This window comes from Pseudomonas sp. Lb2C2 (genome assembly GCF_052112205.1).
In the GTDB taxonomy this organism is placed as follows: Bacteria; Pseudomonadota; Gammaproteobacteria; order Pseudomonadales; family Pseudomonadaceae; genus Aquipseudomonas; species Aquipseudomonas kilonensis.
Map to the genome: position 1 here is coordinate 346030 of NZ_JAUTYW010000002.1, position 57194 is coordinate 403223.

Annotated in this window: 52 protein-coding genes (2 of these 52 only partly in view); 32 read left to right on the top strand and 20 right to left on the bottom strand. The window is 60.7% G+C overall.

Translation table 11 applies throughout. From position 1 onward, the window contains the following. From der to Q7F16_RS05825, 4 genes are all read left to right on the top strand, one after another. Window positions 1-505: the final stretch of a ribosome biogenesis GTPase Der gene (der, locus tag Q7F16_RS05810; protein ID WP_003185121.1), read on the top strand. Its footprint begins 968 nt before the window's first position; the window shows 505 of its 1473 coding nt (coding positions 969-1473); the start codon falls outside the window, past its left edge; the stop codon is at window positions 503-505. Window positions 506-733: 228 nt separating this feature from the next. After that, window positions 734-1882 (top strand): pyridoxal phosphate-dependent aminotransferase, encoded by a 1149-nt coding sequence (locus tag Q7F16_RS05815; RefSeq protein WP_409555934.1) that lies wholly within the window; start codon window positions 734-736, stop codon window positions 1880-1882. Next, complete coding sequence (locus Q7F16_RS05820) at window positions 1870-2661, top strand: amidohydrolase (RefSeq protein ID WP_186650014.1); 792 nt, start codon at window positions 1870-1872, stop codon at window positions 2659-2661. The genes Q7F16_RS05815 and Q7F16_RS05820 overlap by 13 nt, the downstream gene beginning before the upstream one ends. 67 nt (window positions 2662-2728) lie before the next feature. Continuing rightward, window positions 2729-3148: a hypothetical protein gene (locus tag Q7F16_RS05825; RefSeq protein ID WP_046063917.1), complete on the top strand. Its 420-nt coding sequence runs from the start codon at window positions 2729-2731 to the stop codon at window positions 3146-3148. A 185-nt stretch (window positions 3149-3333) separates the two neighbouring features. On the opposite strand, the gene leuA is transcribed toward Q7F16_RS05825, so the two are convergent. The 3 genes from leuA to xseA form a co-directional block, all read right to left on the bottom strand. Then, window positions 3334-5013, bottom strand: a complete 1680-nt coding sequence (gene leuA, locus Q7F16_RS05830) for a 2-isopropylmalate synthase (protein ID WP_046063918.1) — start codon at window positions 5011-5013, stop codon at window positions 3334-3336. Window positions 5014-5459: 446 nt separating this feature from the next. Beyond that, window positions 5460-6281 carry a peptidoglycan DD-metalloendopeptidase family protein gene (locus tag Q7F16_RS05835; protein WP_079302540.1) on the bottom strand — a complete coding sequence of 274 codons (822 nt, stop codon included), beginning with the start codon at window positions 6279-6281 and terminating at the stop codon, window positions 5460-5462. A gap of 3 nt (window positions 6282-6284) precedes the next feature. After that, window positions 6285-7664: an exodeoxyribonuclease VII large subunit gene (gene xseA, locus Q7F16_RS05840; protein WP_024616421.1), complete on the bottom strand. Its 1380-nt coding sequence runs from the start codon at window positions 7662-7664 to the stop codon at window positions 6285-6287. A gap of 220 nt (window positions 7665-7884) precedes the next feature. Here xseA and Q7F16_RS05845 point away from each other — a divergent pair, with 220 nt between their 5' ends. The 6 genes from Q7F16_RS05845 to Q7F16_RS05870 all read left to right on the top strand — a co-directional run bounded on the left by Q7F16_RS05845 (window position 7885) and on the right by Q7F16_RS05870 (window position 13760). Then, entirely contained in the window at window positions 7885-8652 is a 768-nt protein-coding gene (locus Q7F16_RS05845; RefSeq protein ID WP_014336707.1) for a sulfite exporter TauE/SafE family protein, read from the top strand. Between the two features lie 70 nt (window positions 8653-8722). Then, a complete protein-coding gene (locus tag Q7F16_RS05850) occupies window positions 8723-9271 on the top strand; it encodes a sugar ABC transporter ATPase (protein ID WP_409555933.1) in 549 nt (182 codons plus the stop codon). Between the two features lie 245 nt (window positions 9272-9516). Further along, window positions 9517-10986, top strand: coding sequence for an IMP dehydrogenase (gene guaB / locus Q7F16_RS05855; RefSeq protein ID WP_024616424.1), 1470 nt, complete (start codon window positions 9517-9519; stop codon window positions 10984-10986). A gap of 79 nt (window positions 10987-11065) precedes the next feature. After that, window positions 11066-12643 carry a glutamine-hydrolyzing GMP synthase gene (guaA, locus tag Q7F16_RS05860; protein WP_003198041.1) on the top strand — a complete coding sequence of 526 codons (1578 nt, stop codon included), beginning with the start codon at window positions 11066-11068 and terminating at the stop codon, window positions 12641-12643. Window positions 12644-13191: 548 nt separating this feature from the next. Beyond that, the gene (locus Q7F16_RS05865; RefSeq protein WP_046063921.1) at window positions 13192-13362 is read left to right on the top strand and encodes a hypothetical protein; all 171 of its coding nucleotides are present in this window, start codon (window positions 13192-13194) and stop codon (window positions 13360-13362) included. After that, on the top strand, window positions 13362-13760 hold the full coding sequence (locus Q7F16_RS05870) for a type II toxin-antitoxin system death-on-curing family toxin (RefSeq protein WP_315338566.1): 399 nt from the start codon (window positions 13362-13364) through the stop codon (window positions 13758-13760). The genes Q7F16_RS05865 and Q7F16_RS05870 overlap by 1 nt, the downstream gene beginning before the upstream one ends. 379 nt (window positions 13761-14139) lie before the next feature. On the opposite strand, the gene Q7F16_RS05875 is transcribed toward Q7F16_RS05870, so the two are convergent. Further along, a complete protein-coding gene (locus tag Q7F16_RS05875) occupies window positions 14140-15582 on the bottom strand; it encodes a hypothetical protein (RefSeq protein WP_046063923.1) in 1443 nt (480 codons plus the stop codon). A gap of 233 nt (window positions 15583-15815) precedes the next feature. On the opposite strand from Q7F16_RS05875, the gene Q7F16_RS05880 reads away from it, so the two are divergent. From Q7F16_RS05880 to tadA, 5 genes are all read left to right on the top strand, one after another. Continuing rightward, window positions 15816-16061, top strand: a complete 246-nt coding sequence (locus tag Q7F16_RS05880; protein ID WP_235399635.1) for a hypothetical protein — start codon at window positions 15816-15818, stop codon at window positions 16059-16061. A 4-nt stretch (window positions 16062-16065) separates the two neighbouring features. Next, the gene (locus tag Q7F16_RS05885; protein ID WP_409555932.1) at window positions 16066-16590 is read left to right on the top strand and encodes a helix-turn-helix transcriptional regulator; all 525 of its coding nucleotides are present in this window, start codon (window positions 16066-16068) and stop codon (window positions 16588-16590) included. A gap of 323 nt (window positions 16591-16913) precedes the next feature. Next, window positions 16914-18893: a tetratricopeptide repeat protein gene (locus Q7F16_RS05890; RefSeq protein WP_409555931.1), complete on the top strand. Its 1980-nt coding sequence runs from the start codon at window positions 16914-16916 to the stop codon at window positions 18891-18893. A 198-nt stretch (window positions 18894-19091) separates the two neighbouring features. Continuing rightward, window positions 19092-20468 carry a multicopper oxidase family protein gene (locus Q7F16_RS05895; RefSeq protein WP_003198067.1) on the top strand — a complete coding sequence of 459 codons (1377 nt, stop codon included), beginning with the start codon at window positions 19092-19094 and terminating at the stop codon, window positions 20466-20468. Continuing rightward, entirely contained in the window at window positions 20468-20965 is a 498-nt protein-coding gene (gene tadA / locus Q7F16_RS05900; protein WP_046063925.1) for a tRNA adenosine(34) deaminase TadA, read from the top strand. Before Q7F16_RS05895 ends, tadA begins: the two co-directional genes overlap by 1 nt. Window positions 20966-21090: 125 nt before the next feature. Here tadA and cmoB read toward each other — a convergent pair whose 3' ends face one another. The 8 genes from cmoB to Q7F16_RS05940 form a co-directional block, all read right to left on the bottom strand. Beyond that, window positions 21091-22047, bottom strand: coding sequence for a tRNA 5-methoxyuridine(34)/uridine 5-oxyacetic acid(34) synthase CmoB (gene cmoB, locus Q7F16_RS05905; RefSeq protein ID WP_409555930.1), 957 nt, complete (start codon window positions 22045-22047; stop codon window positions 21091-21093). Continuing rightward, complete coding sequence (gene cmoA / locus Q7F16_RS05910) at window positions 22044-22787, bottom strand: carboxy-S-adenosyl-L-methionine synthase CmoA (protein ID WP_018611163.1); 744 nt, start codon at window positions 22785-22787, stop codon at window positions 22044-22046. Before cmoA ends, cmoB begins: the two co-directional genes overlap by 4 nt. 232 nt (window positions 22788-23019) lie before the next feature. Continuing rightward, entirely contained in the window at window positions 23020-23655 is a 636-nt protein-coding gene (locus tag Q7F16_RS05915; RefSeq protein ID WP_046063927.1) for a lysoplasmalogenase, read from the bottom strand. A 2-nt stretch (window positions 23656-23657) separates the two neighbouring features. Beyond that, entirely contained in the window at window positions 23658-24050 is a 393-nt protein-coding gene (locus Q7F16_RS05920) for a protease inhibitor I42 family protein (protein WP_409555929.1), read from the bottom strand. A 215-nt stretch (window positions 24051-24265) separates the two neighbouring features. Continuing rightward, entirely contained in the window at window positions 24266-26680 is a 2415-nt protein-coding gene (gene lon / locus Q7F16_RS05925; RefSeq protein WP_409555928.1) for an endopeptidase La, read from the bottom strand. A gap of 153 nt (window positions 26681-26833) precedes the next feature. Then, the gene (locus tag Q7F16_RS05930) at window positions 26834-28147 is read right to left on the bottom strand and encodes an MFS transporter (RefSeq protein WP_041475749.1); all 1314 of its coding nucleotides are present in this window, start codon (window positions 28145-28147) and stop codon (window positions 26834-26836) included. Between the two features lie 408 nt (window positions 28148-28555). Beyond that, the gene (locus tag Q7F16_RS05935) at window positions 28556-29797 is read right to left on the bottom strand and encodes a transporter associated domain-containing protein (RefSeq protein WP_046063930.1); all 1242 of its coding nucleotides are present in this window, start codon (window positions 29795-29797) and stop codon (window positions 28556-28558) included. A 12-nt stretch (window positions 29798-29809) separates the two neighbouring features. Then, complete coding sequence (locus tag Q7F16_RS05940; RefSeq protein WP_041475750.1) at window positions 29810-30622, bottom strand: cytochrome C assembly family protein; 813 nt, start codon at window positions 30620-30622, stop codon at window positions 29810-29812. 206 nt (window positions 30623-30828) lie between these two features. On the opposite strand from Q7F16_RS05940, the gene ffh reads away from it, so the two are divergent. The 11 genes from ffh (at window position 30829) to Q7F16_RS05995 (ending at window position 41363) form a co-directional block, all read left to right on the top strand. After that, entirely contained in the window at window positions 30829-32205 is a 1377-nt protein-coding gene (gene ffh, locus Q7F16_RS05945; RefSeq protein WP_046063931.1) for a signal recognition particle protein, read from the top strand. A 251-nt stretch (window positions 32206-32456) separates the two neighbouring features. Continuing rightward, on the top strand, window positions 32457-32708 hold the full coding sequence (gene rpsP / locus Q7F16_RS05950) for a 30S ribosomal protein S16 (protein WP_003198088.1): 252 nt from the start codon (window positions 32457-32459) through the stop codon (window positions 32706-32708). Between the two features lie 5 nt (window positions 32709-32713). After that, window positions 32714-33250, top strand: a complete 537-nt coding sequence (rimM, locus tag Q7F16_RS05955; RefSeq protein WP_003198090.1) for a ribosome maturation factor RimM — start codon at window positions 32714-32716, stop codon at window positions 33248-33250. Next, window positions 33232-34005, top strand: a complete 774-nt coding sequence (gene trmD, locus Q7F16_RS05960) for a tRNA (guanosine(37)-N1)-methyltransferase TrmD (protein WP_170845966.1) — start codon at window positions 33232-33234, stop codon at window positions 34003-34005. The genes rimM and trmD overlap by 19 nt, the downstream gene beginning before the upstream one ends. 45 nt (window positions 34006-34050) lie before the next feature. Beyond that, on the top strand, window positions 34051-34401 hold the full coding sequence (gene rplS, locus Q7F16_RS05965) for a 50S ribosomal protein L19 (protein WP_003175895.1): 351 nt from the start codon (window positions 34051-34053) through the stop codon (window positions 34399-34401). Window positions 34402-34534: 133 nt separating this feature from the next. Then, window positions 34535-35431 (top strand): site-specific tyrosine recombinase XerD, encoded by an 897-nt coding sequence (xerD, locus tag Q7F16_RS05970; protein WP_018611113.1) that lies wholly within the window; start codon window positions 34535-34537, stop codon window positions 35429-35431. Window positions 35432-35716: 285 nt separating this feature from the next. Then, a complete protein-coding gene (gene dsbC / locus Q7F16_RS05975; RefSeq protein WP_409555927.1) occupies window positions 35717-36448 on the top strand; it encodes a bifunctional protein-disulfide isomerase/oxidoreductase DsbC in 732 nt (243 codons plus the stop codon). Between the two features lie 132 nt (window positions 36449-36580). After that, complete coding sequence (locus tag Q7F16_RS05980) at window positions 36581-37885, top strand: homoserine dehydrogenase (RefSeq protein WP_046063932.1); 1305 nt, start codon at window positions 36581-36583, stop codon at window positions 37883-37885. A 105-nt stretch (window positions 37886-37990) separates the two neighbouring features. After that, window positions 37991-39400 (top strand): threonine synthase, encoded by a 1410-nt coding sequence (gene thrC / locus Q7F16_RS05985; protein ID WP_046063933.1) that lies wholly within the window; start codon window positions 37991-37993, stop codon window positions 39398-39400. A gap of 120 nt (window positions 39401-39520) precedes the next feature. Beyond that, window positions 39521-40891: a transporter substrate-binding domain-containing protein gene (locus Q7F16_RS05990; protein WP_409555926.1), complete on the top strand. Its 1371-nt coding sequence runs from the start codon at window positions 39521-39523 to the stop codon at window positions 40889-40891. A 184-nt stretch (window positions 40892-41075) separates the two neighbouring features. Beyond that, window positions 41076-41363, top strand: coding sequence for a DUF3509 domain-containing protein (locus tag Q7F16_RS05995; protein ID WP_046063935.1), 288 nt, complete (start codon window positions 41076-41078; stop codon window positions 41361-41363). A 1280-nt stretch (window positions 41364-42643) separates the two neighbouring features. Here the strand turns inward: Q7F16_RS05995 and Q7F16_RS06000 are convergent. Then, entirely contained in the window at window positions 42644-43843 is a 1200-nt protein-coding gene (locus Q7F16_RS06000; protein ID WP_095974608.1) for a CaiB/BaiF CoA transferase family protein, read from the bottom strand. A 147-nt stretch (window positions 43844-43990) separates the two neighbouring features. Between Q7F16_RS06000 and Q7F16_RS06005 the strand changes: the two genes are divergently transcribed. From Q7F16_RS06005 to Q7F16_RS06015, 3 genes are all read left to right on the top strand, one after another. Then, the gene (locus Q7F16_RS06005; RefSeq protein ID WP_003198109.1) at window positions 43991-44533 is read left to right on the top strand and encodes a YaeQ family protein; all 543 of its coding nucleotides are present in this window, start codon (window positions 43991-43993) and stop codon (window positions 44531-44533) included. Window positions 44534-44691: 158 nt separating this feature from the next. Continuing rightward, entirely contained in the window at window positions 44692-46401 is a 1710-nt protein-coding gene (gene recJ, locus Q7F16_RS06010) for a single-stranded-DNA-specific exonuclease RecJ (RefSeq protein ID WP_018611096.1), read from the top strand. A gap of 260 nt (window positions 46402-46661) precedes the next feature. Further along, on the top strand, window positions 46662-47768 hold the full coding sequence (locus Q7F16_RS06015) for an NADH:flavin oxidoreductase/NADH oxidase (protein WP_409555925.1): 1107 nt from the start codon (window positions 46662-46664) through the stop codon (window positions 47766-47768). A 187-nt stretch (window positions 47769-47955) separates the two neighbouring features. Here the strand turns inward: Q7F16_RS06015 and Q7F16_RS06020 are convergent, their stop codons facing one another. Further along, entirely contained in the window at window positions 47956-49584 is a 1629-nt protein-coding gene (locus Q7F16_RS06020) for a glucan biosynthesis protein D (protein ID WP_409555924.1), read from the bottom strand. A gap of 361 nt (window positions 49585-49945) precedes the next feature. On the opposite strand from Q7F16_RS06020, the gene Q7F16_RS06025 reads away from it, so the two are divergent. The 3 genes from Q7F16_RS06025 (at window position 49946) to Q7F16_RS06035 (ending at window position 50938) form a co-directional block, all read left to right on the top strand. Beyond that, window positions 49946-50131, top strand: a complete 186-nt coding sequence (locus tag Q7F16_RS06025; protein WP_003198116.1) for a hypothetical protein — start codon at window positions 49946-49948, stop codon at window positions 50129-50131. Window positions 50132-50291: 160 nt separating this feature from the next. Then, window positions 50292-50537 (top strand): AbrB/MazE/SpoVT family DNA-binding domain-containing protein, encoded by a 246-nt coding sequence (locus Q7F16_RS06030; RefSeq protein ID WP_046065347.1) that lies wholly within the window; start codon window positions 50292-50294, stop codon window positions 50535-50537. Further along, the gene (locus Q7F16_RS06035) at window positions 50537-50938 is read left to right on the top strand and encodes a type II toxin-antitoxin system VapC family toxin (protein ID WP_046065346.1); all 402 of its coding nucleotides are present in this window, start codon (window positions 50537-50539) and stop codon (window positions 50936-50938) included. The genes Q7F16_RS06030 and Q7F16_RS06035 overlap by 1 nt, the downstream gene beginning before the upstream one ends. A 63-nt stretch (window positions 50939-51001) precedes the next feature. On the opposite strand, the gene Q7F16_RS06040 is transcribed toward Q7F16_RS06035, so the two are convergent. The 6 genes from Q7F16_RS06040 to Q7F16_RS06065 form a co-directional block, all read right to left on the bottom strand. Then, window positions 51002-52426 carry a gamma-aminobutyraldehyde dehydrogenase gene (locus Q7F16_RS06040; protein ID WP_046065345.1) on the bottom strand — a complete coding sequence of 475 codons (1425 nt, stop codon included), beginning with the start codon at window positions 52424-52426 and terminating at the stop codon, window positions 51002-51004. A gap of 147 nt (window positions 52427-52573) precedes the next feature. Continuing rightward, on the bottom strand, window positions 52574-53392 hold the full coding sequence (locus Q7F16_RS06045; RefSeq protein WP_409555923.1) for an ABC transporter permease: 819 nt from the start codon (window positions 53390-53392) through the stop codon (window positions 52574-52576). After that, window positions 53382-54329 (bottom strand): ABC transporter permease, encoded by a 948-nt coding sequence (locus Q7F16_RS06050; RefSeq protein WP_013692364.1) that lies wholly within the window; start codon window positions 54327-54329, stop codon window positions 53382-53384. The genes Q7F16_RS06045 and Q7F16_RS06050 overlap by 11 nt, the downstream gene beginning before the upstream one ends. Window position 54330: 1 nt before the next feature. Next, entirely contained in the window at window positions 54331-55368 is a 1038-nt protein-coding gene (locus tag Q7F16_RS06055) for an ABC transporter ATP-binding protein (protein WP_409555922.1), read from the bottom strand. A 219-nt stretch (window positions 55369-55587) separates the two neighbouring features. Further along, entirely contained in the window at window positions 55588-56739 is a 1152-nt protein-coding gene (gene ydcS, locus Q7F16_RS06060) for a putative ABC transporter substrate-binding protein YdcS (RefSeq protein ID WP_186649984.1), read from the bottom strand. 90 nt (window positions 56740-56829) lie between these two features. Next, a protein-coding gene (locus Q7F16_RS06065) for a gamma-aminobutyraldehyde dehydrogenase (RefSeq protein ID WP_079302049.1) crosses the window boundary here: on the bottom strand, window positions 56830-57194 show its end. Its footprint extends 1093 nt past the window's final position; only the last 365 of its 1458 coding nucleotides appear in the window; its start codon lies off the right edge, out of view; its stop codon occupies window positions 56830-56832.

The following is a 57194-nucleotide window of genomic DNA, read 5'->3' on the forward strand; positions in this document are numbered from 1 at the left end:
ACGGGATTTCGTCAAGGTTGAATTGCAGCGCCGGCTGTTCTTCGTCGACTTCGCCGATATCCACTTCATCTCGGCCCTGCACGGCACGGGCGTGGGCAACCTCTACGCTTCGGTGCAGAACTCGTTCAAGTCGGCGGTGACTCGCTGGCCGACCAACCGCCTCACCCAGATCCTCGAAGATGCGGTAGGCGAGCACGCGCCACCGATGGTCAACAACCGTCGTATCAAGCTGCGCTACGCCCACTTGGGCGGTGCCAACCCGCCGATTATCGTGATTCACGGTAACCAGATCGAGAAGGTGCCCAAGTCGTACGTTCGTTACCTGGAGAACACCTACCGTCGCGTCCTGAAGCTGGTCGGCACGCCGATCCGCATCGAGTTCAAGGGCGGCGAGAACCCGTACGAAGGCAACAAGAACACGCTCACCGACCGCCAGGTCAACAAGAAGCGCCGCTTGATGTCGCACCACAAGAAGGCCGACAAGAAGCGCCGCGACAAGCGCTGATCCAGTCTGGATCTGGGATCTGGGATCTGTGGACCTATGGACCTATGGACCTGTGGGAGCAAGGCTTGCTCCCAAAGTCTTGCTTACCACAGCCCTGGCTCCCACAGGGCATGAGTCTTCAGCATGAGAAGGGTGCCCTGGGTGGCACCCTTTTTCATGCCCGGCGATTGGGCTATTCTCGAGCTCTCCCGCGCCGCACCAGAGCCGGGTGCAGAGCAGGGACCCTTCATGATCACCAGCAAGTTGCCGAATGTCGGCATCACGATTTTCACCCAGATGTCCCAGCTCGCCGCGCAGACGGGCGCGCTGAACCTGTCCCAGGGTTTTCCCGATTTCGATGGCCCGCAGGCCCTGCGCGATGCGGTCGGTCGGCACATTGCCCAAGGCCATAACCAGTACTCACCGATGACCGGTCTGCCGGCGCTGTGCCAGCAGATCGCGGCGAAGATCGCCCGCAGCTACGGCGCCAACGTCGATGCCGATCAGGAGGTCACCGTGACCCCAGGGGCGACCCAGGCGATTTTCTGTGCCATTGCGGCGGTGGTCCACAGCGGCGACGAAGTGATCGTCTTCGACCCCAGCTACGACAGCTACGAGCCTGCCGTGCAATTGGCCGGCGGGCATTGCGTGCATGTGCCATTGGGCCTGGATGACTTCGCCATCGACTTCGAGAAGCTCGGCCAAGCCCTGAGCCCGCGTACGCGCATGATCATCCTCAACTCGCCACACAACCCCAGCGGCGCCCTGATCAGCCGCGCCGAACTGGATCAATTGGCGACGCTGATTCGCGACCGAGACATCTACCTGGTCAGCGATGAGGTCTACGAACACCTGGTGTTCGACGGCGTTGCCCACGCCAGTGTCCTGGCCCATGAAGAGCTGTACCGCCGCGCCTTCGTGGTCAGTTCGTTCGGCAAGACCTACCACGTCACCGGCTGGAAAACCGGCTACGTGGTGGCGCCAGCGGCCCTGACGGCGGAGCTGCGCAAGGTGCACCAGTACGTCAGCTTCTGCGGCGTGACGCCGTTGCAGTACGCCCTGGCCGACTACATGGCCGAGCATCCGGAACACGTCGATGAGCTGCCGGACTTCTACCAGGCCAAGCGCGACCTGTTCTGCGATCTGCTGGCGCCGTCGCGCTTCAGCTTCAAGCGCGTGACCGGTACTTATTTCCAGTTGGTGGACTATTCGCAGATTCGCCCGGACCTGAATGACGTCGACATGGCGGTGTGGATGACCCGCGAGCATGGCGTGGCGACGATTCCGATCTCGGTGTTCTACCAGCATCCACCACAAGGCCAGCGCCTGGTGCGCCTGTGCTTTGCCAAACGCGAGGAGACGCTGCGTGAAGCGGCGCAAAAGCTATGCGTGATTTGAGCACATTGCCGGACCTCGACATTGCCCTGGTCCAGACCACCCTGGCCTGGCACGACCGCCGGGCCAACCTGGAACATTTCGAAGCGCTGCTGGAGCAGGCACGCGGGGCCGATTTGATTATCCTCCCGGAAATGTTCACCACGGGTTTCTCCATGGAATCCGAGACCCTGGCGGAGCCGGAGAACGGCCCGACGCGCCAATGGCTCAAGGCCCAGGCGGCAAAGCTGGACGCAGTGATTACCGGCAGTGTGATCATCCAGGCCGCTGACGGCAGCCATCGCAATCGCCTGCTCTGGGCACGGCCGGATGGAGAAGTGCTGCATTACGACAAACGCCATCTGTTTCGTATGGCGGGGGAGCACAACCACTACACCCCGGGTGAGCGACAGGTGCTGTTCGAGCTCAAGGGCTGGCGGATTCGTCCGCTGATTTGCTACGACCTGCGTTTCCCGGTCTGGAGCCGCGATGCCGAGGACACCGACCTGCTGCTGTACACCGCCAACTGGCCCGGGGCGCGGCGTCAGCATTGGAACCGGCTGTTGCCGGCCCGGGCGATCGAGAACCTGTGCTACGTGGCGGCGGTAAACCGTGTCGGTACCGACGGCAAGGGCTTCGCCTATACCGGTGACAGCCAGGTATTGGATTTCCAGGGCGAGAGCTTGCTCAGCGCCGGCGAAGCGGATGGTGTGTTCAAGGTGTGCTTGAACGCAGCGGACCTGGCGGCGTATCGCACGCGGTTTCCGGCGAACCTGGATGCCGACTCGTTCGAATTCATCTAACTGAAACGATTCAACCCTTCAGGAATCGGGGTGCGTGCCGATAAACGGTCAGCCAAGGAGAATGCTCATGACCAGTATCAGCGCAACCACCGTCAATCCTTATCCATTGTCAGCCCCTAAAGTCTCCATCCGCGGGGCTGAAGAAGAAAAAGCGGTCAGTCCCGTGGCATCGACTGATAGCAGCGAAGACAAAGACAAGAAACTGGAAGTCGACACCAGCGGCGCGAATATCGCAGGTGCGGGTGGCAGCAGCGGCAGCAGCGATGTCATCGAACAACTGAAGAAGCAGATCGAACAGACCGAGAAGTTGCTGGCCGAACAGCAAGCCCAGCTGGCACGGGTGCAAAAAAGCCGCGCCGATGAGGAGCAGAAAGCTCAGGAAACCATGGCGATCCAGACTCAGATCATGGCGACCCAAGCGACTTTGCAGACCTTGCAGGCCGCGTTGTTGCAGGCGATGACTGTTTCGATCGATACCCATGCCTGACATTTTGGCTGCCTGATAGGCCGCCATCGCGAGCAAGCTTGCTCCCACAGGGTTTTGCATCATGCCGACCAGTGTGGGAGCGAGCTTGCTCGCGATGAGGCCCTGACAGGCGAGACAAAATCATCAGCCAAACAAAAAGGCCCCAGGGTTCACACCCCGGGGCCTTTTTGCATTTCAGCCTTGGATCAGGCCGCTTTGGCTTCCGGCTGGCTCAGGGAACGGTTCAGTGCACTGAACAGCGCCTTGAAGCTGGCGGTGGTGATGTTTTCATCGATACCCACGCCGTGCACCGCACGCTCGCCGTTGACCCGCAGTTCGATGTACGCCGCCGCCTTGGCGTTGGTGCCGGCGCCGATGGCGTGTTCGTTGTAGTCCATGATCTCCACCGGAATTGGCAGGCCGGCCACCAGCGCTTCTAGCGCGCCGTTGCCCTTGCCGCGCCAGTGCAGGTTGGTCTCGCCCTGGCCCTTGCTCGCCACTTCCACTTCTACGGCGCTGTTGCCGTTTTCTTCCTGCAGGCGATGGCTGACCAGCGCGTACGGAGTGTTGGCTTGCAGGTATTCACGCTGCAGCAAGGCGTGGATCTGCTGAGCCGTCATTTCCAGGCCCAGGCGATCGGTTTCGCGCTGTACCACCTGGCTGAATTCGATCTGCATGCGACGCGGCAGGCTGATGCCGTATTCCTGTTCCAGCAGGTAGGCGATACCGCCCTTGCCCGACTGGCTGTTGACGCGAATCACCGCCTCGTAGCTGCGGCCGATGTCGGCCGGGTCGATTGGCAGGTATGGCACTTCCCACAGACCGTCCGATTTCTGCTGGGCGAAGCCCTTGCGAATGGCGTCCTGGTGCGAGCCGGAGAATGCGGTGTGGACCAGGTCGCCAACATACGGGTGACGCGGGTGCACCGGGATCTGGTTGCACTCCTCGACCACTTTGCGCACGCCGTCGATGTCGGAGAAGTCCAGCCCGGGGTTGATGCCTTGGGTGTAGAGGTTCAGCGCCACGGTCACCAGGTCGACGTTGCCGGTGCGTTCGCCGTTGCCGAACAGGCAGCCTTCGACACGGTCGGCCCCCGCCATCAGGCCCAGCTCGGTAGCGGCCACGCCGGTGCCACGGTCGTTGTGGGTGTGCAGGCTGATGAGCACGCTGTCACGACGGGTGATGTTGCGGTGGAACCACTCGATCTGGTCGGCGTAGATGTTCGGCGTGGCGACTTCCACGGTAGCGGGCAGGTTGAGGATCACCTTGCGCTCGGGTGTCGGGTTCCAGACTTCGATCACCGCGTCGCAGACTTCCTTGGCGAACTCCAGCTCAGTGGCGCTGAAAGTCTCTGGCGAATATTCGAACTGCCACTGGGTTTCCGGCTGCTGCGCGGCGTATTTGACGAACAGCTTGGCCGCGTTCACCGCGATTTCCTTCACGCCTTCCTTGTCCTGGTTGAACACGATACGACGGAACGACGGGCTGGTGGCGTTGTACAGGTGGACGATGGCTTTTTTCGCGCCGCGCAGGGATTCGAACGTACGGGCGATCAGGTCTTCACGGGCCTGGGTCAGCACCTGGATGGTGGTGTCGTCCGGGATGTGGCCTTCTTCGATGAGGGTACGCACGAAGTCGAAGTCTGTTTGCGAAGCGGCTGGGAACGATGCTTCGATTTCCTTCACGCCCACTGCGACGAGGGTTTTCCAGAAGCGCAGCTTCTTGACCGCGTCCATCGGCTCGATCAGCGACTGGTTGCCGTCGCGCAGGTCGGAGCTGCACCAGATCGGCGCGGCGGTGATGGTCTTCGACGGCCAAGTGCGATCCGGCAGGTTGATGGTCGGGAAGGCGCGGTATTTGGAAGACGGGTCTTTGAGCATGCTCATGGGGAAATCCTTATTGTCGTGGCCGGAAAAAGGCGGCCTGCCGGTGGTTCGATGGGGGTGGCTTCACAGCCGGGACGAGGTGCCGCGATTCAGCCCGGCAGTCGTGCGCTGACGAGGCACAGGCTGCGGTGCTGGCGAAGCTGAATGAGGGTGTGAGAGGTTTTCATGCCTTCAACCCTAACCGCGTGAGGGGCGGATCGCAAGCAGTCGGAAAAAATTGAGATAAGTTCTGCTTTTAGGCGGGTTTGCGAGATTTAATCGCGCATGTTTCAGGTATGAATGTCAGAAATTGCGTCGATGTTTTGAGCTTGGCAATTCAAAGGAGGGGGTGATGCGGCTGCCGTCATCGCGAGCAAGCTCGCTCCCACAGGAGATCTATGTCGCACTGAAGATCAAATGTGGGAGCGAGCTTGCTCGCGATGAGGCCAGTAGCCCCACCATCCCATTCAGGGTTGGAAAGCCCCGATAAAAATCGCCGGATCCACCCGCGCATCGTTCAGGCTGATGTTCCAGTGCATGTGCGGCCCCGTCGCGCGGCCGGTGGCGCCGACCTTGCCCACCACGGTGCCCCGGGCCAGTTGCTGGCCGACCTTCACGTCGATCTTCGACATGTGGCAGAACATGCTGATGAAGCCCTGGCCATGGTCGACGAACACGGTGTTGCCATTGAAGAAGTAATTACCGGTGAGGATCACCTTGCCGGCGGCCGGGGTCTTGATCGGCGTGCCGGCGGGCACGGCGAAGTCCAGGCCGGCGTGGGGGTTGCGCTCTTCGCCGTTGAAGAAGCGGCGCACGCCGAACTTGCTCGACAACGGGCCGTTGACCGGTTTGTCCAGCAACAGGTTGCTGGGGATGTTCGGGCTGAAGCTGCGGTAGGCCTTCAGTTGCACCGCCAGTTCGGCCTCGATGCGTTTGAGGTCCGCCGGGTTCGGGTTGACCTGGCGCTTATTCTTCAGGGTGATGTGTTGCTCGGGATACTTCTTGTAGCCGACCACGAACGGCTGGGTGCCGCCGCCACTGCTGATCTGCTGTGTGCCGGGCTGGACCGTCAGCGGGATGCCGACAATCGCCAGCCAGTTGTCCTGTTCCTTGACCACCAGCACCGGCTTGCCCTGGTAACTGGCTTTCGGTGCCTTGGCCGCGCTGCCCAGGTCCACCACGGCCACGCCGCCGGGCACTGGTTTGTTCAGCAGGCGGGTGATGTAACTGTCGGCGTGGGCGTTGAAGGTCAGGCACAGCAAGAACAAGGGGGCGAGATATCGCGGCATGAATCAATCCAGTAAAGAAAGGGTGACCGGCGTCAGGTGATTGTCTTCGACCCGCACCAGCAATTCGCCTTCGCCGAGCTTGGCGGTCAGGCGCTGGCCGGTCTGGGTTTGCCCGGCGCTGCGGATCGCCTGGCCGCGTTCGTCGAGCAAAATGCTGTAGCCGCGGCCGAGGGTCGCCAGGGGGCTGACAATGTGCAGCGTCTGCATCTGGTTGTGCAATTGCACGCGGCGCGTCTTGAGGCCTTCGCGCATGGCCCGGGGCAGGCGTTCGGCCAGGCTGTCCAGGCGCTGGCGCAGCAATGCCAGTTGCCGGCCCGGATGTTGCCCGGCCAGGCGGGTTTCCAGGCGGATCAAACGTTCACGACGGGTATTGAGGCTGCGTTCGAACGCCCGGCGCATGCGCATGTCCAGGTCGTCGAGGCGCTGGGCTTGCTGGCGCAGGCGTTCGCCGGGGTGGCGCAGGCGTCGGGTGAGGCCTTCGAGGCGCAATTGATCGCGCATCAGTCGGTCGCGCATGCGCATCACCAGTCGGCGATGCAGGCTTTCGACCCGACGCACCAGGTCACCGGCATCGGGAGCGAGCAGTTCGGCGGCGGCGGACGGGGTCGGGGCGCGCACGTCGGCGACGAAATCGCTGATGGACACGTCGGTTTCATGGCCCACGGCGCTGACGATCGGCGTGACGCAGGCATCCACCGCCCGGGCCACGGCTTCTTCGTTGAAGCACCACAAGTCTTCCAGCGAACCGCCGCCCCGGGCCAGGATCAGCGCATCGAAACCCCGGGCGTCGGCCAGCTTCAGGGCGCGGACGATTTGTGCGGTAGCTTCGCGACCTTGCACGGCGGTGGGGATCAGCGTCAGGGCGATCTGCGGCGCGCGGCGGCGGAAAACACTGATGATGTCGCGGATCACCGCGCCGGTGGGCGAACTGATGATGCCAATGCGTTGCGGATGGGCCGGCAGCGGCACCTTGCGCTCGGCACTGAACAGGCCTTCGGCGCTGAGTTTCTCCTTCAGGGCATCGAAGGCCAGGCGCAGGGCGCCATCGCCGGCCGGCTCTACGGTGTCGAGGATCAATTGATAGTCGCCACGGCCTTCGAACAGCGAGACCTTGCCGCGCACTTTCACCGCCAGCCCGTCCTTCAAGGCCTGGCGCACCCGCGCGGCATTCTGCCGGAACAGCGCGCAACGCACCTGGGCGCCACTGTCCTTGAGGGTGAAGTACACATGGCCGGAGGCCGGGCGGGCGAGGTTGGAGATTTCGCCCTCGACCCAGATGTTGCTGAACACGTCTTCAAGCAACACCCGCGCACGGCCGTTGAGCTGGCTGACAGTCAGGACCTCGCGGTCCAGGCCCAGTCGGGCAAAGGGATCTTTAATCATGGGCGGCATGATAAGGGGATTCGCCGATGGTGTGCAGACAATTAGAACGGGTTGCCTGCATCGCGAGCAAGCTCGCTCCCACAGGAGATCTATGCCGCACTGAAGATCAAATGTGGGAGCGAGCTTGCTCGCGATAGCGGTAGGCCAATCACCACAAATGCTGGAAGTAGTCCCCCGGATCTGGCTAAAGTCGCCGCTCTCCTCATCAAGGAAGTGCCGGATGAATCTTCTCCCATGGTTGGGCCAGTGGGCCTTCGCCCCCACGCAATGGCTGGTGATCGGCTCGGCCATTGCCCTGGCCTACATCGTGTTCGGCATTGCCGGGTTCGGCACGGCGCTGGTGGCCGCGCCCATCCTGCTGCTGTTCATGCCGCTGTCGAAAATCGTCCCGCTGCTGGTCTTGCTCGATTTCGTCGCGGCCTTCGGCAACTTGCTGCCGTCGCGCCGAGATGTGTCCCGGCCGGAGCTGCTGCGGTTGCTGCCGTGCATGGCGCTAGGCTGCACCCTCGGGGTGATTTTCCTGCTCAACCTCAAGTCCGACCTGTTGTTGCTGTTGATGGGGGTGTTCATCAGTTGCTATGCGATCTACAGCCTGTTGATAAAAACTCGGCCGACGCAGTTGTCAGCGCGGTGGGCGTTCCCGATGGGCACGGTGGGTGGGATGTTCGGCGCGTTGTTTGGCAGTGGCGGCTTTTTATATGCCATCTACCTGAACAGTCGCTTGCCCAAGGACGCGGCCCGAGCCACGCAAAGTGCCCTGATCAGTTGCAGCACCGTGGTGCGCCTGAGCCTGTTTATCGTGGCCGGGGTGTATGCCGAGCTACCCTTGTTGGTACTGGCGCTGTGTTTGTTGCCGGCCATGGCGCTGGGGTTGTGGGTAGGGCGTCGCTTGACCCTGAAGATGTCGCGTGAGGCATTCGTGCGGCTGGTCACCTGGCTGGTGCTTGCCAGCGGCCTCGCGTTGATCGGGCGCTACCTGAGTGCTTGACCTGGCCCGGCCAGGGATTAAGCTGCCGGCCTTTGATCAGACCCTGCCAGGGAAACAGCCAGGCCTCGCCATGAACTCGCAAAGCATCATCGTTCCGAAAATTTCCACCCTGCCGGTCCACGAGCCTCGGGCCCGGGCGATCGTGCGCTGGCTGGTGCGCAAGAATATCGTCGAAGAACAACTGACCACCTGCGGGCGCACCGGCAATCGCATGGCCCACGCCATAGCCCCCGGTGCCCGCGAGGTGGTCATGCACCCCGAAGCCTTGCCATTCGGCGAGTCGATCAATGGCTTGGAGATCATCACCAAGCGCTGCATCTATACACCGGCCAAGGGCTTTCTCGAAGAAGCCGGTTGCGCCGAGTGCCGCAAGGAAGTCGGCGAAGCGCTGTTCGAAAGCCTGGAAGACTGGATGCCGGCGCGCATCGACAACTTCACCTGCCCCGAATGCGGCCATGAGGATGACATCAACGGCTTCCTGTTCCTGCAGCCCTGCGGCTTTTCGAACCTGGGGTTCATCTTCAACAATTGGCTGGAGGCGGGGTTCAAGCAGGACTTCCTCGATGAATTCGCCGATTGGCTCGATCAGCCGGTGAGTTGGGTGAAGGTGGAGTTGTAGGAGCGGCGCAGTACCCCCTGTGGGAGCGAGCTTGCTCGCGATGACGGTGTGTCAGTCGATGCTAATGTTGGATGACACACCGCATTCGCGAGCAAGCTCGCTCCCACAGGGGGATGTGTTGGCATTTGGGCAGTGATTTAGCCCGTCAATCAGCCCGGCAATAATAGACAGAGTTTTACATTGAGCCAGACGGGGTCCATGAGTATAATGGCGCGCTTCCATTTTCCCGCTCGGGAGCCCCCGCGATGCTGCGTATCAGCCAAGAAGCTCTGACCTTCGACGACATTCTCCTAGTGCCCGGTTATTCCGAAGTACTGCCTAACGAAGTCAGTCTCAAAACCCGTCTCACCCGTGGCATCGAACTGAATATCCCCCTGGTTTCCGCCGCTATGGACACCGTGACCGAAGCCCGTCTGGCCATTGCCATGGCCCAGGAAGGCGGTATCGGTATCATCCACAAGAACATGACCATCGAACAGCAGGCCGCCGAAGTGCGCAAGGTCAAGCGGTTCGAGGCTGGCGTGGTCAAGGATCCGATCACCATCGAGGCTGACGCCACGGTCCGGGATCTGTTCGAACTGACCCGCATGCACAACATCTCCGGCGTTCCGGTGCTGCACGATGGCGACCTGGTCGGCATCGTCACCTCCCGCGACGTGCGTTTCGAGAACCGCCTGGATGCCACCGTCCGCCAAGTGATGACGCCTAAAGAGCGCCTGGTCACGGTCAAGGAAGGCACCAACAAGGACGAAGTCCGCGAGTTGCTGCACAAGCACCGCATCGAGCGCGTGCTGATCGTCGACGACAAATTCGCCCTCAAGGGCATGATGACCGTCAACGACATCGAAAAAGCCAAGGCTTACCCGCTGGCCAGCAAGGACGACCAAGGTCGTCTGCGCGTCGGCGCAGCGGTCGGCACCGGCAAGGACACCGGTGACCGTGTCGCCGCCCTGGTCAGTGCCGGTGTTGACGTGGTGGTGGTCGACACCGCCCACGGCCACTCCAAAGGCGTGATCGACCGCGTTCGCTGGGTCAAGCAGAACTTCCCTGAAGTGCAGGTGATCGGCGGCAACATCGCCACCGGCGCTGCGGCCAAGGCCCTGGCCGAAGCCGGCGCCGACGCGGTCAAGGTCGGTATCGGCCCTGGCTCGATCTGCACCACCCGTATCGTTGCCGGTGTCGGCGTGCCGCAGATCAGCGCCATCGCCAACGTCGCCGCCGCCCTTGAAGGCACCGGCGTGCCGTTGATCGCCGACGGCGGTATCCGCTTCTCCGGTGACCTGTCCAAGGCCATCGTAGCCGGTGCCTCCTGCGTGATGATGGGTTCGATGTTTGCCGGTACCGAAGAAGCACCGGGCGAGATCGAGCTGTTCCAGGGCCGTAGCTACAAGGCTTATCGCGGCATGGGTTCGCTGGGCGCCATGTCCCAGGCCCAGGGCTCTTCCGACCGTTACTTCCAGGACTCCTCCGCGGGTGCCGAGAAGCTGGTGCCGGAAGGCATCGAAGGTCGCGTGCCGTACAAAGGCACCCTAAGCGCCATCATCCATCAACTGATGGGCGGCCTGCGTTCTTCCATGGGCTACACCGGCAGCGCCAACATCGAAGAGATGCGCACCAAGCCTGAATTCGTGCGTATCACCGGCGCTGGCATGGCCGAGTCCCATGTCCACGACGTGCAGATCACCAAGGAAGCGCCGAACTACCGCGTAGGTTAAGGCCTTCAGCAAAACGTTAATCACCGGGGCTGTTCATTCAGCCCCGAGTTGTTTCTGATTCACTACATGAGAATGAGTCATGGCCCTCGACATTCACGCTCACCGCATCCTGATCCTCGACTTCGGTTCCCAGTACACCCAACTGATCGCCCGCCGCGTGCGTGAAATCGGCGTGTACTGCGAATTGCATCCGTTCGACATGGATGACGAAGCGATTCGCGAATTCGCGCCTAAAGGCGTCATCCTCGCCGGCGGCCCCGAGTCCGTGCACGAAGCCGACAGCCCGCGCTGCCCGCAAGCCGTGTTCGACCTGGGCGTGCCCGTCTTCGGTATCTGCTACGGCATGCAGACCATGGCTGAGCAACTGGGCGGCAAGGTCGAAGGTTCGGACCTGCGCGAGTTCGGTTATGCCCGCGTTGACGTAGTCGGCAAGAGCCGCCTGTTGGACGGCATCGAGGACCACGTCGACGCCGACGGCCTGTTCGGCCTGGACGTGTGGATGAGCCACGGTGACAAGGTCACCAGGATGCCGGAAGACTTCCACATCCTGGCCAGCACCCCGAGCTGCCCGATTGCCGGCATGTTCAACGATGATCGCCGTTACTACGGCGTGCAGTTCCACCCTGAAGTGACCCACACCAAGCAGGGCGGCCGCATCCTGTCGCGCTTCATCCTCGACATCTGCGAGTGCGAAGCCCTGTGGACCCCGTCGAAAATCGCTGAAGACGCCATCGCCCAGGTCCGTGCTCAAGTCGGTACTGACAACGTGCTGCTGGGCCTGTCTGGCGGCGTTGACTCCTCGGTGGTTGCCGCATTGCTGCACAAGGCTATCGGCGACCAACTGACCTGCGTCTTCGTCGACAACGGCCTGCTGCGCCTGCACGAAGGCGAGCAAGTGATGGCCATGTTCGCCGAGAACATGGGCGTCAAGGTGATCCGCGCCAACGCCGAAGAGCAGTTCCTGAACAACCTGGCCGGCGAGTCCGACCCGGAGAAAAAGCGCAAGATCATCGGCCGCACTTTCATCGACGTGTTCGATGCCCAGTCCAACAAACTGGACAACATCAAGTACCTGGCCCAGGGCACCATCTACCCCGACGTGATCGAGTCGGCCGGCGCCAAGAGCGGCAAGGCCCACGTGATCAAGTCCCACCACAACGTCGGTGGCCTGCCGGAAGAGATGAACCTCAAGCTGGTCGAGCCGCTGCGCGAACTGTTCAAGGACGAAGTGCGTCGCCTGGGTCTTGAGCTGGGCCTGCCGTACGACATGGTCTACCGCCACCCATTCCCGGGCCCTGGCCTGGGCGTGCGGATCCTCGGTGAAGTGAAGAAGGAATACGCCGACCTGCTGCGTCGCGCCGACCACATCTTCATCGAAGAACTGCGCAAGGCCGACTGGTACCACAAGGTCAGCCAGGCGTTCGTGGTGTTCCAACCGGTGAAATCGGTGGGCGTGGTCGGCGACGGCCGTCGTTACGCCTGGGTCGTGGCCCTGCGTGCCGTGGAAACCATCGACTTCATGACCGCGCGCTGGGCACACCTGCCGTACGAGCTGCTGGAAACCGTTTCCGGGCGCATCATCAATGAAATCGAAGGTATTTCTCGCGTGACGTACGACGTGTCGAGCAAGCCGCCGGCGACGATTGAGTGGGAATGAGCCTACGCCCCCTAAGGGACCTGTGTTGACTAACAAAAATGCCCGCTGAGTTGCGGGCTTTTTGCATTTGTCACCCTCCGAAACTGGCGCACCTGTTTAAAGGCAGCTCAACACGATCACAATCTCAAGGCCGGGATGCGAGACATTTTGGATGCCTACGGTGAGGCCGCCAGGCTGGGTCAAGCTGGGCTCGCTGCTGCCGAGATGAGCCGCAAGGCCAGCCTGACGGATTACGAGTTCGCGGCCCTTGAGAGTGCGCACGACAAGACGCCCGCCCGGACAGTGACCTTTGAATGATCGTTCTTGATACGAATGTGATTCGGAGCCGTTACGACATTTGCCTGAGGCCAACGTGATTGAACGTATTGACGCACTACCGCTGCAGATGCTTTTCTGTCAGTAATGACTGATGCTGAGTCATGCGCTGGCGTGGCACTGATGCCAACCAGCAAGCGGCGTACGACGCAGTCGACGGCTCGGTGTATCTTGCCTCTCAGTGTGCTACCGTGTGAGCAGAAATTGATCAAACCGTTTGGGGTATTCATGTCATGAACCACAAGCTGAACACCTATGGCGTATTCATAGTAGAGCGGCCTAAAGTTAAAGCCATCAAGAAGCTGGATTTGGGTGGCGACTTGGGTAAGCAGATCGTCTATTCAGAAACCAAGCTCGTTCTCAGGACTCACAAGAAGACCTTTCAGAAGTTGGCTGACATGTAATGGAATTGATCTTCTTTCCATTTGAACGTGTTATTGAAATAAACACTCAGATCTTGACTACCGAGCCCGGCATGAAGGGGCCGGTAAATATTCCGCTTTTACAAGGCGCGCTGGCTCGAATCGACAACGCGATTGCCTATAATGGCCTTGACGATGTATTTGAAATTGCCGCCAAGTACACTGCCAGTATCGCGCAAGGCCACGCACTGCCTGATGCTAACAAGCGCACCGGGCTTGCAGTCGGCTTGGAGTACCTTTCGCTCAATGATTATGAAGTCACTCTAGATAATGATTTGATAGCGGATGCCGTTAGGGATTTGGTTATCGGCGACATCAACGAGCATGATTTCGCTGATATTCTTTACTCCTGCTTCATTGCTTCTCAAAATCAGATTTAACACTGGGTAGACCGGTCAAATTCACTGGCTCGATTAGCCTTAGCCATAATTGGGCAATAGCAGACTTTTCCCGGCTGATACGTCATATGCAGTTGAGCTGCTGGCTGAAGTTGTACGTGATGGCGGTGCAGATTATTGTCCGCGCGTGCTAGTCAGTTATTACTGACTGGCACTTTTGTTTTCTGATAGAAAACTCCGAAACAAGAGTTGTCGTTTCAATAAACGGCAAGGCTGTCGTAGGCGTCAAAGAAACTGCGATCGAATCAAATCCGTATCGAACGGTGTCACCCCTTGATCAGGCGCAAACACCGCCTGTGCCTGCTGAGGTTTAGCCACTCGTTCTGCCATCTTTGCGCAGTACGGACCATGATATGCAGATTTAGTTTTTGACTTGTGCTCCTACTTTATATCTCAAAAAAGCAGTAGATTGGCCTTCGAGGAAAAGCTTCAAGCTTAGAATTCTAGTTGTAGGATCTTTTTCTTCTATCCAGTCAAGGCATGATTTTAGTAAATGCCAGGCAGCAAGAATGTCAATTTTTTTATTGTTTAGCGGCATTGAGAAATCGTGTTTGACACATGTTTTCGATTGTAAGTGTTCAAATTGACAGCGAATTAATGTGTTTTCCGCGAAGTGCTCTATAGCTCTTGATTTGGTATGTGCCCAGACTCCGAGTTCAAGCGTGAAAAGTTCAAGGCCCGTTTTTATGTCTTCTGCCTCAAGCCTTACAGTGTCTGCTAGCTGACCTTCGCTTTCGCAGGCACTTAAGGCGTTTACGACGGTAGCTTTACAGAGGTTGCTTGAAATCACTGTAACAGGGTAACTCATCTCAAGAGACAACGCCGGTGCCCTTTCTAGACGATTTGTCACCACTTTAATATTCGATTCATAGCCAGTATCAGTCGATATCTTTCGAAATTTCTCCAGGGTTTCAGGTGCATAGATATCATTTAATGACTCTGTTAGTACGATGCCGCCTACAACCGCGCTTAGGAATCTAGCGGGTGCTTCGTACTCGTCTTGCTGATTTGGGTTCCAGCGCTGTGAGCTTTTTAGAGAATGGTGTCTAAGCTTGCCCCGTAAGAGGATAATAAGAGTTATTTTTTCTCTGAGTGTTGTATTTTTGTTGAATAAATTTCTTAGGTGTTTCGATTCGGTGATCTGTTTGTCTTTTATTTCTAGGATTGATTGTTCTAAGTTGCTGCAAAAGATCATATTTTTTGATAGTAAGTCCACTTGTTGGGTGGTTTTGGTTTTGCCGTCACAATAGCGAGTTTCTAAAAAAAGAAACATTTGATTGTATGAGTCGATGTATCGACCTGCCTCATAGGCGATACGTCCCTCGCGAAAGTGAGAAGTCGATTCGATGCGAAACTCATCAATGTCTCCAACGCAGAATGATCTTCCTATCTGTTCGAAATCACAACATCTATTCATTGCGTCGTTTTCAATACTACGAAATGATTTGATGTGAATTTGGCTTTGCTCTAACGGGGTTTCCGCAATGAATCGTATCTCGTAGCTGTCGAAGTCTAAATCAAATAGCTGTTGGCTGATGACGACGGCTTGCCAGTTTAATACCTTCTTCAAAGCGATTTTTACGAATTCATTGCCTCTCATATTTATTTGAGGTATACCCGATTTTTTTGTAGGTCGTACAATTTTGGGTGCGTTCTCGATGTCTACGTTGGGGAAAGAAATACATACTTTTTGAACGATATTGTCTTTTCGCTCTAGAGTAAATATGACGTCATCAATCTTTATTGGCCAACTTTCCATAACCTCAACATAATTTTTTACGCTGAAAGCAATCGTGATGATCATGGTGTTCATCCTTGATAGTTGAATGCGTGTTTGCAAAGTGGGATGTTACCGTCTTTGCCTGAGTGATCGCACCTTTTCACGAGGACCTGTCACATGCCAACCTATCTCCTCGTTTGAGACGCTGCTGAGTGGCGCCGCTTGAAGGGGATGCTTGGGTTGTCATTTGACAACCTGGCGAGTCATGCGAATACTGGAGATCACGGATGATTCGTCCAACGCACCCGAAGAAATAAATTGAAGAAGCGCTTAGGCATGCCGAAGGGCAGGGGTGGCGCATAGAGGTTGGCGGCAGTCACGCCTGGGGGCGGGTTTATTGCCCGTACAAAGAGGTGGAGTGCCGTTGTGGCGAGTTCTGCATCACCTCGATATGGAGCACGCCGAAGAACCCTGGCAACCATGCGCGAGCCTTGCGACGCGTCGTGGACTGTTGCACTGCGCATCGCAATCGGCGCGAGGCTGATGACGATGCTGAGGAATAGAACAATGGAATATATTTTTACCTTGAAATATCAGCTTGCTGACGATGGCTGTGCCATGGATGAACTGGTCGAACGGCTAGGAGAAGCGGGCTGCGAAGATGCCTTGGTTGGCATCGGGCAGCCAGGGCGTCTGGCGCTTGAGTTCACTCGCGAAGCTCCTGATGCGGTCAAGGCGGTGCTTAGCGCTCTGGCCGACGTCCATCGCGCGGTACCGTCGGCCAAATTGATCGAGGTTGCGCCTGATTTGGTCGGGTTGACCGACGTTGCCGAGATCGTAGGTGTATCTCGGCAGAACATGCGCAAGCTGATGTTGGCCCATCCAGGTAGCTTCCCGACACCGGTGCATGAGGGGAGTGCATCTATCTGGCATCTGGCGGACGTGCTGACCTGGCTGCAGGCCAAGGGCAGCTATTCGCTTACCAAGAATGTGTTGGATGTGGCTCAGGTGGCGCTGCAGGTCAACGTTGCGAAAGAGGGCCTACGGTTGCCTGGTATGGCTTGCGAAGAGTTGGACGCTTTGGTTGGGTGACCGCCTTGGGGAATAACGGAGTAGCCGAAGCGGGCACATGGCGATAACGGTTCCGGGGGCTGCTGCGCAGCCCAACGGGGATAAATCCCCTCGCCACAGGGGCAGAGGCGTTTCCCAGGTGTCTGTGCCCAGGCTCTGCGCAAAGTCGGGTTTCAAATTGTGCTTAAATGCCAACTTCCCCATCGTTGCTCTTGGCTTGTCCACGTTTGTCCGTCGCTCTCTGCAAGTGAATGCGCAAAGCTGTCGGCCGCTCACAACAAGACTGCAAACTTCCATCCCAAGAACACCGTGCCGACAAACTCAGAAACGGTGTCACTGCCCTTATGTTCAAACGCATCCTGTCCGCTCTGAGCGGCAAGAAATCCAGCACGTCGACACCGGTTTCTTCCGCGCACACTGACGCGCCGCCGCCCCAGCCGGACGAGAGTGAATTGATCACGGTCTACGACAGCTACGGTCGTGAGATGCAGATCACCCGCAACGAGTGGCGTAACAACGTCTTCCTGCCAAACCTGCGAGAGAAATGGAATTCTGCCGACGAACTCTACAGCCTGATTATCTCGGGTTTGAATGATGGTTTTGTCGCTGACTTGATTCCGGCCGCGGCGCAACTGGTCGAGATCGACAGCAACCCCGAGCGCAGTCATGTCATCCAGGGCATTGTGCTGCTGGAGAACGGCCAGCTCGATGCCGCCGAAAACGCGCTGCGCACCGGGATGGCGAAAGTGGGCGCGACAGGCACTTTGCTGACCAACCTGGCCAAGGTCTTCAGCGAGCGCGGCGAGCAGGCGCTTGCCGATGAAACGCTTTGGCACGCGATCCAAGCCGACCCGAATCAAGAGAATGGCCTGTTGTGGTGGGCGGCCCTTCAGCGGGAAAAGGCCGGCGAGGCGGGCTATCTCGAGGCGCTGCGTACCGTGGCTGCATTGCCCGGCAGTTGGCGTGCGCCCTTGTGGTTGGCGCGTCATTGCCTGGAACAGAAGGACGTCGAATCGGCACGCGGGTTTTACACGCAGGTGCTGACGGCGGGTACGTTCGACGGCAGCGCGCTGATGATGATCTCGGGCGACTTGGGTAACAACGGCCAGATTCCACTGATCATCGAGCTGGTCGAGCCCATCTACGATGAGCACAAACACGACCCCATGGCCGGTATCAACTTGCTGCGCGCCTATCAGGAACTTGGCCAAGCGGCCGAAGGCGAGGCGCTGCTCGCTCGCCTGTATGCCCTGGGTTTTGCGCCGATCAAAAGCCAGCTCGACCAGTTTGCCCAAGCCTTCCAGCAAATGCACAAGCAGGACGCCCAAGGCGTGCCGGTGGATCCTGAAAGCCTGCAGTTCGCGACGTTGGCATTGAACCAGCCGATCTGGCACTACGGTTTGCGCAACGCCGATTGGTTCTTCGCGCAGAAGCCGGAAGGAGCATCGCAAATCGGTTTCTTCGCGCTGTCCAAAAGCACAGACGGGGCAGAGCGCGCCGAATCGCAACGGGAGGATGAACTGGGACGCTTCTCGCGCGCGATTCCTCTCTACCTGGCCGAAGCCGTGCACTACTGGAGCGACCATGTAGGCACTTGTTATATCCAAATCGTGGAAGGCGGCGGCCCGGTGCTATCGGGGGGTGAAGCCGACGGCCAAGCGCTTTTCGATATCGTGCCGCCGACGATGAAGTCCTTCATCACCGGCGAGATCGGCTGTTCGGGTGAAGGTGATCAAGCCCAATGGCTGCTTTCCCTGAGCCTCTGGGACTGCGCGACTCGCACCAGGCAAACTACCGAAAGTGGCAGCGCGACGAAGGCCGGCATCGGTGCTCTGGTACTCGACCTTGAGCAGCGTTTGCTTGCCCGCATTGGCCTGAAGCGCGAGACGCCCGTGGATTCGTTCTACCTGCATCCCACCGCCGAAGCCCTGCCGGTCTACCTGACCGAGCTGGGCCAGGCCTTCATGTTGACGCTGCTGGCGAACGGGCGCATGCCTAAATCCGCGATGTGGGGTGAGCGTGCCATGCTCGACTGGCCGCTCAACATGGCCCTTCATTGGCCCACGGTGGAAGTCGCCAAGCTGATGTACATCTCCGGGTTGGGCAAGGCCCACGATTACCAGTCGGACGTACTCGCCGAATACAAGGAGCGCAGCCTGCAGTGGCTGCGCGAGTTGGAGCAGGCGGGCAACCCTGCATCGCGCTTGGCGCCGTTGATATGGAAGGTGTTCGGTATGCAAGCAGAGCTACACGCTTATCTGAGCAACTTGCCCGACGATACAAGTGCTGCGCACAAGGCCTGGCTGGAGCGGGTGAGCGAGTAGTCGCTCGGCTTTTTTTACGCCACGCGGTGCAGAAGCACGCTGACCGTTCGATTCATTCTCCTATCGGGAAAACGCTGGGAATAACCACCACACGTTTTTTTCATCTTGCTTTCCTTACCGTTTCTCATCTGCGGGTGTATCGTATTCGCCTTTTGCGGGCCCAACGGTTCGCCGCGGATTCAATAGGTGGTTGCGTTCATGTCCTTTACCCGTCGCCAAATACTCGGTGGCCTGGCCGGTCTTGTTGTCGTTGGCGTGGGTGCGGGAGGTGCGTCGCGGTACTGGTTGGGCAAGCGCGCCGATGCCGAGGCCGGTCACGACTATGAATTGATCGCCGCGCCCCTGGACGTCGAACTGGTGGCCGGGCACAAGACCCAGGCCTGGGCGTTTGGTCCCTCGGCGCCGGGCACCGAGCTGCGGGTGCGCCAGGGCGAATGGTTGCGGGTACGCTTTATCAATCACCTGCCGGTCGCCACCACCATTCATTGGCACGGGATCCGTTTGCCGCTGGAGATGGACGGTGTGCCGTATGTCTCGCAATTGCCGGTGCTGCCGGGCGAGTATTTCGATTACAAGTTCCGCGTGCCAGACGCCGGCAGCTATTGGTATCACCCTCACGTCAACAGCAGCGAAGAGCTCGGGCGTGGACTGGTGGGGCCGTTGATCATCGAAGAGCGTGAGCCCACCGGCTTCAAATACGAGCAGACCCTGAGCCTCAAGAGCTGGCATGTGGACGAGCAGGGCGAGTTCGTCGCGTTCAGCATTCCCCGTGAAGCGGCGCGTGGCGGCACGGCCGGGCGGCTGGCGACCATCAACGGCGTGGCGCAAGCGGTGATTGACCTGCCGGCCGGGCAGATCACCCGGGTGCGCTTGCTCAACCTGGACAACACCCTGACGTATCGCATCAACATCCCAGGCGTTGAAGCGCAGATCTATGCGCTGGACGGCAACCCCATCGAACCGCGCCCGTTGGGCAAGGAATACTGGCTTGGCCCGGGCATGCGCATTTGCCTGGCGATCAAGGCACCGCCAGCCGGCGAAGAGTTGTCGCTGCGCAATGGCCCGGTGCGCCTGGGGACCTTGCGTTCGGTGCCTAACAGTGACGCGCCGAGCCAATGGCCGCCGGCGCTGCCGCCCAACCCGGTGTCGGAGCCGGACCTGGCCAATGCCGAAAAACTCAACTTCAATTTCGAATGGGTTGGCTCGGTGTCGGTCAACGTCGACAATGGCAAGCCGCCGAGCCTGTGGCAGATCAACGGCAAGGCCTGGGACATCACTGACAAAACCTGCGCCGACCGGCCGATCGCCACGCTGAAGAAAGGCCAGAGCTACATTTTCGAATTGAAGAACATGACCCAGTACCAGCACCCGATCCATTTGCACGGCATGAGCTTCAAGGTGATCGCATCGAACCGGCACAAGGTCGTGCCGTATTTCACCGACACTTACCTGCTGGGCAAGAACGAGCGGGCGCAGGTGGCGCTGGTGGCGGATAATCCAGGCGTATGGATGTTCCACTGCCATGTGATCGACCACATGGAAACCGGCCTGATGGCCGCCATCGAGGTGGCTTGATGCGCCAGATTCGCCCTGCCAGGATCATCGACCGCAGCCGTGACCAGGACTTCATGCGCGAAGCCCTGGCCCTCGCCGCACAAGGCGCCGCCCTGGGCGAAGTGCCCGTGGGCGCGGTGCTGGTGCAGGACGGCGAGATCATCGGACGCGGTTTCAACTGCCCGATCAGCGGCCACGACCCCAGTGCCCACGCGGAAATGGTCGCCATCCGCGCCGCCGCCCAGGCGGTGAGCAACTATCGCCTGCCCGGCAGCACGTTGTATGTGACGTTGGAGCCATGCAGCATGTGCGCTGGCCTGATCGTCCATTCGCGTATCGCCCGGGTCGTTTACGGCGCTCTGGAGCCCAAGGCCGGCATCGTGCAGAGCCAGGGGCAGTTTTTCAGCCAGGGTTTCCTGAACCATCGGGTGATGTACGAGGGCGGGGTGTTGGCCGAGGAGTGCAGCACCGTGCTGAGTGAGTTCTTCAAGGCCCGAAGAGCCAAATCGCAAGGTTGAACACTGATCCCCTGTGGGAGCGAGCTTGCTCGCGATGAGGGCCTGACATTCAACAGCGATGTTGCCTGACAGACCGCTATCGCGAGCAAGCTCGCTCCCACAGGTTTTTGTGGTGTTCGGGCTGTTTATTTACGCGCCACAATCACCGCCCGCATCGGCGCCGGCAGCCCTTCGATGGTTTTGCTGTGGGCGGCGGGGTCGAGGAAGTCGCTCAGCGACTGATACTTCATCCACTCGGTGCTGCGCTGTTCCTCTACGGTGGTCAGGCTCACGTCCACGCAACGCACGTCGCTGAACCCGGCGCGGCGCAGCCAGCGCTCCAGGGCCGGGACCGACGGCAGGAACCATACGTTACGCATCTGCGCGTAGCGGTCCTCGGGCACCAGCACCTGGTGTTCGTCGCCCTCGATCACCAGGGTTTCCAGCACCAGTTCGCCGCCCTTGACCAGGCAGTCCTTCAAGGCCAGCAGGTGCTCGATCGGTGAGCGCCGGTGGTAGAACACGCCCATGGAGAACACCGTGTCGAAGCCTTCCAGCTCCGCTGGCAGGGCCTCGAACGGGAACGGCAGATGCCAGGCGTTGGGCTGCGACAGGTAGCGCTGCACCGCCTGGAACTGGCAGAAGAACAGCCAGTTGGGGTCGACGCCGATCACCGTGTCAGCCCCGGCGCCGAGCATCCGCCACATGTAGTAGCCGTTGCCGCAGCCCACATCGAGGATGCGCTTGCCTTTCAGGTCCAGGTGCGGGGCCACCCGTGACCACTTCCAGTCCGAGCGCCATTCGGTGTCCACGTGCACGCCAAACAGGTCGAAAGGGCCTTTGCGCCATGGCGACAGGCCCATCAACGCAGTACGCATTTGCGCACGGGTTTCGTCGGAACAATCGGTGTCCAGCGTCAGACCATTCAGCAGGTCGACCGTGGTGGGTTGCAGGGCCGGCAGCGCATCGAGCGCGCTTTGCCAACGCTCCAGATCGCCATGGCCCTTTTCCATCTTGCTGTCGAGTTGCGTCTGCAGTGTCGCGGCCCAATCGGCCAGGGGCGTGCCGGCCAGATGGCGGGCGAGGGGGGACAGATCAATCATGGCAGGGCAATCAACGAGGCGAAGTTAAGACACTGGAACCACGGCACGACTTTCGAGAACCCGGCCGCCAGCAGGCGTTCGCGGTGTTCCTCGAGGCTGTCGGGCTTCATGACGTTTTCGATGGCGCTGCGTTTCTGGGCAATTTCCAGCTCGCTGTAGCCGTTGGCGCGCTTGAACGCCACGTGCAGGTCGGTGAGCAGGGCGTGTTCCTCGGCATCGTTGAACCGCAATTTTTCCGACAGGATCAGGGCACCGCCGGGTAGCAGGGACTGGCGGATGCGGCTCAACAATGCGGTGCGCTGGTCTGGCGCGATGAATTGCAGGGTGAAGTTCAGTGCCACCACCGAGGCCGGCTGGAACGTCAGGGCGAGGATGTCGCCTTCGATCACTTCCACCGGCAGCAGCTCCTGGAACATCGAGTCCTGGCCGTTGAGGTATTCGCGGCAGCGCTCGACCATGGCCGCCGAGTTATCCACAGCGATTACCCGGCAACCGTCGGTGCGCACGTGACGGCGCAGGGCCTGGGTCACGGCGCCCAGGGACGAGCCCAGGTCGTAGAGCACGCTGCCCGGCTGGGCGAATTGCGCGGCGAGCACGCCGAGGTTTTCGACAATGGTCGGGTAACCTGGCACCGAACGCTTGATCATGTCCGGAAACACCCGCACCACGTCCTCGTTGAAGGCGAAGTCCGGCACTTGGGCCAGGGGTTGGGCGAATAGGCGATCGGGGTCTTTGCTCACGGCGGTTCCAGCGGCATGGGTGGTGAAAAGGCCGGCATTTTAACCAAAAAACCTGTGGGAGCGAGCTTTGTGGGAGCAAGGCTTTGTAGGAGTAAGGTTTTGTGGGAGTAGGGCTCTGTGGGAGCAAGGCTTGCCCGCGATGAACGATAATGCGGTCTTGCTATAGACCGCGGTGCCTTCATCGCGGGCAAGCCTTGCTCCCACAGAGCTTTGCTCCCACATTAATCTTTGTTCAGTGTGGCTTTTGGGTAAACGCCGACGCCGTAATCCCCCACTGGCCCAGCCAATAACTGACGATGATCAGGTAAGGCGCGGCATGGAAGGGCTGCACGAACCGGTTGATGCCGATCAGGCTGTCGGAGAACACAAACGCCAGCGCCCCGGCGGCGGCCAGCCAGGCCGAGCGTTTCGGCACGCCGGTGCCCAGCCGCGCCAACGCTCGCCAGAGCATGGCGCTGATGGCCAGGCCGTAGACAATCACCGGCACCAGCAACGGCCCGAGGCCGTTCGACACCAGGATCCCCAACAGCACCGCGCCGATGCCCAAGGCCAGGGCCAATGGCAGCAGTGCCGGGCGGTGGCAGTCGCTGAGATAGGCTTTCAGGTAGGCCAGGTGCGCCAGCAGAAACGCGCCAAGGCCGAACACGAACAGATCCCCCGGCCAGGCCAGCAACACGTCGCCCACCAGCGAAAAAATCAGCCCGAGGCTGATCCAGCGCCGATAGTCACTGGGCGGCGCATCGTGCAGCCAGCCGAGCAGGGCCAGGACCGGCATGGGCTTGACCAGCAGGCACAACAGCGTGGCGTGCACGGTCAGGCCGTACAGGTAGGTGGCTGCGCCCATCAGTGCAAGGATCAGCCAGCCCACGGTCAGTTCACCGCAATGGCGCAGTCAAACGTTTCCACGGGCGGTACTTCCGGGGCCCAGGGTTGTTGATAAGTCAGGCGCAAGCGCCCGGTGCCAGCGCTGAACGCCAGGAAGCGCCAGGTCGAGACACCTGCGGCGCCGACGATGCCGGCGTCTTCCGGGTTGCGATAAACCTCCGGCCCCAAGCCTTTGAGCACGCCACCGGCCGAATCCTGGATCGCCCAGCGATAACCGGTGCTGGGGTTGCTGGGCAGGCTCAGGATCAGGTTCTGCCCGTTATTGAGCCTTACCGGGCACTGGCTCAGTTTTTCCACGGTCACGTTGTTGCTGGTTTGCGTGGCGCAGGCGCTCAACAGGGCGAGGCTGAGAGGGACGAGCAGGCGAGTGAGGGACATAAGGGCAACGGCTCCGGCATTTACGACGAACGGCGAGCATAACCGAAGATGCTACTGGGTGTGTCAGGTGGGCATATGTTGTTGCTGATGCCGCTATCGCGAGCAAGCTCGCTCCCACAGGGGATTTGTGGTGTTCACAGCATTTGTGATCCACACCAAACCCTGTGGGAGCGAGCTTGCTCGCGATGAGGCCGGTACAAGCCGCTAGAGGAACATCAGAACAACACCTTGGCCACATCCGCAAACCGCTTGGCAAAGTGCACCGTGACACCTTCCCTGAGGTAGTCCGGCAGTTCTTCGAAGTTGCCCCGGTTGGCTTCCGGCAGGATCAGCTCGTTGATTTTCTGGCGGCGCGCCGCGATGACCTTCTCGCGCACCCCGCCTATCGGCAGGACGTGCCCGGTGAGGGTCAGTTCGCCGGTCATGGCTACGCCTTTTTTCGGCGGCTGGTTGCGGGCCAGGGACAGCAACGCGCTGGCCATGGTCACGCCGGCGCTCGGGCCGTCCTTGGGCGTGGCACCTTCCGGTACGTGCAGGTGAACGAAGGCCTCGTCAAAGAACTTCGGATCGCCGCCAAATTGCTTCAGGTGTGAACTGACGTAGCTGTGGGCGATTTCCGCCGACTCCTTCATCACGTCCCCCAGTTGCCCGGTCAGCTTGAAGCCGCGATTGAGGGTGTGGATGCGCGTCGCTTCGATCGGCAAGGTCGCGCCGCCCATGCTGGTCCAGGCCAGGCCAGTGATCACGCCGACGCCGGACAACACCTGCTCGTTGCGGAATACCGGTTTGCCCAGAGAGGCCTCGAGGTCCTTCGGCCCGAGCTTGATCACGGCCTTGGGGTCGTCGATCAGCTTCATCACCGCCTTGCGCACCAGTTTGCCCAGCTGTTTTTCCAGCTGTCGCACCCCAGCTTCACGGGCATAGCCGTCGATCAGCGCCTTGAGGGCGCTGTCGTTGATGCTCAGGCTGCCCTTGGACACGCCGGCCTTGGCCAGTTGCTTGGGCCACAAGTGACGCTTGGCGATGGCGACTTTTTCTTCGGTGATGTAGCCCGACAGGCGGATCACTTCCATCCGGTCCAGCAGCGGGCCGGGGATCGAGTCCAGAGTGTTGGCGGTGCAGACGAAGAGCACTTTCGACAGGTCCAGGCGCAGGTCCAGGTAGTGGTCGAGGAATTCGACGTTCTGTTCCGGATCGAGGGTCTCCAGCAAGGCCGAGGCCGGGTCGCCCTGGTAGCTCTGGCCCATCTTGTCGATCTCGTCGAGCATGATCACCGGGTTCATCACTTCGACGTCTTTCAGTGCCTGCACCAGCTTGCCCGGCTGGGCGCCGATGTAGGTGCGCCGATGCCCCTTGATCTCGGCTTCATCACGCATGCCGCCGAGGCTGAAGCGGTAGAACGGTCGCCCCAGGGACTCGGCGATGGATTTGCCGACGCTGGTCTTGCCCACGCCCGGCGGGCCCACCAGTAGCACGATGGAACCGCTGATCTCGCCTTTGTAGGCGCCGACGGCGAGGAACTCCAGGATGCGGTCCTTGATGTCGTCCAGGCCTGCGTGGTGCTGGTCGAGCACCTTGCGCGCGTGCTTGAGGTCAAGCTTGTCCTGGCCAAACACGCCCCACGGCACCGAGGTCGCCCAATCCAGGTAATTGCGGGTGACGGCATATTCCGGGGAGCCGGTTTCCAGGATCGAGAGCTTGTTCATTTCCTCCTCGATGCGTTTCTGCGCCTGGGTCGGCAGCACCTTGCCTTCGAGCCGCTGCTCGAACTGTTCGATATCGGCGCTGCGGTCGTCCTTGGTCAGCCCCAGCTCCTGCTGGATGACCTTGAGCTGCTCCTTGAGGAAGAACTGGCGCTGATGTTCGCCGATCTTGTTGTTGACCTCGGCGGAAATCTCTTTCTGCAGCCGCGCCACTTCGACTTCCTTGCGCAGCATCGGCAGGACTTTTTCCATGCGCTTGAGCATGGGCACGCAGTCGAGTACTTCCTGCAGTTCGTTGCCGGTGGCGGAGGTCAGCGCGGCGGCAAAGTCGGTCAGCGGCGAAGGGTCGTTGGGGCTGAAGCGGTTGAGGTAGTTCTTCAACTCTTCGCTGTACAGCGGGTTGAGCGGCAGCAGTTCCTTGATCGCGTTGATCAGCGCCATGCCGTAGGCCTTGACCTCGTCGGTCGGCTCGCTCGGCTGGTGCGGGTATTCGACTTCCACCAGGTACGGTGGGCGATGGTGCTTGAGCCAGGTGCGGATGCGCACGCGGGTCAGGCCCTGGGCGACGAATTGCAGTTTGCCGCCTTCCCGGCTGGCGTGGTGCACCTTCACCAGCGTGCCGTACAGCGGCAGTTTCGAGGTGTCGAAATGGCGTGGGTCTTCCTGGGGCGAGTCCATGAAGAACAGCGCCAGGGAGTGATGGTCGGACTTGGCCACCAGCTCCAGGGTCTCGGCCCACGGTTCTTCGTTGACGATGACCGGCAACACCTGGGCCGGGAAGAACGGACGATTGTGGATCGGGATGATGTAGACCTTGTCTGGCAAATTCTGGCCAGGCAGGGCCAGGCCGGTGCCGGAAGAGGTGTGTTCGATGTGTTCGGAGTCAGCGTAATCGTGAGTGGCTTCTGTAGAGTGCTGGTCGCTCATGGGGCACCTGCGCAATGGGGTATGGGTCTTAGATGGGGCAGGTGGGGGGTGGTTTCAATGGTGGGCGATTGTTAGTGGTTATTTCATTGGCGGGCGTTCAGGCTTGCGACAGGTTCCCGTGGCGAGGCGTGGAGCCCTCGCCACGGCCCGGGCCTAGGCGACCCGGTTCAAGTCGTTGTGGCGCGTCTCCTTCAGGCACAGCACGGCGATGACGCTGAGCAGCGCAGCCGCTGAAACATAACCCCCGACATAGCTCAAACCGCCCATCGCCACCAGTTTCTGGGCGAAGAACGGCGCGGCCGAGGCGCCGACGATGCCGCCCAGGTTGTAGGCCGCCGAGGCACCGGTGTAGCGCACGTGGGTCGGAAACAGTTCCGGCAGCAAGGCGCCCATGGGGGCGAAGGTCACCCCCATCAGGAACAGCTCGATGCACAGGAACAGCGCCACCCCGCCAGTGGAACCGTGGGTCAGCAACGGTTCCATGAGGAAACCCGAGGCAATCGCCAGTACACCACCGAGGATCAATATGGGTTTGCGGCCGTAGCGGTCGCTGGCCCAGGCCGACAGGGGCGTAGCGGCGGCCATGAACAGCACGGCAAAGCACAGCAGGCCCAGGAAGGTCTCGCGGCTGTAGCCGAGGGTGGATACGCCGTAGCTCAGGGAAAACACCGTCGAGATGTAGAACAGCGCGTAACACACCACCATCGCCGCGGCGCCCAGCAAGGTTGGCGCCCAGTACTGGCTGAACAGCTCGACCAACGGCACCTTCACTCGCTCCTGGCGGGCCATGGCATTGGCGAACACCGGGGTTTCGTGGAGCTTGAGCCGCACATAGAGGCCGACGATCACCAGCACGGCACTGAGCAGGAACGGAATTCGCCAGCCCCAGGCGCGGAACTGCTCGTCGTCAAGGCTCATGGCCAGGGTCAGGAACAGCCCGTTGGCCGCCAGGAAGCCGATGGAGGGCCCCAGTTGGGGGAACATGCCGAACCAGGCGCGCTTGCCCTTGGGCGCGTTCTCGGTGGCAAGCAGCGCGGCGCCGCCCCATTCACCGCCCAGCCCCAGGCCCTGGCCGAAACGCAGCACGCACAGCAGGATCGGCGCCCAGGCGCCAATGCTGGCGTAGCCGGGCAACACGCCGATGAGCGTGGTGCACACGCCCATCAGCAGCAGGGACGCCACCAGCGTCGACTTGCGCCCGATCCGGTCGCCGAAATGGCCGAACAGTGCAGAACCCAGCGGGCGCGCGAGGAAGGCGATGCCGAACGTCAGGAAGGACGACAGCATCTGTGCCGTGCCTGAGGTTTGCGGGAAGAACACTGGCCCGATCACCAGGGCCGCAGCCGTGGCGTAGACGTAGAAGTCGTAGAACTCGATGGCGGTGCCGATGAAACTCGCGGTGGCCACGCGGGTGGCCGAATTTGTCGGCTGGGCAGACACAGCCTCGTTGCAGGTAGCGGTCGTCATGCGGTTATCCCTGACAGTCATGTGCTCCGTTGGAGCGAATTATTATGGTCGAACACCCAGGGATGTGGGCGGGTATCCTTTCGCTGTTTCGGGTAGGAACAGTCGCAGGACCGGTGCGGATTTTGCCGATGGTCGGGTCGGAACCGGCTGGGTGCGGGTAAGCACGGGGTTCGGACGGGGCTGGGTAAGCGGATTGAGTATAGGAAGGGGGCTAACGAATCAACAAGAGTGCTGCCATACAATATCGGCGCTGGCGATGAGCTTTTTGTGGCGAGGGAGCTTGCTCCCGCTGGGCTGCGAAGCAGCCCTGAAACCTGATCACTCGGTGTGTCAGGCAGGTTGGGGTGGCTGCTTTGGGGCTGCTGCGCAGCCCAGCGGGAGCAAGCTCCCTCGCCACGGGTGCGGTGTTTAGAGCACCGCCGGCACCGAACTGTTATGCCACGCCAGCACCTGGCTGACGCGATTGTCCACGGTTTCGATGATTTCCAGCCGATAACGGCCGATCTTCAGGCACACCGGGCTTTCGGGGATGGTTTCCAGGGCTTCGGTCACCAGCCCGTTGAGGGTCTTGGGGCCGTCGCAAGGCAGGTGCCAGCCCAGGGTCCTGTTCAATTCGCGGATCGACGCCGCGCCATCGATCATCAGGCGACCGTCGGGCTGGGGGTGGACGTGGGGGTTGTCGAGGCTGTGCTCGCTCTCGAATTCGCCGACGATTTCTTCGAGGATGTCTTCCAGGGTGACGATGCCCAGCACTTCGCCGTATTCGTCCACCACCATGCCCAGGCGCCGCTGCTGCTTGTGGAAATTCAGCAATTGCAGTTGCAGTGGCGTGCTTTCGGGGACGAAGTAGGGCTCGTGGGAGGCGGTCAGCAGCGCTTCCTTGGTCAGGCTCGCGTCCGCCAGCAAATGACGGATCTGGCGCGTGTTGAGCACCGCTTCGACCTGGTTGATGTCGCTGTGGAACATCGGCAGGCGGGTACGCCGGTTCAGGCGCAACTGTTCGATGATCTCGCCGATGGGGTCGTCGAGGTTGATCCCATCGACCTCGCTGCGGGGCACGAGGATATCGTTGACGGTGATGTTGTCCAGGGCGTGGATGCCGGAAATCGGGTGCAGCCGGCTGCTGCTGTGCTCTGGTTCCTGCTCGCTGCGCGGTGGCGCGGGCATTTCGTCGTCGCTCTGTTGCACCATGCTGGCTTTGCGCGCAAAGGGGCGCAGCAACAATTGGCTGGCACCATTCAACAGCCAGGCAAACGGATAGAGGATCTTCAACGGTATGCCCAGCAAGGCGTTGCCCAGCGCCAGCACCGCTTCGGGCTGGCGGGTGGCCAAGGTGCGCGGCAGGTAGTCGGCGAACACCAGCAGGGCCGCGCCGCTGCCGAGCCAGGCTACCCAAGGGCCGTTTTCCAGCCAGGTAAAGATCGCCAGCAAGGTGCCGATGACCACGGCCAGGGTGCGGCAGAGGGTATTGCACAGGATCAGGCTGGCCAGCGGGAATGTCAGCGTTGCCAGCGGTTTGTCACTGGCGCGTGAGGCCGTGCGTTGGGCCAGCAGGTGCTGCTGGGCGGCTTCGATGGCGGTGAACAGGGCCGACCAGAGGATCAGCACCACCAGCACGGCAAACAGCGGCGCCACGGGCAACGTATCCATCAGCGCCGTCCGTCACACATGCAGGATGTATTCGCGGACCAGCTTGCTGCCGAAGTACGCAAGCATCAGCAGGCAGAAACCGGCCAGGGTCCAGCGGATGGCCTTGTGGCCGCGCCAGCCGAGGCGGTTGCGGCCCCACAGCAGCACGCTGAACACGACCCACGCCAGGCAGGCGAGCAGGGTCTTGTGCACCAGGTGCTGGGCGAACAGGTTCTCGACGAACAACCAGCCGGAGATCAGCGACAGCGACAGCAGGCTCCAGCCGGCCCAGAGGAAACCGAACAGCAGGCTCTCCATGGTTTGCAGCGGCGGGAAGTTGCGGATCAGTCCGGACGGGTGCTTGTGCTTGAGCTGGTGGTCCTGCACCAGTAGCAGCAAGGCTTGGAATACCGCGATGGTGAACAGGCCATAGGCGAGTATCGACAGCAGGATGTGGGCAAGGATGCCCGGTTCTTCGTCGATGATCTGCACCGTGCCCGACGGCGCGAACTGCGCCAGCAGCACCGTGGCCAGCCCCAGCGGGAACAGCAGCACCAGCAGGTTTTCCACCGGAATGCGCGAGCAGGCCAGCAGCGTCAGACCGATCACGGCGACGGCGATCAGGCTGGCGGCATTGAAAAAGTCCAGGCCCAGGCCAATCGGCGTCATCAGGTGGGTATAAAGGCTAATCGCGTGGCCGAGCACCGCCAGCACGCCAAGCGTGACCAACAGGCGTTTGTTCGCCTTGGCGCCGGTGGCCAGGCGGGTGCCTTGATAGAGGGTCGCAGCGGCATAAAGGCAAGCGGCGGCGAGCGTGGCAAGCAAGCTGGGTGACAAGGGGAGCATAAATCCTGTTAGGCAAGCCCGAAAGGCGCTGAGTTTGGCATAGAACCCCCTCCGCACGAAAGACCACCGCAACTGACAGTAAGGTGTACGTTGCCCGCTTCTTCGCTATAATCCGCGACCTGCCCACGCCGCAGGCTCGCCGAGCACATTTTTCACGGTCTGGGCCGCCATTATCCCGGTCTCATCTGGGCCTGAAAGGATCGCGCATGTTTGAAAACCTAACCGACCGTCTCTCGCAGACGCTGCGCCATGTCACCGGCAAGGCGAAACTGACCGAGGACAACATCAAAGACACCCTGCGCGAAGTGCGCATGGCGTTGCTCGAAGCCGACGTCGCCCTGCCGGTGGTCAAGGACTTCGTCAATTCGGTCAAGGAACGCGCCGTCGGCACCGAAGTGTCGCGCAGCCTGACACCGGGCCAGGCGTTCGTGAAGATCGTCCAGGCCGAACTCGAAAGCCTGATGGGCGCCGCCAACGAAGACCTGAACCTGAGCGCCGTACCGCCAGCGGTGGTGCTGATGGCCGGCCTGCAGGGCGCGGGCAAGACTACGACAGCCGGCAAGCTGGCGCGCTTCCTTAAAGAGCGCAAGAAGAAGTCGGTGATGGTGGTGTCGGCGGACATCTACCGTCCGGCGGCGATCAAGCAACTGGAAACCCTGGCCAACGACATTGGCGTGACGTTCTTCCCGTCCGACCTGAGCCAGAAGCCGGTCGACATCGCCCAGGCGGCTATTAAAGAAGCAAAACTGAAATTCATCGACGTGGTCATCGTCGATACCGCCGGTCGCCTGCACATCGATGAAGAGATGATGGGCGAGATCAAGGCGCTGCATGCCGCGATCAACCCGGTGGAAACCCTGTTCGTGGTCGACGCCATGACCGGCCAGGATGCGGCCAACACCGCCAAGGCGTTCGGTGATGCACTGCCGCTGACCGGCGTGATCCTGACCAAGGTCGACGGTGACGCCCGTGGCGGTGCCGCGCTGTCGGTACGGGCCATCACCGGCAAGCCGATCAAGTTCATCGGTATGGGCGAGAAGAGCGAAGCGCTCGAGCCGTTCCACCCCGAGCGTATCGCTTCGCGCATCCTCGGCATGGGCGACGTGCTCAGCCTGATCGAGCAGGCCGAACAGACCCTCGACAAGGACAAGGCCGATAAACTGGCCAAGAAGCTGAAGAAGGGCAAGGGCTTCGACCTCGAAGACTTCCGCGACCAGTTGCAACAAATGAAGAGCATGGGCGGCCTTGGCGGCCTCATGGACAAACTGCCGAACATCGGTGGCGTGAACCTGGCGCAGATGGGCAATGCCCAGGGCGCTGCTGAAAAGCAGTTCAAGCAGATGGAAGCCATCATCAACTCCATGACCCCGGCCGAGCGCCGCGACCCTGAGCTGATCAGCGGTTCGCGCAAGCGCCGTATCGCCATGGGTTCCGGCACCCAGGTGCAGGACATCGGTCGCTTGATCAAGCAGCACAAGCAGATGCAGAAGATGATGAAGAAATTCTCCGCCAAGGGCGGAATGGCCAAGATGATGCGCGGCATGGGTGGTATGTTGCCCGGCGGCGGCATGCCGAAAATGTAAAGAATCTGCGCCGACTGTCATGTCGGCGTTGCCCCGCACGGATGCGGGGATCTCCAGCAAACCCGCGCTACGCGGGAGCTGACTTGCCGTTTTTCATGACGGCTCTATGGCAAATCTTGATCGCATGGCGCCAGGCGCCGGAAAAAGACATTTGCAAAAGTCGGGATATTCCTTAGAATATGCGGCCTTTCGGGCACCTATGCCCGCTGTGCATTTAGATTTGCAGCACCGACTACAGGAACGATGTTCACATGCTAACAATCCGTCTTGCCCTTGGCGGCTCCAAAAAGCGCCCGTTTTACCACCTGACCGTAACCGACAGCCGCAACCCGCGTGACGGTTCCCACAAGGAACAGGTTGGTTTCTTCAACCCTGTTGCCCGTGGTCAGGAAGTACGTCTGTCCGTGAACCAAGAGCGCGTAGCCTACTGGCTGAGCGTTGGTGCACAACCTTCTGAGCGCGTTGCTCAGTTGTTGAAGGAATCGGCTAAGGCTGCGGCCTGAGCAATATGAACGCGACGCCAAAAGATGCTGATGATTTGATCGTTGTCGGCAAGATCTATTCTGTACATGGCGTTCGCGGCGAAGTGAAGGTGTATTCCTTTACTGATCCGATCAAGAACCTGTTGGACTACAAAACCTGGACGCTCAAGCGCGAAGGTAGCGTGAAACAGGTGGAGCTGGTCAGCGGACGCGGGAACGACAAGTTCCTGGTCGCAAAGCTCAAGGATCTCGATGATCGTGAAGAAGCGCGTCTTCTGGCCGGTTATGAGATCTGCGTGCCGCGCAACCTGTTCCCTGAACTGACCGATGGCGAGTACTACTGGTACCAGCTCGTGGGTCTGAAGGTCATCGACCACCTCGGGCAATTGCTCGGGAAGATCGATCACCTGCTCGAGACCGGTTCGAACGATGTCATGGTGGTCAAGCCTTGCGTCGGCAGCCTGGATGATCGCGAACGCCTGTTGCCCTATACCGAGCAATGCGTGTTGGCCGTCGACCTTGCCGCAGGCGAGATGAAGGTGGAATGGGATGCGGATTTCTAAACGTGGCTAACTTGCGCGTTGAAGTCATCACATTGTTTCCCGAGATGTTTTCCGCCATCAGCGAGTACGGCATAACCAGCCGCGCGGTGAAACAGGAGCTGTTGCAGCTCACCTGTTGGAATCCGCGGGACTACACCACGGATCGACATCACACTGTGGACGATCGCCCGTTTGGCGGTGGTCCGGGCATGGTGATGAAGATCAAGCCCCTGGAAGATGCGCTGGTTCAGGCCAGGACGGCAGCCGGGGAGGGTGCGAAGGTGATCTACCTGTCGCCCCAAGGCCGTCAGCTGACTCAGTCGGCGGTACGCGAGCTGGCGAATTCGGATGCATTGATCCTGATTGCCGGCCGTTATGAAGGCATTGACGAGCGTTTCATTGAAGCTCATGTCGATGAAGAGTGGTCGATTGGCGACTATGTACTGTCTGGCGGCGAGCTGCCGGCGATGGTCCTGATCGATGCGGTTACACGACTGCTGCCTGGAGCTTTAGGGCATGCAGATTCCGCTGAGGAAGATTCCTTTACGGATGGTCTGCTGGATTGCCCGCACTACACCCGACCGGAGGTGTATGCGGATCAGCGTGTTCCCGACGTGTTGCTAAGTGGCAACCACGCGCACATCCGGCGTTGGCGTTTGCAGCAGTCCCTTGGTCGGACCTATGAACGACGCGCCGATCTTCTGGAAAGCCGCTCGCTTTCTGGAGAAGAGAAGAAGCTGCTCGAGGAATACATCCGCGAGCGGGACGATAGTTAACAACGTATCGATGGTGAGTCCGACGACTTGCCTTAGGAGCACAGCATGACTAACAAAATCATCCTTGCACTCGAAGCAGAGCAGATGACCAAAGAAATCCCTACCTTTGCCCCAGGCGACACCATTGTCGTTCAGGTGAAAGTGAAGGAAGGCGACCGTTCCCGTCTGCAAGCGTTCGAAGGCGTCGTTATCGCCAAGCGTAACCGTGGCGTGAACAGTGCATTCACCGTTCGTAAAATCTCCAACGGTGTCGGCGTAGAGCGTACTTTCCAGACCTACAGCCCGCAAATCGACAGCATGGCTGTCAAGCGTCGCGGTGACGTACGTAAAGCCAAGCTGTACTACCTGCGTGACCTGTCGGGTAAAGCAGCTCGCATCAAGGAAAAACTGGCTTAAGTCCAGCTTCCGATGCAAAAAAAAGCAGCCTGCGGGCTGCTTTTTTGTTGCCTGCGATTTGCTCTTTGAGCACCCTGCATAGCTTCATTTCCCATTTCGATGCCGTGTGTGCCCGCATCCTTCAAGAGTTTTTATGCCAGCCATCGATCATCCGTTGATAGACCAGTTTCTCGACGCCCTGTGGCTGGAGAAGGGCCTGTCCGATAACACCCGTGATGCCTATCGCAGTGACCTGGCGCTGTTCAACGGTTGGTTGCAGGAAAACCACCTGGAACTGATCAATGCCGGCCGGGAGTTGATCCTCGATCACTTGGCGTGGCGCCTGGAGCAGAACTACAAACCGCGCTCGACCGCTCGTTTTCTCTCCGGCCTGCGTGGTTTTTATCGCTACTTGCTGCGGGAAAAGCTGATTGCGGTGGACCCGACCTTGCGCGTGGAAATGCCGCAACTGGGGCGCCCATTGCCCAAATCCCTGTCGGAAGCCGATGTGGAGGCGCTGCTGGCGGCACCCGACCTCAGCGAAGCCATCGGTCAGCGCGACCGGGCCATGCTGGAAGTCTTGTATGCCTGTGGCCTGCGGGTCACCGAGTTGATCAGCTTGACCCTGGAGCAGGTCAACCTGCGCCAGGGCGTGCTGCGGGTGATGGGCAAAGGCAGCAAGGAACGCCTGGTGCCGATGGGTGAGGAAGCGATCGTCTGGGTCGAGCGCTACATGCGCGATGCCCGTCATGAGCTGCTGGGCGGGCGTCCCAGCGATGTGCTGTTTCCCAGCCTGCGCGGTGAGCAGATGACCCGCCAGACCTTCTGGCACCGCATCAAGCACCAGGCCAAGGTGGCCGGGATCGGCAAATCCCTCTCGCCCCACACCTTGCGCCATGCCTTTGCCACGCACCTGCTCAACCACGGCGCCGACCTGCGGGTGGTGCAAATGCTGCTCGGCCACAGCGACCTGTCCACCACCCAGATCTACACCCACGTCGCCCGGGCGCGGTTGCAGGACCTGCATGCCAAACACCATCCGCGCGGATGAATGAAGTCCCCTGTGGGAGCGAGCTTGTGGGAGCAAGGCTTGCCCGCGATGAACGATAACGCGGTGTAGTTGTTACACTGCGGCGCGGCCATCGCGGGCAAGCCTTGCTCCCACAGGACAGCTCCCACAGAAAAGCCTGCATCAATCCTCAAAGCGTCTTGCGTCAGCGGCATTCGGTCACGCGGGCCTTATGTGGTAGGCTTTGTCGGTTTGCACAGTGGGCGGTTGGAACCCGAATCTGCGGGTCGGCGTTTCCCGTCTCATTTGTTCGCCTCAGGAGTCCCCATGCGTTTGATCCAGATGTTCACCGCCGCCGCCATTGCGCTGGCCAGTACCTTTGCCATCGCCGACGACGCGGCCGACAAGGCTATCCGCAAGAGCCTGGAAAACCTTCAGCTCGAAGTGCCGATCGAAACCATCTCGGCCAGTCCCATGGCCGGCCTGTATGAGGTCAAGCTCAAGGGCAGCCGCGTGCTTTATGCCAGCGCCGACGGTCAGTACATCGTCCAGGGCAACCTGTTCGAGCTCAAGGGCGGCAAGCCGGTCAATCTCACCGAGATGACCGAGCGCCAGGGCATTTCCAAGTTGATCAACGGCATTCCAGTCGCTGAAACCGTGGTCTATCCGGCGATTGGCGAAACCAAGTCGCACATCACCGTGTTCACCGACACCACCTGCCCGTATTGCCACAAGCTGCACGCCGAAGTGCCGGAGCTGAACAAGCGCGGCATCGAAGTGCGCTATGTTGCGTTCCCGCGCCAGGGCCTGGGCTCGCCGGGCGATGAGCAGTTGCAGGCGGTCTGGTGCTCCAAGGACAAGAAAGCGGCCATGGACAAGATGGTCGATGGCAAGGAAATCAAGGCCGCCAAGTGCGAGAACCCGGTTTCCAAGCAGTTCGCCCTTGGCCAGTCCATTGGTGTGAACGGCACGCCGGCCATCGTTTTGGCCGACGGCCAGGTGATTCCGGGCTACCAGCCGGCGCCACAAGTCGCCAAACTGGCCCTGGACGCGAAATGATCATGGGCGATCCGCTTCTGAAGATCACGGCTCGGCGAAAACCTTCGTCGGGCCGTTAAACACAAAGTCGCGTTGCTGCGCGGCTGTATTTCACGGCCGACCTTGCGTCGGCCGTTTCATGGGGAGTCAAGAGTGAATCCGGTCAAAGTAGGCATCTGTGGGTTAGGTACCGTCGGTGGCGGCACCTTCAACGTACTTCAGCGCAACGCCGAGGAAATTGCTCGTCGTGCCGGGCGTGGGATCGAAGTGGCACAAATTGCCATGCGCACGCCAAAGCCTCAGTTCCAGACGACCGGTATTGCGATTACCAACGATGTCTTCGAAGTGGCCACGAACCCTGAGATCGACATCGTCATAGAGCTGGTCGGCGGCTACACCGTTGCCCGCGATCTGGTACTCAAGGCCATCGAGAATGGCAAGCATGTGGTCACCGCGAACAAGGCGCTTATCGCTGTTCACGGTAATGAGATTTTCGCCAAGGCCCGCGAGAAGGGCGTGATCGTGGCTTTCGAAGCCGCCGTGGCCGGTGGTATCCCGGTGATCAAGGCGATCCGCGAAGGCCTCTCGGCCAACCGCATCAACTGGGTCGCGGGGATCATCAACGGCACCGGCAACTTCATCCTCACCGAGATGCGTGAGAAGGGTCGCACCTTCGAAGACGTGCTCGCCGAGGCCCAGGCCCTGGGTTACGCAGAGGCTGATCCGACGTTCGACGTGGAAGGCATCGACGCGGCGCACAAGCTGACGATCCTGGCCTCCATTGCGTTCGGCATTCCGTTGCAGTTCGACAAGGCCTACACCGAAGGCATCACCAAGCTGACCACCGCTGATGTGAACTACGCCGAAGCCTTGGGCTATCGCATCAAGCACCTGGGCGTGGCGCGCAGCACTGCCAACGGCATCGAGCTGCGCGTGCACCCGACCTTGATCCCGGCCGATCGCCTGATCGCCAACGTCAACGGTGTGATGAACGCGGTGATGGTCAACGGCGACGCCTCCGGCTCGACGTTGTTCTACGGCGCTGGTGCCGGCATGGAGCCGACGGCCTCTTCGGTGATCGCCGACCTGGTGGACGTGGTTCGCGCCATGACCTCGGACCCGGAAAACCGCGTGCCGCACCTGGCCTTCCAGCCAGACTCGCTGTCGGCTCACCCGATTCTTCCGATCGAGGCGTGCGAAAGCTCCTACTACCTGCGCATCCAGGCCAAGGACCATCCGGGTGTGCTGGCGCAAGTGGCGAGCATTCTCTCGGAACGCGGTATCAACATCGAGTCGATCATGCAGAAGGAAGTCGAGGAACACGACGGCCTGGTGCCGATGATCCTGCTGACCCACCGTGTGGTCGAGCAGCGCATCAACGACGCGATTGCGGCGCTCGAAGCGCTCCAGGGTGTCGTTGGCCCGGTGGTCCGTATCCGCGTCGAACATTTGAATTAATTTAGCGGCAAGCGGTAAGTTGCAGGCTGCGAACGAAGGCAAACTTGCCTTTGAATGTGTCGCCTGCAGCTTCAACGCTTGAAGCCCAAACCGAAGGTTTGCCCCATGCGCTATATCAGCACCCGCGGCCAGGCACCGGCCCTGAATTTCGAAGATGTCCTCCTGGCCGGCCTGGCCACGGACGGTGGTCTCTATGTGCCGGAAAACCTGCCGCGCTTCACCCAGGAAGAAATCGCTTCCTGGGCCGGCCTGCCGTATCACGAGCTGGCGTTCCGGGTCATGCGCCCGTTCGTCACCGGCAGCATCCCGGACGCCGATTTCAAGAAAATCCTGGAAGAGACCTATGGCGTCTTTTCCCACAACGCCATCGCACCGCTGCGTCAGCTCAACGGTAACGAATGGGTCATGGAGCTGTTCCACGGCCCCACCCTGGCGTTCAAGGACTTCGCCCTGCAATTGCTCGGTCGCCTGCTGGACTACGTGCTGCAAAAGCGTGGCGAGCGTGTGGTGATCGTCGGTGCCACCTCTGGCGACACCGGTTCGGCGGCCATCGAAGGCTGCAAGCATTGCGAGAACGTCGATATTTTCATCCTGCACCCGCACAACCGGGTCTCGGAAGTACAACGTCGGCAGATGACGACGATTTTCGGCGATAACATCCACAACATCGCCATCGAAGGCAACTTCGATGACTGCCAGGAAATGGTCAAGGCCAGCTTCGCCGACCAGAGCTTCCTCAAGGGCACGCGGCTGGTGGCGGTGAACTCGATCAACTGGGCGCGGATCATGGCCCAGATCGTTTATTACTTCCACGCGGCCCTGCAATTGGGCGGCCCGGCCCGCTCCGTGTCGTTCTCGGTGCCGACCGGCAATTTCGGCGATATCTTCGCCGGCTACCTGGCGCGCAACATGGGCCTGCCGATCAACCAGTTGATCGTCGCCACCAACCGCAACGACATCCTGCACCGCTTCATGAGCGGCAACCAGTACGTCAAGGAAACCCTGCACGCCACGCTGTCGCCTTCGATGGACATCATGGTGTCGTCGAACTTCGAACGCCTGCTGTTCGACCTGCACGGTCGCAATGGTGCGGCGATTGCCGGCCTGATGGACAGCTTCCGCCAGGGCGGCGGTTTCAGCGTCGAGCCTGAGCGCTGGACCGAAGCCCGCAAGTTGTTCGACTCCCTGGCGGTGGACGATGAGCAGACTTGCGAAACCATCGCCGAGGTGTTCGAGCAGAGCGGTGAACTGCTCGATCCGCACACAGCCATTGGCGTCAGGGCCGCCCGTGAATGCCGTCGCAGCCTGGATATCCCGATGGTTATCCTGGGCACGGCGCACCCGGTCAAGTTTCCGGACGCCGTGGAGAAAGCCGGTGTAGGAAAAGCACTTGAGCTCCCTGCACATCTTTCTGATTTGTTTGAGCGAGATGAGCGTTGCACCGTGTTGCCCAACGACTTGAAGGCCGTGCAGGCCTTTGTCAGTCAGCATGGGAACCGCGGCAAGCCGCTCTGACCGCGCAACCCTGTCACATCTTGAAGCCCGTCTCCTGACGGGCTTTCTTGTTTCTGCATGCCAAACTGGTCGGGTTTTCGCCCTTGGAGGGACGGGCGAGTCATCTCGAAGGAAATGCAGATGTCGTTTTTTAGCAAAGGCAAACCAGCTCTGGGCTGGGTAATGAGCCTGGCCCTGATGTACTGGGCGCAGGGGGGCAACGCGGCGCAGTTGGCGGCTTTCGAAACTCCGCCGTTCAATCCTGGCGAACGGCTGGTGCTGGATGCGCGGGAATTGAAGTGGATCAAGGAGAACCCCCGCGTCATCGTGGCCACGATGCAGTTTCCGTTGTACCTGTTCAAGAATGAACTGGGGCAGTGGAACGGCCTGAACCACGACATTCTCCAGCGCATTACGCAAATGACCGGCCTTGAGTTCGTGCACCGGGAGTCGTTCTCCCCCGGTGAGTTGCTGACGATGCTGGAAAACGGCGAGGCCGACATGACCACCCTGTTGGCGATGAATGACGAACGCCGGGACTTCCTGAGTTTCAGCCATGCATTTGGCGGCTCGGGCTGGGTATTCGTCGGCCGTGACGGAGAGTCGCCTCTTCATTCGCTGGAGCAGCTGGAAGGGAAGGTCCTGGCGTTACCGGCACGGCATGCCTTGGAGGCGGAAATCAGGCGCGATCACCCGGCCATCGAATTGCGCACGACCAAGACCCATGGCGAGGCGCGGGCATTGGTCGAGAGCCGGGAAGCCTATGTCACCATCGAAAATGAAAGCGGGGTGCACCTCTATCCGGCGGGACAGTTGCAGGTAGGAAGAGGTCTTGAGGGCAAGTGGGAACCAGACTACCTCGCTGTACGCCAAGACCTGAGCGTGTTGCTGAGTATCTTGAATAAAGCCCTGGAAGCCTTCCCGGCCGAGGACATGCGCGCAATGCGGTCCAAATGGATGGCCGGCATGACGCCCGTCCAGGCGCCATCGATGTGGGAGCGGCTGTCTCGCTGGGGTTACTGGTGTGTGACCGTGGTCGTGTTGTTCGGCCTCCTGTCCTTGCTGTGGAACCGCCGCCTGCAGATACAGATCGACCAACGTCTCAAGGCCGAGGCGGTCCTCAAGGACCAGTTGATGCTCCAGCGGGCCTTGATGGATGCCATTCCCGACCCGATTTTCATCCGGGATCTGGAAGGGCGCCTGATCATGTGCAACAAAAGCTACGAGGACCAGTTCGCGACCCGCTTCGAAAAGCTGCGGGGCACGCGGCTGACGGATTCTGCGGCATTCCCACCGGCCACCGCCGAGTTGCTGCATGGGGAGGTGATGGAGCAATTGCGCACCGGCCAGTCTCGGTTCGTCGACCGGCAATTGATGTTCAGCAGCGGATTGCGGGAAATCTATCACTGGTCGGTGCCCTTCTATGGGGCTGACGGGCAGTTGCGCGGCATTCTGGGGGGCTGGACCGATGCCGGGCGTCGGTGGCGCCGTTGCGACAGGTTCATGGCCTGATGCCGACTGTCACCACGCCAAGGCTTCAAGAGAAGGCTGTTGTTTGCCTGTCATATTGGGCGCGCATGCTCGGTTGAACAGATTGAAGGCGTGCCGGTTCGGTGCGCTGACGAACTTTCTGCTGCGGCCCACGGTCACTTACTGTGAACATGCAGTTGTTTTCGGACTATTGAAGGGTGAGCGAATGGAAAGTATCAGCCTATTGCTGAGTGAGGCTTTGAGCCCGTATCAGGTCACGCTGACTCCCTCCGGCGCCAAGGGCGAGTGCCTGGTGACGCTGAAGAATGCCTCCGGGGCCATCATGGTCGAGCGAGTGTTCAATCAGGCCCAATTGACCGACAAGCGTCAGTTGACCGACGTGGTCGATGGCCTGCATCGCGATGTGCTGATTGCCGAGGGTCGGCTGGAGCCCTGTGTGATTGCGGCGCTGCGCAATCTGGCGCGGGACAAGGTCATGGTCGCGGCGAATTGACTGGGGTTTTGTGGGAACCTTCCTACGTCCTGATGAGTCAGATCTTTTACCAACAAGAGCAAGCATTGTGCTCCGGTGCTTGTCGCTTGTTGTACGGACCATGAGTGGTCACGTTTAACCCCGAGTCGTCTCCCCACTTCTCGGGGTTTCTTTTTGCCTGGCTTTTACGTTTTTAGCGCGTTCTGTCAGGCGCTGGAGCCTATTGTTGGCTGAGTGATATCCAATGCTGCGGTAACGGCGGCTATTGGTTCCGCCCTTACGGCGGCTCACTTTTGAAGAGCGCAAAAGTAAGCAAAACGCTTTTGCCCCACCACTCGGCACCTCGCTAAGGCTCGGTGTGCCCGAACGCAGGCATTGCTCCGTGGGCCCGCCGCGAAGGGCCATCCATGGCCCAGCGCGGCTATCCCGGCATCCATGCCGGGATGCCCACTCCACAATGCCTGCGTTCGGCCAGCGTGGTTAACGGGGCACCCGAGATCAACGTCCACCCCGAGGCGGCCTAGTAGCCGACCTGGTTCTCCCGGTCGTACACCCATCAGATCTGTTTGAGCAGGACCTGTGGGTGCAAAGCTTGCTCGCGAGGCGGCCTGACAGCCGACCTGGCTCTCCCGGTCGTACTCGGACCCAACTGTGGGAGCGAGCCTGCTCGCGAAGGCGGCCTGACAGCCGACCTGGCTCTCCCGGTCGGACTCAGATCCCATTGTGGGAGCGGGCTTGCTCGCGAAGGCGGCCTGACAGCTGGCCTGATTCTCCCGGGTGAAATCAATCCTAATGTGGGAGCGAGCTTGCTCGCGATGGCGGCCTGATGGTCGGGTACATATCCATTGCTGCGGTAACGGCGGCTTATGGTTCAGCTCTTACAGCGGGTCACTTTCGAAAAGCGCGAAAGTAACCAAAGCGCTTGTGCCCCACCACTCGGTGCCTCGCCTAGGCTCGGCATGCCTGAACGAAGGCATTGCTCCGTGGGCCCGCCGCGAAGGGCCATCCATGGCCCAGCGCGGCTAACCCGGCATCCATGCCGGGTTGCCCACTGCGCAATGCCTGCGTTCGGCCAGCGTGGTTAACGGGGCGCCGAGATCAACGTCCACCGCGAGGCGGCCTAGTAGCCGGCCTGGCTCTTCTGGTCGTACACCCGTCAGATCTGTTTGAGCAGGACCTGTGGGAGCAAAGCTTGCTCGCGATTGCGGTGTGCCAGTCAACATCAAGTCGATTGAACGGACGCTATCGCGAGCAAGCTCGCTCCCACCGTTTGATCTTCGGTGACTGGCCCCTACAGAGCGTCAAATGGCCCCGTCGGCGCGCAGTTTGGTGATCTGCTGCGCGTCGTAGCCAAGCTCGCCGAGCACTTGTGCGTTGTGTTCACCCAGCGCCGGGCCGACCCATTCGGAGGTGCCCGGGGTGTCGGAGAGTTTCGGTACGATCCCCGGCATCTTGAATGCCTTGCCGTCCGGCAGTTTGGCTTGTAGGAACATCTCACGGGCGAGGAACTGCGGGTCGCTGAACATATCCTCGGCGCTGAAGATCCGACTGGCCGGCACTCCGGCCTGGTTCAGTTGGTCGATAACGTTATCGAGCGGCAGCGAGTTGACCCAGCGATCGATGACCCCGTACAGCTCGTCGCGGCGGTTGTCACGGCCGTCGTTGCTGGCCAGTTGCGGGTCATTGGCCAGGTCGTCGCGGCCGATGATCTGCATGAAACGCTTGAAGATCGCGTCGCCGTTGGCGCCAATCTGCACGTGCTTGCCGTCAGCGCTGGTGTGGATGGACGAGGGGGTGATGCCGGGCATGATGTTGCCGGTGCGCTCACGGATGAAGCCGAACACGTCGAACTCCGGCACCATGCTTTCCATCATGGCGAAAATCGCCTCGTACAAGGCCACGTCCACCACTTGCCCGGTTCCGCCATTGATCTCGCGGTGACGCAGGGCCATCAAAGCGCCGATCACGCCCCATAGGGCGGCGATGGAGTCGCCGATGGAAATCCCGGTACGTACCGGCGGACGGTCCTCGAACCCGGTGATGTAGCGCAGGCCGCCCATGGATTCGCCCACCGCGCCAAACCCCGGCTGATCTTTCATCGGCCCGGTCTGGCCGAAGCCCGAAAGCCGCACCATCACCAGTTTCGGGTTCAGTGCGTGCAGGACATCCCAGCCCAGGCCGAGCTTTTCCAGTACGCCGGGGCGAAAATTCTCGATCAGGATGTCGGCTTCGCCGATCAGCTTTTTCAGGATTGCCAGGCCTTCGGGGTGCTTGAGGTTCAAGGTCAGGGATTTCTTGTTGCGTGCCTGGACGAACCACCACAGCGAGGTGCCTTCGTACAGCTTGCGCCACTTGCGCAGGGGGTCACCGCCGTCGGGCGATTCGACCTTGATGACTTCGGCACCGAATTCACCGCAGATGCGCGAGGCGAAGGGCCCGGCGATCAAGGTGCCGAGTTCGATGACTTTGACGCCGGCAAGGGGTTTGGCAGTAAGCGACATGACAGATCCTGTAGGACAAAGGCAGAACGAATAGAGCGTTTTATCATAGGCCAAGGCTGGTCGACGCAGGTTGATGGTCGGCAATTCGTGGATTGCCCGCGTCATCGGTTAGACTTGCCGCCTTTCCTCGTATCAAGAAGCCCGTTCATGGCCCAGCCGTCCACGACTTACAAGTTTGAACTGAACCTCACCGATCTCGACCGCAATGTGTATGAGAATGTGAAGCAGACCATCGCCCGCCACCCTTCGGAAACCGAAGAGCGCATGACCGTGCGTCTGCTGGCCTACGCGTTCTGGTACAACGAGCTGCTGGCGTTTGGTCGTGGTCTGTCAGACGTCGACGAGCCTGCGCTGTGGGAAAAAAGCCTGGATGACCGTGTGCTGCACTGGATCGAAGTCGGTCAGCCGGATGCCGATCGCCTGACCTGGTGCTCGCGCCGGACCGAGCGCACCAGCCTGCTGGCCTACGGCAGCCTGCGGGTCTGGGAAGGCAAGGTGATCCCGGCGGTCAAGAACCTGAAAAACGTCAACATCGCCGCTGTGCCCCAGGAAGTGCTGGAAACCCTGGCCCAGGACATGCCGCGGGTGATCAAGTGGGACGTGATGATCAGCGAGGGCACGATTTTCGTGACCGACGACCGTGGCCAACATGAAGTCCAGCTGCAATGGTTGCTGGGTGAGCGTGGTTGAGCCATTGACCCGGTATTGAATGAACTTATTGTGGCGAGGGAGCTTGCTCCCGCTTGGGTGCGCAGCACCCACAAAAGGGGCCGCTACGCAGCCTAGCGGGAGCAAGCTCCCTCGCCACAGTCCAGGATTCCAAAAAATAGAGAAATGTCCGTTCCCCCATGCGCATAGAACCCCGCCAGCTGCCCGATACCCTGCCATTTCTCGGTGACCTGCCGCCCCTGTTGACCCGCCTGTACGCAGCGCGTGGCGTGCAGTCCGAGGCTGAACTGGACAAGAGCCTGGCGCGCTTGATTCCCTTTCAGCAGCTCAAGGGGATCGACGCCGCGGTGGATCTGCTTGTGACGGCGCTGGAGCAGCGCCAGCGCATCCTGATCGTGGGCGACTTCGATGCCGATGGCGCGACCGCCAGCACCGTGGGCATGCTGGGGTTGCGCCTGCTCGGTGCGGCCCATGTCGATTACCTGGTGCCCAATCGCTTCGAATATGGCTACGGGCTGACCCCGGAAATCGTCGAAGTCGCCCTGGCCCGCGAACCGCAGTTGCTGATCACCGTGGATAACGGTATTTCCAGCGTGGAAGGCGTGGCGGCGGCGAAAGCGGCGGGGCTCCAGGTGCTGGTCACCGACCACCACTTGCCCGGTCTCGAACTGCCGGCAGCTGACGCCATCGTCAATCCGAACCAGCCGGGCTGCGAGTTCCCGAGCAAGGCCCTGGCTGGTGTCGGGGTGATTTTTTATGTGCTGATGGCCCTGCGGGCGCGTCTGCGCAGCCTGGGGTGGTATGCCAGCACCCCTCAGCCGAACATCGGCGAATTGCTCGACCTGGTGGCCCTGGGCAGCGTGGCCGACGTGGTGCCCCTGGACGCGAATAACCGGATCCTGGTGCACCAGGGCCTGGAACGGATTCGCGCCGGACGCGCCCGCCCCGGCATCAAGGCGATCCTGGAAGTGGCCAAGCGCGATGCTTCACGGATTACCTCCACCGACCTCGGTTTTATCCTCGGGCCGCGTCTGAATGCGGCGGGGCGCCTGGACGACATGAGCCTGGGTATCGAATGCCTGCTCACCGATGACCCGGCCCTGGCGCGGGAGATGGCGGCGCAACTGGACGGCATGAACCAGGACCGCAAGTCCATCGAGCAGGGCATGCAGCGCGAAGCCCTGGCCCAGCTCAAGGACCTGCCGGTGGAGTCGATGCCGTTCGGTTTGTGCCTGTTCGATCCGCAGTGGCACCAAGGGGTCATCGGCATCCTCGCCTCGCGGATGAAAGAGCGCTATTTCCGTCCGACCATCGCCTTTGCCGATGCCGGGGACGGTTTGCTCAAGGGCTCGGGCCGCTCGGTGCCGGGCTTTCACATTCGCGATGCGCTGAGCGTGGTGGCGGCGCAGCATCCCACCCTGATCAGCAAGTACGGCGGTCACGCCATGGCGGCGGGGCTGACGCTGCCGGAGGCTAATTTTCCGTTGTTCGCCGAAGCGTTCGACGCGGAAGTGCGCCGGCAATTGCGCGAAGAAGACCTGACCGGCCGGCTGTTGTCGGATGGCACCCTGGCGGTCGAGGAATTCCATCTGGAACTGGCCCGGGCGCTGCGTCATGCCGGTCCCTGGGGCCAGCATTTTCCTGAGCCGATGTTCCACGGCCTGTTCCAGTTGGTCGAACAGCGCGTAGTGGGCGAACGGCACCTGAAGGTCGTCCTCAAGAGCGAGTGCGGCTCGGTGAAGCTTGATGGCATCGCCTTTGGCATCGACCGCGAGATCTGGCCCAACCCTACCGTGCGCTGGGTGGAACTGGCCTACAAGCTCGACCTCAACGAGTTCCGCGGTCAGGAAACGGTGCAATTGATGATTGCCCATATCGAGCCGCGGTAGCCGATCGGCCTTTGTGGCGAGGGAGCAAGCTCCCTCGCCACAGGAGTTCGGGCAAGAACGCTATTGCGCCACGCCGTCGGTTTTTAAGTTCTGAACCCTCCGTCCTGCCGGGTTGTCGACTAGGCTCTAAGCACTGCTTGATAGCCCTTGTGACGTCTTGTCGAATTTTTTGCCCGCGGGGGCGGGTGTTGCACCTTTTGTCACTCGTCGACTTTTCAAACAGAACCCTGGAGCCTGCCCACTGATTCGAGAGGTGCCCCATGAGTCTGCTGCTGGAACCCTATACCCTTCGCCAATTGACCCTGCCCAATCGCATCGCGGTATCGCCGATGTGCCAGTATTCGAGCACCGATGGCCTGGCCAACGATTGGCACCTGGTGCACTTGGGCAGCCGTGCCGTGGGCGGTGCCGGCCTGGTGTTCACCGAAGCCACCGCCGTCACCGCCGACGGTCGCATCACTGCCCAGGACCTGGGGCTGTGGAATGATGAACAGATCGAACCCTTGCAACGCATCACCCGGTTCATCACCGCCCAAGGGGCCGTGCCGGGCATACAACTGGCCCATGCCGGACGCAAGGCCAGCACCTGGCGACCCTGGCTGGGCAAGCATGGCAGCGTAAAACCGGCGGACGGCGGCTGGGTTCCGGTCGGCCCGTCGCCGATTGCCTTCGACCCGCAACACACCCCGCCGATGCAGTTGGACGAAGGGCAGATCGCCGATGTGATCCAGGCCTTCGTGGATTCAGCCAAGCGCGCCCTCACGGCCGGCTTCAAAGTGGTCGAGGTTCACGCTGCCCATGGTTATCTGCTGCATCAATTCCTCTCGCCGTTGAGCAATCAGCGCCGCGATCAATACGGCGGCTCGTTCGAGAATCGCATCCGCCTGGTGCTGCAAGTCACCGAAGCGGTGCGGGCCGTATGGCCTGAAGAACTGCCGGTGTTCGTTCGCGTTTCCGCCACCGATTGGGTCGAGGACGGGTGGAACCCGGACGAAACCGTGGAGCTGGCGCGGCGATTCAGGGCCCTGGGGGTGGATTTGATCGACGTGTCATCGGGTGGCACGGCGGCCAATGCGGAAATTCCCACCGGCCCGGGTTACCAGACCCGTTTCGCCGAGCGGGTACGCAAGGAGTCGGAAATCGCCACCGGCACCGTCGGCATGATCACCGAACCGGCCCAGGCCGAACACATCCTGCGCACCTGTCAGGCCGACATCATTTTCCTGGCCCGTGAATTGTTGCGTGATCCGTACTGGGCCTTGCATGCCGATGATGACCTGGGCGGCCGCAAGGCCACGTGGCCGGCGCAGTACCAGCGGGCCACGCATCGGGACCAGCCGATTCATGAGTCGGATTTGCGGGACTAGTGCCTGATAAAACAAAAAGCCCTGGTCGTCATTGGCCGGGGCTTTTGTTTATCTGGCTGGATTATTCGGTGGCTGTACCGGCCTCATCGCGAGCAAGCTCGCTCCCACAGGGAATGTGTGAACAACACAAATCTACTGTGGGAGCGAGCTTGCTCGCGATGAGGCCAGCCCAGACACCCGATCCCTATCAGGGATACTTGCGCTTATCCGGCGCCGGCGGGAAGTATTGGTACAACCAGGTCTCGCTCAAGGTCCGGTCCTTGGTGCGAATGAACAGGCGCATCTGCACCGGCTCTACACTGTCGTCGGTCGGGTACCAGTCGAACGTGATGCGGTAGCCCTTGATCGCATCCAGCACCAACACGTTGAAGTCCTTCACCTCGCCATGGGAGCAGGTCACCACGGGTTCGATACCGGTGCCCGGCGGCAGTTGGTCGAGGCCGCCGCCGCTGAAGTCCACGGCAAAGCGACGGGCCCAGACGGTCGGGTAATGCTCGCCCGGTGCCCAGCCTTCGATGAAACCGCCCATGCCTGAGCGGGTGGCGTCGACATGGGCCAGGTCGGTGCTGACCGGCGGCAGCGCGCTCCAGTAGAGCTTGTAGCCATAGTTCAGCGAGTCGCCGGCGGCCACCGGTTTTTTCGGCGTCCAGAACGCGACAATGTTGTCCAGGGTTTCGCCGGTAGTAGGAATCTCCAGCAGGTCGACCGAGCCTTCGCCCCAGGCTGTGGTTGGTTCGACCCACAGGCTTGGGCGCTTGCTGTACCAGTCCACGGTGTCCTGGTAGCTGGCGAAGTCGTGGTCGGTCTGCACCAGGCCGAAACCTTTCGGGTCCTTGTCGGCGAAGGCGTTGAATTGCAGGGTGGCGGGGTTGTTCAACGGCCGGCACACCCACTCGCCGTTGCCGCGCCACATGGCCAGCCGGTCGGAATCGTGGATTTGCGGGTGAATGGTGTCGCACATGCGCCGTTCGACGGTGCCGCAGCTGAACATGCTGGTCATGGGGGCGATGCCCAACTGCTCGATGGCGGTACGGGCATTGATGTGCGCGTCGATCTCCATCACCACCCGGGTCGGCTGGCAATCGATGTCAAACCGATAGGCACCGGTGGCGCTGGGGGAGTCGAGCAGGGCGTAGACCACGAAGCGGGTGCTGTTCTTGTCCGGGGTTTCAAACCAGAACTTGGTGAAGTCCGGGAATTCCTCACGCTTCTTGGCGTAGGTGTCGATGGCCAGGCCGCGGGCCGACAGCCCGTACTGGCCGCTGGCATCCACGGCGCGGAAGTAGCTGGCCCCCAGAAACGAAACGATGTCGTGCCGGTCCAGCTCCGGCGCCTTGAAGACGCGAAAGCCGGCGAAGCCCAGGTCACCCTTCAATTGCGCGGTGTTGACCGTGGTTTTCTCATAGTTGAACAGTTCCGGGCGGAAGTGCACCTCTCGGGCCATACGTGTCTTCGGATCGACGCTGTACATGCGCACCGGCTGTTTGAAGCCCATGCCGACGTGGAAGAACTGCGCATCCAGTTGCCGCCCGTCGAGGTCATTCCACAGCGAGTGGCTGGCGTCGTACTGGATGGCGTTGAACTGCAGCGGCGACATCAGGGCCAGGGTTTCTGGCAGGACTTGCTTGGTGTCGACGTAGCGGCTCTCGGCCAGCCGCCGGGCCTGATCCTTCAAACCGTTGAAGTCGAAGGGGCGGGCTTCGCCGTCGGCAGTCTGATCGGCGGCCCAGGCGCGTGCGGCCATGAGTCCGGAGGCCGACAGCCCAGTGTAGGCGGCAAAGGCCATGGAGGCCTTGAGCAGATTCCTGCGGTGCATAAATACAACCTTTCTCGAAACAGTCCCGAGCCGATCCTGGCTACAGAGACTGATAAATGAGTTCGGACATGCCTTTGGCCAAACGCGACGAACGTTAGAACAGATGCCTGAGAGCTGGATCGGTTCACCGAGGCGCAAAATCATAGGGGAAATGCGGGCTTCAAGAGAAAGGAAAGCGAGGCTTGGTCAAAATTTCTTACAGTTATTTCTTTTTTTATCTCGATTTCAACTTTTTTTGACTAATTACTCTAAAACTCCCTTTTCACGCTTTGAATCCTCCCTATTCTTTAGCGTGATAGGCGATCTAAGCCGGATTCAGACGGCGCTATCAGGTCAACCTCGACGTAAAGAAGGACAACTCATGACAAAAATACAGGGCATTACCGAAATGCTGGGGATCTTTCCAGGCCTGACCAACCCGCGCAGGACACGCCGGCTCAGCCTGGAAGAATTGAGACTGGTGGAGCGCTATCGGGAGTTGTCGGAAAACGACCGCATCGCCATGCGCTATCTGGTGGATGCGATGCGCAGTGTTTCGCGGTTTTGACCAGAGACACTGCAGCCTTTAAATGGCCTCGCAGTTTTCCTACCAACGAGTGGCAGTTTTCAAACGAGGCCAAGCACGTCGGCCTACCGTCAGCGGCGGTTGCAGGCCTGAGCGTGAAGTATTACTTTTCTATGCAAAGTAATACTTCGAGGAGAATACAATGCCGACGACTATGACCAGTAAAGGACAAGTCACCATTCCCAAACCCATTCGCGACGCGCTGCACTTGATTCCTGGCTGTGCGGTAGAGTTCAGCATCAATGCACAGGGCGAGGTAGTGCTGCATGCAGGTAAGCCTGGAACAGCCGAGGCTGCCACCAGTGATCGCTTTGAAGCTGTCCGTGGCAGGGCGGATATCAAATGGCGCACAGACGATCTTATGGCCCTGTTGCGTGGTGAAGACTGATGATATTGGTCGATACCAACGTCTTGATCGATGTGCTGGAGGATGATCCGGTTTGGGCTGATTGGTCCATCGAGCAGATGCGTGCCCAATCCAGAATTCACAATTTGGTAATCAATCCAGTTATTTATGCTGAACTTTCCCAGACATTTTCTACCTTCGAAGCGTTGGATGAGGTTGTCGAAGAGATGGGGCTGCTAATGCAGGAGGTACCTCGTCCGGCGTTGTTTTTGGCAGGGAAGGCTTTTGTGCGTTATCGAAAGGTGGGCGGTGGCAAAAATAATGTGCTTGCCGATTTTTTCATCGGTGCCCATGCGGCTGTCAAGCGTCTTCCTTTGCTTACACGTGATGCGAAGCGTTACCGAAGTTACTTTCCTTCGGTGCAGTTGGTGGTGCCATTGTGAGATGTGCTTCACCACGACCAGTATCGTCCCCTTGGTCGTGGTGTAATCGCAATTAGCATTGGCTCAATGCTTGAACATCACATGCCGCACTACCGTGTAATCCTCCAGCCCATACATGGACATGTCCTTGCCATAGCCGGAGCGTTTCTGACCGCCATGGGGCATTTCGCTGACGAGCATGAAGTGCGTGTTCACCCAGGTGCAGCCGTATTGCAGGCGTGCCGACAGGCGATGGGCTCGGCCGATGTCGGTGGTCCATACCGATGAGGCCAGGCCGTAGTCGGAATCGTTGGCCCAGGCCAGCACTTGTGCCTCGTCGACGAAGGGTGTGACGGACACCACTGGCCCGAAGACTTCCCGGCGGACGATTTCGTCATCCTGCTGGGCGTCGGCCAGCACCGTCGGCTCGAAGAAGAACCCATTGCCGTCCACGGCCTTGCCGCCAGTGATCAGGCGAATATGCGGCTGGGCAATGGCCCGTTCGACAAAACCGGCCACGCGGTCGCGGTGCTGGGCGGTGATCAGCGGGCCCATCTCGGTGTCTGGCGCGGTTTGCAGGCCGTACTTGATGCTGCCCACCGCGGCGCCAAGTTTCTCGACGAACTGGTCGTAGATGCCTTGCTGGGCATAGATGCGGCAGGCGGCGGTGCAGTCCTGGCCGGCGTTGTAGAAACCGAAGGTGCGGATGCCCTCCACGGCGGCGTCAATGTCGGCGTCGTCGAAAATGATCACCGGAGCCTTGCCGCCCAGTTCCATGTGCATGCGTTTGACGCTGTCGGATGTGCTGGAAATGATGTTCGAGCCCGTGGCGATGGAGCCGGTCAGCGACACCATGCGTACTTTCGGGTGGGTGACCAGCGGGTTGCCGACGGTTGGCCCACGGCCGAAGATCACGTTGAGTACGCCGGCGGGGAAAATCTCCGACGCCAGTTCTGCCAGGCGCAGCGCCGTCAGCGGGGTCTGCTCCGACGGCTTGAGCACCACGGTATTACCGGCCGCCAGGGCCGGGGCGATTTTCCAGGCGACCATCATCAGCGGGTAGTTCCACGGCGCGATGGAGGCGATGACGCCCACCGGGTCGCGACGGATCATCGAGGTGTGCCCTGGCAGGTATTCGCCGCCCGCCGAACCACTCATGCAGCGGCTGGCGCCGGCAAAGAAGCGGAACACGTCGGCAATCGCCGGGATCTCGTCATTCAGCGCGGCACTCAAGGGTTTGCCGCAGTTGTCCGACTCCAGCTTCGCCAGTTCTTCGCCATGGGCTTCGATGGCATCGGCCAGCTTGAGCAGCAACAGCGAACGGTCCTTGGGCGGCACTTGCGACCAGGCCTCGAAGGCAGCATCGGCGGCGCGCACGGCGGCATCGACCTGAGCTTCGCTGGCTTCATTGATCTCCACCAGCACCCGGCCCAGCGATGGGTTGAACACCGCCTGGCCAGGGCCTTCGCCGTTCACCAGATGGCCGTTGATCAGCAGTTTGGTTTGCATAGCATTGTCCTCATCGAAGCAGTTCTGTGTCTGCTGGAACCGATCCCTGTGGGAGCGAGCTTGCTCGCGATAGCGGTCTTACAGTCGACATCTGTGTTGAGTGTTTGTCAGTCATCGCGAGCAAGCTCGCTCCCACAAAAAGCCCTTCTACTTCCCGCCGCTACCGGCCACGCTCTCACCGCCACGGGTCAGGTAATACGCGCCCAATATCGGCACCATCGTGACCATCATCACCAGCATCGCCACCACGTTGGTCACTGGCACATCGCGCGGGCGGCTGAGTTGGTTGAGCAGCCATAGCGGCAAGGTGCGTTCGTGGCCGGCGGTGAAGGTGGTGACGATGATCTCGTCGAATGACAGCGCAAACGCCAGCATCCCACCGGCCAACAGTGCCGACCCCAGGTTGGGCAAGATGATGTAGCGAAAGGTCTGCCAGCCGTCGGCGCCCAGGTCCATCGACGCCTCGATCAGGCTGTGGGAGGTGCGGCGCTGGCGGGCGATGACGTTGTTGTAGACGATCACCACGCAGAAGGTTGCATGGCCGACGACGATGGTGAACATGCCGGGCTCGACGCCCAGGGTCTTGAAGGTCGCCAGCAGCGCAATGCCGGTGATGATCCCCGGCAAGGCAATCGGCAGGATCAGCATCAGCGAAATGCCTTGCTTGCCGAAGAAATCCCGACGGTACAGCGCCGCCGAAGCCAGGGTACCGAGCACCATGGCGATCAGCGTGGCGATGGCCGCGACCTGCAACGACAGCTTGATCGCCTCCAGCACATCCGGGCGCGAGAAGGCGACGCTGAACCACTTCAGGGTCAGGCCCTTGGGCGGGAAGCTGAACGCGGCGTCCTCGGTATTGAAGGCGTAGAGGAAGATGATCAGGATCGGGAAGTGCAGGAACACCAGCCCGCCCCACGCCGCGATCCGCAAGCCCCACGAGGCCCGGTCTTGAGAGTCAGAGTGCATCGAAAGCTCCCAGTCGCTTGACGATGGATAAATAGATCGCGATCAGCACGATGGGCACCAGGGTGAACGCCGCGGCCATGGGCATGTTGCCGATGGCGCCTTGCTGGGCGTAGACCATGCTGCCGACGAAGTAGCCCGGCGGGCCCACCAACTGGGGCACGATGAAATCCCCCAGGGTCAGCGAGAAGGTGAAGATCGAGCCGGCGGCAATGCCGGGGATCGACAGCGGCAGGATCACCTGCATGAACGTCTGGTGTGGCCTGGCGCCCAGGTCGGCCGAGGCTTGCAGCAGCGATGGCGGCAGGCGCTCCAGGGACGCCTGGATCGGCAGGATCATGAACGGCAGCCAGATGTAGACGAATACCAGAAAACGCCCCAGGTGTGAGGTGGACAAGGTGCTGCCACCCACGCCCGGGATCCCCAGCACGAACTGCAACACCGGCCCCAGGCCTAGGTGCTGGACGAACCACTGCGCCACGCCACCCTTGGCCAGCAGCAGCGTCCAGGCATAGGCCTTGACGATATAGCTGGCCCACATCGGCAGCATCACCGCGATGTAGAAAAACGCCTTGGTCTTGCCACTGGTGTAGCGCGCCATGTAGTAGGCAATCGGGAACGCGACGATGGCGCTGGCGATGGACACCGCTATCGCCATGCTCAGGGTGCGCAAAATGATGTCGAAGTTCGACGGCTGGAACAGCGCCGCGAAATTCGCCAGGGTCAGGTCCGGCGTGACCGCCATGGTGAAGTCGTCGAAGGTGTAGAAACCCTGCCACAACAAGGTCAGCAGCGAGCCCAGGTAGATCGCGCCGAACCAGATCAGCGGCGGCACCAGCAACATCGACAGGTACAGGTTGGGGCGCCGGTACAGCAGGTTGGAAAAGCGTCGCAACGGTGAACCGGGCGTGGGCGTTTGAGCGATGGCCAGGGTGTTCATCTCACACCTCGCCACTGACGGTGTCGTGCAGCGCGACCATCGCCTCCCGCGCCCAGCGTACGCTCAGGTGCTGGCCGGTCTGGTGCTGGGCCGTGTTGTCGAGCCACTGGGTGTTGGCCTGGCTGAGGTTCAGGGTCTGGCCGTTGGCAAGTTTCAACTCGTAGCGCGTGGCGCTGCCCTGGTACTGGATGTCGTGCAGCAGGCCGTGGACTTCGATCTCACCACTGGCCAACGGGCCCTCGGCGAAACGCACGTGTTCCGGGCGAATCGAGAACGGCTGTGGATAACCGCTCAGTTCCCGGGCCAGCTCGCCACGGATCACGTTGGAGGTGCCGACGAATTCGGCGACGAAGGTGGTCGCCGGTTTCATGTACAGGTTGCGTGGGGTGTCGACCTGTTCGATGCGGCCCTTGTTGAACACCGCCACGCGGTCGGACATCGACAGCGCCTCGGTCTGGTCGTGGGTGACGAAAATGAAGGTGATGCCCAGCTGGCGTTGCAGCTTCTTCAATTCGCCCTGCATCTGTTCACGCAGCTTCAGGTCGAGGGCGCCCAAAGGTTCATCGAGCAGCAACACTCGCGGGCGATTGACCAACGCGCGGGCCAGGGCCACCCGTTGACGCTGGCCGCCGGAGAGCTGCACCGGCTTGCGTTCGCCGTAACCGCCCAGGGCAACCATCTCCAGCGCTTCGTCGGCGCGCTTGATGCGCTCGGCCTTGGCGACGCCTTTGACTTTCAGGCCGTAGGCCACGTTGTCGCGCACGTTCATATGGGGGAAGAGAGCGTAATCCTGGAACACCGTGTTGACGTCCCGCTGGTACGGCGCAAGCCCGGTGGCCTCTTCGCCGTGGATGCGGATCGAGCCGGCACAGGGTTGTTCTAACCCGGCGATCAGTCGCAGGCAGGTGGTCTTGCCCGAGCCGGAGGGGCCCAGCATGGAAAAGAACTCGCCGTCCTGGATGTCGATGCAAACCCGGTCAACGGCTTTCACTTCGCCAAATTGACGGGATACCTGGGTGAATTGGACTGCAAGCGTCATGGTGCGGGGCTCCAAAAAGCGGGGCGGGTATGAACCTTCAATGATTGGCACGCGACCCCGTGGCGAGGGAGCTTGCTCCCGCTGGGTGGCGTAGCCGCCCCAAAACCAGCCAATGCGGTGTGTCAGCTAATACCGCGTCGGCCGTTTTGGGCGTGCTTCGCACACCAGCGGGAGCAAGCTCCCTCGCCACAGGGGCTACTCCCATTTATGTGCTGGGGTTTAACGCCCGCCCATGATCGCAATGTAGTCCTGGGTCCAGCGGCTGTACGGCACGAACTTGCCGCCCTCGGCCTGTGGGGTTTTCCAGAAGGCGATCTTGTCGAACTGATCGAAACCGTTGGTCTTGCAGCCCTCGGCGCCCAGCAGCTCGCTGCCCTTGCACGCCGCAGGCACCGCCGGCAACGAGCCGAACCACGCGGCCACGTCACCCTGGACTTTCGGTTGCAGCGACCAGTCCATCCACTTGTACGCGCAGTTGGGGTGCTTGGCCTCGGCGTGCAGCATCGTGGTGTCGGCCCAACCGGTGGCGCCTTCCTTCGGAATGGTCGAGGCGATCGGTTGCTTCTCGTTCATCAGGCCGTTGACCTGATACGGCCAGGCGCCGGATGCCACCACGCCTTCGTTCTTGAAATCGCTCATCTGCACGGTGGTGTCGTGCCAGTAGCGGTGGATCAGCGGTTGCTGGGCCCGCAGCAATTCCAACACAGCCTTGTACTGGGCTTCGTCGAGTTGGTACGGGTCCTTGATGCCCAGCTCAGGCTTGGCGGTCTTGAGGTACAGCGCCGCGTCGGCGATGTAGATCGGGCCATCGTAGGCTTGCACGCGCCCCTTGTTCGGCTTGCCGTCGGGTAAATCCTGGGCGCTGAACAGCACGCTCCAACTGGTGGGCGCCTGCTTGAATACATCGGTGTTGTACATCAGCACGTTCGGGCCCCACTGGTACGGGGTACCGTAGGTCTGCTGGTTGACCACGTACCACGGCGCATCCTTGAGGCGCGGGTCGAGGTTTTTCCAGTTGCTGATCAGTGCGGTGTTGATCGGCTGCACACGCTTGCCGGCAATCAGCCGCAACGAGGCGTCGCCCGAGGCGGTGACCAGGTCGTAGCCGCCCTTGGTCATCAGGCTGACCATTTCGTCGGAGGTGGCGGCGGTTTTCACATTGACCTTGCAACCGGTTTCCTTCTCGAAACCGCTGACCCAATCGTAGGCCTTGTCGCTTTCGCCGCGTTCGATGTAACCCGGCCAGGCGACGATATCCAGTTGGCCCTCGCCGGCGCCGACGGCCTTGAGCGGTTCGGCGGCCTGGAGGCTGACGCTGGTCAGCAGCGCCGTGGTGATTGCGCTGAGCAATACGGTCTTGTGCGCGTACATGGAAATCCCTCTTGCTTTAATTATGGTCGGGGCAGTGTTCGAACAGGGTGAAGCGCCATGGATGGCCTGTTATTAGAGTAGTGCTGTTATCTACAGATGCTGGCCGTGGCGGGCCATGATGTGGCGCACCACGCTGTAGTCCTGGAGCGAATCGCTGGACAGGTCTTTGCCGTAGCCCGAACGTTTCAGGCCGCCGTGGGGCATTTCGCTGACCAGCATGAAATGGCTGTTGATCCAGGTGCAGCCGTATTGCAGGCGTGCCGCCACCTGCATGGCCTTGTCCAGGTTCTGGGTCCATATCGAGGACGCCAGGCCGTATTCGGAGTCGTTGGCCCAGTCCACCGCCTGGCTGAGTTCGTCGAAGCGGGTCACGGTGACGACCGGGCCGAATACTTCGCGCTGGACGATTTCATCGCTTTGCTTGCAGCCGGCCAGCAGCGTGGGCTGGTAGTAGA

Coding starts and splice junctions, on each gene's coding strand:
- Q7F16_RS05820 (WP_186650014.1), top strand. CDS start 1,870: ATGCGTGATTTGAGCACATTGCCGGACCTCGACATTGCCCTGGTCCAG.
- Q7F16_RS05920 (WP_409555929.1), bottom strand. CDS start 24,050: ATGTCCCTCACTCGCCTGCTCGTCCCTCTCAGCCTCGCCCTGTTGAGC.
- Q7F16_RS05825 (WP_046063917.1), top strand. CDS start 2,729: ATGACCAGTATCAGCGCAACCACCGTCAATCCTTATCCATTGTCAGCC.
- Q7F16_RS06055 (WP_409555922.1), bottom strand. CDS start 55,368: ATGACGCTTGCAGTCCAATTCACCCAGGTATCCCGTCAATTTGGCGAA.
- Q7F16_RS06025 (WP_003198116.1), top strand. CDS start 49,946: ATGACAAAAATACAGGGCATTACCGAAATGCTGGGGATCTTTCCAGGC.
- Q7F16_RS05885 (WP_409555932.1), top strand. CDS start 16,066: ATGGAATATATTTTTACCTTGAAATATCAGCTTGCTGACGATGGCTGT.
- Q7F16_RS06040 (WP_046065345.1), bottom strand. CDS start 52,426: ATGCAAACCAAACTGCTGATCAACGGCCATCTGGTGAACGGCGAAGGC.
- xseA (WP_024616421.1), bottom strand. CDS start 7,664: ATGATTAAAGATCCCTTTGCCCGACTGGGCCTGGACCGCGAGGTCCTG.
- Q7F16_RS06035 (WP_046065346.1), top strand. CDS start 50,537: ATGATATTGGTCGATACCAACGTCTTGATCGATGTGCTGGAGGATGAT.
- Q7F16_RS06050 (WP_013692364.1), bottom strand. CDS start 54,329: ATGAACACCCTGGCCATCGCTCAAACGCCCACGCCCGGTTCACCGTTG.
- guaA (WP_003198041.1), top strand. CDS start 11,066: ATGGCCCTCGACATTCACGCTCACCGCATCCTGATCCTCGACTTCGGT.
- dsbC (WP_409555927.1), top strand. CDS start 35,717: ATGCGTTTGATCCAGATGTTCACCGCCGCCGCCATTGCGCTGGCCAGT.
- Q7F16_RS05990 (WP_409555926.1), top strand. CDS start 39,521: ATGTCGTTTTTTAGCAAAGGCAAACCAGCTCTGGGCTGGGTAATGAGC.
- guaB (WP_024616424.1), top strand. CDS start 9,517: ATGCTGCGTATCAGCCAAGAAGCTCTGACCTTCGACGACATTCTCCTA.
- Q7F16_RS05875 (WP_046063923.1), bottom strand. CDS start 15,582: ATGATCATCACGATTGCTTTCAGCGTAAAAAATTATGTTGAGGTTATG.
- leuA (WP_046063918.1), bottom strand. CDS start 5,013: ATGAGCATGCTCAAAGACCCGTCTTCCAAATACCGCGCCTTCCCGACC.
- Q7F16_RS06030 (WP_046065347.1), top strand. CDS start 50,292: ATGCCGACGACTATGACCAGTAAAGGACAAGTCACCATTCCCAAACCC.
- Q7F16_RS05835 (WP_079302540.1), bottom strand. CDS start 6,281: ATGCCGCGATATCTCGCCCCCTTGTTCTTGCTGTGCCTGACCTTCAAC.
- cmoB (WP_409555930.1), bottom strand. CDS start 22,047: ATGATTGATCTGTCCCCCCTCGCCCGCCATCTGGCCGGCACGCCCCTG.
- rimM (WP_003198090.1), top strand. CDS start 32,714: ATGAACGCGACGCCAAAAGATGCTGATGATTTGATCGTTGTCGGCAAG.
- Q7F16_RS05995 (WP_046063935.1), top strand. CDS start 41,076: ATGGAAAGTATCAGCCTATTGCTGAGTGAGGCTTTGAGCCCGTATCAG.
- thrC (WP_046063933.1), top strand. CDS start 37,991: ATGCGCTATATCAGCACCCGCGGCCAGGCACCGGCCCTGAATTTCGAA.
- Q7F16_RS05930 (WP_041475749.1), bottom strand. CDS start 28,147: ATGACGACCGCTACCTGCAACGAGGCTGTGTCTGCCCAGCCGACAAAT.
- Q7F16_RS05940 (WP_041475750.1), bottom strand. CDS start 30,622: ATGCTCCCCTTGTCACCCAGCTTGCTTGCCACGCTCGCCGCCGCTTGC.
- Q7F16_RS05815 (WP_409555934.1), top strand. CDS start 734: ATGATCACCAGCAAGTTGCCGAATGTCGGCATCACGATTTTCACCCAG.
- ffh (WP_046063931.1), top strand. CDS start 30,829: ATGTTTGAAAACCTAACCGACCGTCTCTCGCAGACGCTGCGCCATGTC.
- Q7F16_RS05890 (WP_409555931.1), top strand. CDS start 16,914: ATGTTCAAACGCATCCTGTCCGCTCTGAGCGGCAAGAAATCCAGCACG.
- rplS (WP_003175895.1), top strand. CDS start 34,051: ATGACTAACAAAATCATCCTTGCACTCGAAGCAGAGCAGATGACCAAA.
- Q7F16_RS05935 (WP_046063930.1), bottom strand. CDS start 29,797: ATGGATACGTTGCCCGTGGCGCCGCTGTTTGCCGTGCTGGTGGTGCTG.
- Q7F16_RS06005 (WP_003198109.1), top strand. CDS start 43,991: ATGGCCCAGCCGTCCACGACTTACAAGTTTGAACTGAACCTCACCGAT.
- trmD (WP_170845966.1), top strand. CDS start 33,232: ATGGGATGCGGATTTCTAAACGTGGCTAACTTGCGCGTTGAAGTCATC.
- Q7F16_RS06015 (WP_409555925.1), top strand. CDS start 46,662: ATGAGTCTGCTGCTGGAACCCTATACCCTTCGCCAATTGACCCTGCCC.
- Q7F16_RS05870 (WP_315338566.1), top strand. CDS start 13,362: ATGGAATTGATCTTCTTTCCATTTGAACGTGTTATTGAAATAAACACT.
- tadA (WP_046063925.1), top strand. CDS start 20,468: ATGCGCCAGATTCGCCCTGCCAGGATCATCGACCGCAGCCGTGACCAG.
- rpsP (WP_003198088.1), top strand. CDS start 32,457: ATGCTAACAATCCGTCTTGCCCTTGGCGGCTCCAAAAAGCGCCCGTTT.
- ydcS (WP_186649984.1), bottom strand. CDS start 56,739: ATGTACGCGCACAAGACCGTATTGCTCAGCGCAATCACCACGGCGCTG.
- Q7F16_RS05895 (WP_003198067.1), top strand. CDS start 19,092: ATGTCCTTTACCCGTCGCCAAATACTCGGTGGCCTGGCCGGTCTTGTT.
- Q7F16_RS05865 (WP_046063921.1), top strand. CDS start 13,192: ATGAACCACAAGCTGAACACCTATGGCGTATTCATAGTAGAGCGGCCT.
- Q7F16_RS05850 (WP_409555933.1), top strand. CDS start 8,723: ATGAACTCGCAAAGCATCATCGTTCCGAAAATTTCCACCCTGCCGGTC.
- lon (WP_409555928.1), bottom strand. CDS start 26,680: ATGAGCGACCAGCACTCTACAGAAGCCACTCACGATTACGCTGACTCC.
- Q7F16_RS06020 (WP_409555924.1), bottom strand. CDS start 49,584: ATGCACCGCAGGAATCTGCTCAAGGCCTCCATGGCCTTTGCCGCCTAC.
- Q7F16_RS06000 (WP_095974608.1), bottom strand. CDS start 43,843: ATGTCGCTTACTGCCAAACCCCTTGCCGGCGTCAAAGTCATCGAACTC.
- xerD (WP_018611113.1), top strand. CDS start 34,535: ATGCCAGCCATCGATCATCCGTTGATAGACCAGTTTCTCGACGCCCTG.
- Q7F16_RS06045 (WP_409555923.1), bottom strand. CDS start 53,392: ATGCACTCTGACTCTCAAGACCGGGCCTCGTGGGGCTTGCGGATCGCG.
- recJ (WP_018611096.1), top strand. CDS start 44,692: ATGCGCATAGAACCCCGCCAGCTGCCCGATACCCTGCCATTTCTCGGT.
- Q7F16_RS05845 (WP_014336707.1), top strand. CDS start 7,885: ATGAATCTTCTCCCATGGTTGGGCCAGTGGGCCTTCGCCCCCACGCAA.